Origin of the sequence: Dactylosporangium sp. CS-033363, from assembly GCF_050942475.1 — a bacterium.
GTDB lineage: Bacteria > Actinomycetota > Actinomycetes > Mycobacteriales > Micromonosporaceae > Dactylosporangium.
The window spans coordinates 8,660,001-8,716,214 of sequence record NZ_CP192032.1; the positions used below are offsets into that span (position 1 = coordinate 8,660,001).

51 protein-coding genes and 1 pseudogene (2 of these 52 running past the window's edge) are annotated in these 56,214 nt (G+C 72.2%); 17 read left to right on the plus strand and 35 right to left on the minus strand.

The genetic code is table 11. The annotated features are described in order from the left end of the window. The 3 genes from ACQPZ4_RS39840 to ACQPZ4_RS39850 all read left to right on the plus strand — a co-directional run. A protein-coding gene (locus tag ACQPZ4_RS39840) for an antibiotic biosynthesis monooxygenase family protein (RefSeq protein WP_433048113.1) crosses the window boundary here: on the plus strand, positions 1-121 show its 3' portion. Its footprint begins 188 nt before the window's first position; only the last 121 of its 309 coding nucleotides appear in the window; its start codon lies off the left edge, out of view; its stop codon occupies positions 119-121. A 2-nt stretch (positions 122-123) separates the two neighbouring features. Next, the gene (locus ACQPZ4_RS39845; protein ID WP_433048116.1) at positions 124-1,668 is read left to right on the plus strand and encodes a class I SAM-dependent methyltransferase; all 1,545 of its coding nucleotides are present in this window, start codon (positions 124-126) and stop codon (positions 1,666-1,668) included. 354 nt (positions 1,669-2,022) lie between these two features. Beyond that, positions 2,023-2,976, plus strand: coding sequence for an NADP-dependent oxidoreductase (locus ACQPZ4_RS39850; RefSeq protein WP_433048119.1), 954 nt, complete (start codon positions 2,023-2,025; stop codon positions 2,974-2,976). 700 nt (positions 2,977-3,676) lie between these two features. On the opposite strand, the gene ACQPZ4_RS39855 is transcribed toward ACQPZ4_RS39850, so the two are convergent. Then, a complete protein-coding gene (locus ACQPZ4_RS39855) occupies positions 3,677-4,465 on the minus strand; it encodes an SGNH/GDSL hydrolase family protein (RefSeq protein ID WP_433048121.1) in 789 nt (262 codons plus the stop codon). Then, positions 4,462-4,845, minus strand: a complete 384-nt coding sequence (locus ACQPZ4_RS39860; RefSeq protein WP_433048124.1) for a winged helix-turn-helix transcriptional regulator — start codon at positions 4,843-4,845, stop codon at positions 4,462-4,464. The genes ACQPZ4_RS39855 and ACQPZ4_RS39860 overlap by 4 nt, the downstream gene beginning before the upstream one ends. Positions 4,846-4,914: 69 nt before the next feature. Between ACQPZ4_RS39860 and ACQPZ4_RS39865 the strand changes: the two genes are divergently transcribed. Further along, positions 4,915-5,535 carry an NAD(P)-dependent oxidoreductase gene (locus tag ACQPZ4_RS39865; protein WP_433048127.1) on the plus strand — a complete coding sequence of 207 codons (621 nt, stop codon included), beginning with the start codon at positions 4,915-4,917 and terminating at the stop codon, positions 5,533-5,535. On the opposite strand, the gene ACQPZ4_RS39870 is transcribed toward ACQPZ4_RS39865, so the two are convergent. The 5 genes from ACQPZ4_RS39870 to ACQPZ4_RS39890 all read right to left on the minus strand — a co-directional run bounded on the left by ACQPZ4_RS39870 (position 5,532) and on the right by ACQPZ4_RS39890 (position 10,022). After that, positions 5,532-6,290 (minus strand): ABC transporter permease, encoded by a 759-nt coding sequence (locus tag ACQPZ4_RS39870; RefSeq protein ID WP_433048130.1) that lies wholly within the window; start codon positions 6,288-6,290, stop codon positions 5,532-5,534. The genes ACQPZ4_RS39865 and ACQPZ4_RS39870 overlap by 4 nt on opposite strands. Beyond that, positions 6,287-7,231: an ATP-binding cassette domain-containing protein gene (locus ACQPZ4_RS39875; RefSeq protein ID WP_433048133.1), complete on the minus strand. Its 945-nt coding sequence runs from the start codon at positions 7,229-7,231 to the stop codon at positions 6,287-6,289. The genes ACQPZ4_RS39870 and ACQPZ4_RS39875 overlap by 4 nt, the downstream gene beginning before the upstream one ends. 407 nt (positions 7,232-7,638) lie before the next feature. Continuing rightward, on the minus strand, positions 7,639-8,253 hold the full coding sequence (locus ACQPZ4_RS39880) for a PadR family transcriptional regulator (RefSeq protein ID WP_433048136.1): 615 nt from the start codon (positions 8,251-8,253) through the stop codon (positions 7,639-7,641). Positions 8,254-8,742: 489 nt separating this feature from the next. After that, positions 8,743-9,375, minus strand: a complete 633-nt coding sequence (locus ACQPZ4_RS39885) for a hypothetical protein (RefSeq protein ID WP_433048139.1) — start codon at positions 9,373-9,375, stop codon at positions 8,743-8,745. Between the two features lie 86 nt (positions 9,376-9,461). Beyond that, the gene (locus tag ACQPZ4_RS39890; RefSeq protein ID WP_433048142.1) at positions 9,462-10,022 is read right to left on the minus strand and encodes a hypothetical protein; all 561 of its coding nucleotides are present in this window, start codon (positions 10,020-10,022) and stop codon (positions 9,462-9,464) included. 505 nt (positions 10,023-10,527) lie between these two features. Here ACQPZ4_RS39890 and ACQPZ4_RS39895 point away from each other — a divergent pair. Next, positions 10,528-11,466: a hypothetical protein gene (locus ACQPZ4_RS39895; RefSeq protein ID WP_433048145.1), complete on the plus strand. Its 939-nt coding sequence runs from the start codon at positions 10,528-10,530 to the stop codon at positions 11,464-11,466. Between the two features lie 197 nt (positions 11,467-11,663). Here ACQPZ4_RS39895 and ACQPZ4_RS39900 read toward each other — a convergent pair whose 3' ends face one another. Continuing rightward, positions 11,664-12,521, minus strand: a complete 858-nt coding sequence (locus ACQPZ4_RS39900) for an RNA polymerase subunit sigma-70 (protein ID WP_433066846.1) — start codon at positions 12,519-12,521, stop codon at positions 11,664-11,666. 142 nt (positions 12,522-12,663) lie between these two features. Here ACQPZ4_RS39900 and ACQPZ4_RS39905 point away from each other — a divergent pair, with 142 nt between their 5' ends. Continuing rightward, positions 12,664-13,020, plus strand: a complete 357-nt coding sequence (locus tag ACQPZ4_RS39905) for a YciI family protein (protein WP_433048148.1) — start codon at positions 12,664-12,666, stop codon at positions 13,018-13,020. Between the two features lie 86 nt (positions 13,021-13,106). Continuing rightward, positions 13,107-14,927, plus strand: a complete 1,821-nt coding sequence (recQ, locus tag ACQPZ4_RS39910) for a DNA helicase RecQ (RefSeq protein WP_433048151.1) — start codon at positions 13,107-13,109, stop codon at positions 14,925-14,927. 203 nt (positions 14,928-15,130) lie between these two features. On the opposite strand, the gene asnB is transcribed toward recQ, so the two are convergent. Continuing rightward, the gene (gene asnB / locus ACQPZ4_RS39915; RefSeq protein WP_433048154.1) at positions 15,131-17,023 is read right to left on the minus strand and encodes an asparagine synthase (glutamine-hydrolyzing); all 1,893 of its coding nucleotides are present in this window, start codon (positions 17,021-17,023) and stop codon (positions 15,131-15,133) included. 124 nt (positions 17,024-17,147) lie between these two features. Here asnB and ACQPZ4_RS39920 point away from each other — a divergent pair, with 124 nt between their 5' ends. Beyond that, positions 17,148-19,205 carry a transglycosylase domain-containing protein gene (locus ACQPZ4_RS39920; RefSeq protein WP_433048157.1) on the plus strand — a complete coding sequence of 686 codons (2,058 nt, stop codon included), beginning with the start codon at positions 17,148-17,150 and terminating at the stop codon, positions 19,203-19,205. Positions 19,206-19,208: 3 nt separating this feature from the next. On the opposite strand, the gene ACQPZ4_RS39925 is transcribed toward ACQPZ4_RS39920, so the two are convergent. Then, positions 19,209-19,964, minus strand: a complete 756-nt coding sequence (locus ACQPZ4_RS39925; RefSeq protein ID WP_433048160.1) for a C39 family peptidase — start codon at positions 19,962-19,964, stop codon at positions 19,209-19,211. 218 nt (positions 19,965-20,182) lie between these two features. On the opposite strand from ACQPZ4_RS39925, the gene ACQPZ4_RS39930 reads away from it, so the two are divergent. The 3 genes from ACQPZ4_RS39930 to ACQPZ4_RS39940 are packed head-to-tail and all read left to right on the plus strand — an operon-like array spanning position 20,183 to position 22,673. Then, positions 20,183-21,007 carry a hypothetical protein gene (locus ACQPZ4_RS39930; protein ID WP_433048163.1) on the plus strand — a complete coding sequence of 275 codons (825 nt, stop codon included), beginning with the start codon at positions 20,183-20,185 and terminating at the stop codon, positions 21,005-21,007. A 60-nt stretch (positions 21,008-21,067) separates the two neighbouring features. Then, on the plus strand, positions 21,068-22,201 hold the full coding sequence (locus tag ACQPZ4_RS39935; protein ID WP_433048166.1) for an Ig-like domain-containing protein: 1,134 nt from the start codon (positions 21,068-21,070) through the stop codon (positions 22,199-22,201). Between the two features lie 10 nt (positions 22,202-22,211). After that, positions 22,212-22,673 (plus strand): cupin domain-containing protein, encoded by a 462-nt coding sequence (locus ACQPZ4_RS39940; RefSeq protein ID WP_433048169.1) that lies wholly within the window; start codon positions 22,212-22,214, stop codon positions 22,671-22,673. Positions 22,674-22,864: 191 nt separating this feature from the next. Here the strand turns inward: ACQPZ4_RS39940 and ACQPZ4_RS39945 are convergent. Together ACQPZ4_RS39945 and ACQPZ4_RS39950 are read right to left on the minus strand one after the other, a co-directional pair. Continuing rightward, positions 22,865-23,222, minus strand: a pseudogene (locus ACQPZ4_RS39945) (NF041680 family putative transposase); the annotation flags it as partial. Positions 23,223-23,610: 388 nt separating this feature from the next. Continuing rightward, on the minus strand, positions 23,611-23,970 hold the full coding sequence (locus tag ACQPZ4_RS39950; protein ID WP_433048172.1) for a VOC family protein: 360 nt from the start codon (positions 23,968-23,970) through the stop codon (positions 23,611-23,613). 233 nt (positions 23,971-24,203) lie between these two features. On the opposite strand from ACQPZ4_RS39950, the gene ACQPZ4_RS39955 reads away from it, so the two are divergent. Then, complete coding sequence (locus ACQPZ4_RS39955; protein ID WP_433048175.1) at positions 24,204-24,767, plus strand: hypothetical protein; 564 nt, start codon at positions 24,204-24,206, stop codon at positions 24,765-24,767. Between the two features lie 32 nt (positions 24,768-24,799). Here the strand turns inward: ACQPZ4_RS39955 and ACQPZ4_RS39960 are convergent, their stop codons facing one another. Genes ACQPZ4_RS39960 through ACQPZ4_RS39990 form a run of 7 tightly spaced genes read right to left on the minus strand, consistent with a single transcriptional unit; the run spans position 24,800 to position 33,480 of the window. Further along, positions 24,800-25,387, minus strand: coding sequence for a DNA-3-methyladenine glycosylase (locus tag ACQPZ4_RS39960; RefSeq protein ID WP_433048178.1), 588 nt, complete (start codon positions 25,385-25,387; stop codon positions 24,800-24,802). Further along, on the minus strand, positions 25,384-26,040 hold the full coding sequence (locus ACQPZ4_RS39965; protein ID WP_433048181.1) for a TetR/AcrR family transcriptional regulator: 657 nt from the start codon (positions 26,038-26,040) through the stop codon (positions 25,384-25,386). Before ACQPZ4_RS39965 ends, ACQPZ4_RS39960 begins: the two co-directional genes overlap by 4 nt. A 7-nt stretch (positions 26,041-26,047) precedes the next feature. Next, complete coding sequence (locus ACQPZ4_RS39970) at positions 26,048-27,556, minus strand: MFS transporter (RefSeq protein WP_433048184.1); 1,509 nt, start codon at positions 27,554-27,556, stop codon at positions 26,048-26,050. Between the two features lie 50 nt (positions 27,557-27,606). Continuing rightward, complete coding sequence (gene menC / locus ACQPZ4_RS39975; RefSeq protein WP_433048186.1) at positions 27,607-28,728, minus strand: o-succinylbenzoate synthase; 1,122 nt, start codon at positions 28,726-28,728, stop codon at positions 27,607-27,609. Continuing rightward, the gene (locus ACQPZ4_RS39980; RefSeq protein WP_433048189.1) at positions 28,725-29,549 is read right to left on the minus strand and encodes a GNAT family N-acetyltransferase; all 825 of its coding nucleotides are present in this window, start codon (positions 29,547-29,549) and stop codon (positions 28,725-28,727) included. Before ACQPZ4_RS39980 ends, menC begins: the two co-directional genes overlap by 4 nt. Continuing rightward, complete coding sequence (locus ACQPZ4_RS39985; protein ID WP_433048192.1) at positions 29,546-30,676, minus strand: M20 family metallopeptidase; 1,131 nt, start codon at positions 30,674-30,676, stop codon at positions 29,546-29,548. Before ACQPZ4_RS39985 ends, ACQPZ4_RS39980 begins: the two co-directional genes overlap by 4 nt. Continuing rightward, positions 30,673-33,480, minus strand: a complete 2,808-nt coding sequence (locus tag ACQPZ4_RS39990; protein ID WP_433048195.1) for a BTAD domain-containing putative transcriptional regulator — start codon at positions 33,478-33,480, stop codon at positions 30,673-30,675. The genes ACQPZ4_RS39985 and ACQPZ4_RS39990 overlap by 4 nt, the downstream gene beginning before the upstream one ends. Positions 33,481-33,530: 50 nt before the next feature. On the opposite strand from ACQPZ4_RS39990, the gene ACQPZ4_RS39995 reads away from it, so the two are divergent. Further along, positions 33,531-33,899, plus strand: a complete 369-nt coding sequence (locus tag ACQPZ4_RS39995) for a PH domain-containing protein (protein ID WP_433048198.1) — start codon at positions 33,531-33,533, stop codon at positions 33,897-33,899. Positions 33,900-33,921: 22 nt separating this feature from the next. Beyond that, positions 33,922-34,101: a DUF4236 domain-containing protein gene (locus ACQPZ4_RS40000; protein ID WP_433048201.1), complete on the plus strand. Its 180-nt coding sequence runs from the start codon at positions 33,922-33,924 to the stop codon at positions 34,099-34,101. A 46-nt stretch (positions 34,102-34,147) separates the two neighbouring features. On the opposite strand, the gene ACQPZ4_RS40005 is transcribed toward ACQPZ4_RS40000, so the two are convergent. Next, a complete protein-coding gene (locus tag ACQPZ4_RS40005) occupies positions 34,148-34,591 on the minus strand; it encodes a hypothetical protein (protein WP_433048204.1) in 444 nt (147 codons plus the stop codon). Between the two features lie 86 nt (positions 34,592-34,677). On the opposite strand from ACQPZ4_RS40005, the gene ACQPZ4_RS40010 reads away from it, so the two are divergent. From ACQPZ4_RS40010 to ACQPZ4_RS40020, 3 genes are read left to right on the plus strand one after another with little or no spacing between them, the layout of a single operon-like run. Next, positions 34,678-35,046: a GntR family transcriptional regulator gene (locus ACQPZ4_RS40010; protein ID WP_433048207.1), complete on the plus strand. Its 369-nt coding sequence runs from the start codon at positions 34,678-34,680 to the stop codon at positions 35,044-35,046. Next, a complete protein-coding gene (locus ACQPZ4_RS40015) occupies positions 35,043-35,930 on the plus strand; it encodes an ABC transporter ATP-binding protein (RefSeq protein WP_433048210.1) in 888 nt (295 codons plus the stop codon). The genes ACQPZ4_RS40010 and ACQPZ4_RS40015 overlap by 4 nt, the downstream gene beginning before the upstream one ends. Further along, positions 35,927-36,625: a hypothetical protein gene (locus ACQPZ4_RS40020; protein WP_433048213.1), complete on the plus strand. Its 699-nt coding sequence runs from the start codon at positions 35,927-35,929 to the stop codon at positions 36,623-36,625. Before ACQPZ4_RS40015 ends, ACQPZ4_RS40020 begins: the two co-directional genes overlap by 4 nt. Before the next feature lie 387 nt (positions 36,626-37,012). On the opposite strand, the gene ACQPZ4_RS40025 is transcribed toward ACQPZ4_RS40020, so the two are convergent. From ACQPZ4_RS40025 to pheT, 15 genes are all read right to left on the minus strand, one after another. Then, on the minus strand, positions 37,013-37,918 hold the full coding sequence (locus ACQPZ4_RS40025) for an NADP-dependent oxidoreductase (RefSeq protein ID WP_433048216.1): 906 nt from the start codon (positions 37,916-37,918) through the stop codon (positions 37,013-37,015). Positions 37,919-37,959: 41 nt separating this feature from the next. Next, positions 37,960-39,390 carry an argininosuccinate lyase gene (argH, locus tag ACQPZ4_RS40030; protein WP_433048219.1) on the minus strand — a complete coding sequence of 477 codons (1,431 nt, stop codon included), beginning with the start codon at positions 39,388-39,390 and terminating at the stop codon, positions 37,960-37,962. A 27-nt stretch (positions 39,391-39,417) separates the two neighbouring features. Next, complete coding sequence (gene argR / locus ACQPZ4_RS40035) at positions 39,418-39,903, minus strand: arginine repressor (protein WP_433048222.1); 486 nt, start codon at positions 39,901-39,903, stop codon at positions 39,418-39,420. Positions 39,904-39,913: 10 nt separating this feature from the next. Further along, the gene (argF, locus tag ACQPZ4_RS40040; RefSeq protein ID WP_433048225.1) at positions 39,914-40,834 is read right to left on the minus strand and encodes an ornithine carbamoyltransferase; all 921 of its coding nucleotides are present in this window, start codon (positions 40,832-40,834) and stop codon (positions 39,914-39,916) included. After that, positions 40,831-42,006, minus strand: a complete 1,176-nt coding sequence (locus tag ACQPZ4_RS40045) for an acetylornithine transaminase (protein WP_433048228.1) — start codon at positions 42,004-42,006, stop codon at positions 40,831-40,833. Before ACQPZ4_RS40045 ends, argF begins: the two co-directional genes overlap by 4 nt. After that, positions 42,003-42,899 carry an acetylglutamate kinase gene (argB, locus tag ACQPZ4_RS40050; protein ID WP_433048231.1) on the minus strand — a complete coding sequence of 299 codons (897 nt, stop codon included), beginning with the start codon at positions 42,897-42,899 and terminating at the stop codon, positions 42,003-42,005. Before argB ends, ACQPZ4_RS40045 begins: the two co-directional genes overlap by 4 nt. Next, positions 42,896-44,071 carry a bifunctional glutamate N-acetyltransferase/amino-acid acetyltransferase ArgJ gene (gene argJ, locus ACQPZ4_RS40055; protein ID WP_433048234.1) on the minus strand — a complete coding sequence of 392 codons (1,176 nt, stop codon included), beginning with the start codon at positions 44,069-44,071 and terminating at the stop codon, positions 42,896-42,898. The genes argB and argJ overlap by 4 nt, the downstream gene beginning before the upstream one ends. Next, on the minus strand, positions 44,068-45,072 hold the full coding sequence (argC, locus tag ACQPZ4_RS40060; protein ID WP_433048237.1) for an N-acetyl-gamma-glutamyl-phosphate reductase: 1,005 nt from the start codon (positions 45,070-45,072) through the stop codon (positions 44,068-44,070). Before argC ends, argJ begins: the two co-directional genes overlap by 4 nt. Positions 45,073-45,118: 46 nt before the next feature. Beyond that, complete coding sequence (locus ACQPZ4_RS40065) at positions 45,119-46,522, minus strand: hydrolase (RefSeq protein ID WP_433048240.1); 1,404 nt, start codon at positions 46,520-46,522, stop codon at positions 45,119-45,121. A 39-nt stretch (positions 46,523-46,561) separates the two neighbouring features. Further along, entirely contained in the window at positions 46,562-49,279 is a 2,718-nt protein-coding gene (locus ACQPZ4_RS40070) for an AAA family ATPase (RefSeq protein WP_433048243.1), read from the minus strand. A gap of 86 nt (positions 49,280-49,365) precedes the next feature. Then, positions 49,366-50,562 (minus strand): hypothetical protein, encoded by a 1,197-nt coding sequence (locus tag ACQPZ4_RS40075; RefSeq protein WP_433048246.1) that lies wholly within the window; start codon positions 50,560-50,562, stop codon positions 49,366-49,368. Positions 50,563-50,759: 197 nt separating this feature from the next. Next, the gene (locus tag ACQPZ4_RS40080; RefSeq protein ID WP_433048249.1) at positions 50,760-51,785 is read right to left on the minus strand and encodes an NAD-dependent epimerase/dehydratase family protein; all 1,026 of its coding nucleotides are present in this window, start codon (positions 51,783-51,785) and stop codon (positions 50,760-50,762) included. 11 nt (positions 51,786-51,796) lie between these two features. Next, positions 51,797-52,645 (minus strand): glycosyltransferase family 2 protein, encoded by an 849-nt coding sequence (locus ACQPZ4_RS40085; protein WP_433048252.1) that lies wholly within the window; start codon positions 52,643-52,645, stop codon positions 51,797-51,799. Continuing rightward, positions 52,642-53,886, minus strand: coding sequence for a nucleotide sugar dehydrogenase (locus ACQPZ4_RS40090; RefSeq protein ID WP_433048255.1), 1,245 nt, complete (start codon positions 53,884-53,886; stop codon positions 52,642-52,644). Before ACQPZ4_RS40090 ends, ACQPZ4_RS40085 begins: the two co-directional genes overlap by 4 nt. Before the next feature lie 183 nt (positions 53,887-54,069). Then, positions 54,070-56,214 carry the 3' portion of a phenylalanine--tRNA ligase subunit beta gene (pheT, locus tag ACQPZ4_RS40095; protein WP_433048258.1) on the minus strand. 330 nt of this gene lie beyond the right edge of the window, so 2,145 of the gene's 2,475 nt are visible here — the last part of the coding sequence; the start codon falls outside the window, past its right edge — the gene reads right to left on this strand; its stop codon occupies positions 54,070-54,072.

Sequence of the window (56,214 nt, forward strand, 5' to 3'; positions counted from 1 at the left end):
CCAGGCCTGGTCCAACGGCCCCGCGCGGGAGGCCCACGCCGGCGAGCGCTCCCGCCCGGTCGCCACCGGCGCCAGCCTGCTCGAGTTCGAGGTCGTCCAGCACGCGGACCCACGGGGCTGACCATGGCGCGCTTCGTCCTCTTCCCCGGCCGCCACCACCTGCTGACCCGTTTCCAAGCGGTCTATCTGCGCGGTTTGGTGAACAACGAAGAACGCCTTTCTGGTACTGCCAGTGCTCCCACGATCATCTGGGCCGTCACGAGCGCCAATCACCAGAACACCAAGCGCAATCCCGTACCGTACGACCGTCGCGAGGCGGCCATCGAGCGCTTCAGCGCCCAGGAGGACCTCCGCTCCCTGGTCGTGCCGGTCTTCGACACCGCGCACACCGACCGCTTCGCCGAGGTGACCCTCAAGAGCGTCGAGTCCGTCCTCGGCCACCATCTCACCCCCGCGGACACCGTGGTCGCCTGCTCCACCCCGGACGTCGCCGCCCTGTATTCGGCCCTCGGCTTCGCCATCGCCCCCGTCGAGGCGGACACGGATGTGGTCCCGGCGAGCGAGGCCCCCGAGCGCCCGTGGGACGTGCTGCTGCGACTGGCCGGCGGCGACCCAACATGGCGGGAGCTGGCGCATCCGGCGACGCTGGACGTGTACGGCCGCTATCGCCTCGACGAGCAGGTCACCCTCGTGGTCAACGACCCGGTGGTCGGCGAGGAGGGCGGCCTGACCACGACCCGCGACTACCGCACCTACGCGGAGGCCTTCGAGGCGAGCGCCGAGCGCAAGTGGGACCTCGTCAAGCGCCACATCCGCCCAGGCCGCATCGTCGACGTCGGCTGCGGGGCGGGCGCCGTGCTGGCCCTGGCCGACCGCGAGCCGTCCCTGCGCGAGAGCGACCTGATCGGCGTCGAGGTCGCCCGCCACCTCTACGAGGAGTGCGTGCACCGCAAGGCGCAGGGCTGGTTCACCAACCCCAACGTGTACTTCTACTGCCGCAACGTCCTCGGCGGCGCCGTCTTCCCGCCCCGCTCGATCGACACCACGCTGACCTTCGCCCTGACCCACGAGATCTGGTCCTACGGCAACCGCATGGACTCCCTGCGCCCCTTCGCCCAGGCCATCTACGACCACACGGTCCCCGGCGGAGTCTGGATCAACTCGGACGTCTGCGGCCCCGACAACCGCGACCTGCGGGTACGGCTCTCCCTGCAGGGCTCCCCCGCCCCGCTCAAGTCCCTGGACGACCTCTCCCGCGACGAGATCGCCGCCCACGTCGAGTCCCTCTCCACGCGGGCCAGGCTCGACCGCTTCGCCGCCGACTTCCACTTCGACCTGCCGTTCAAGGCCCTCGACGACCCGTCCGACCCCGGCGCCGTCGAACTCGCCCTGAGCGACGCCATGGAGTTCCTGGCCCACAAGGACTACCCGGACAACTGGCTCTCCGAGTCCCACGAGCAGTTCTGCGGCCTCGAGTTCGCCGACTGGAAGGCCCTCCTGACCGACATCGGCTTCGAGGTCGACCCCGCCTCCCACGCCTGGCGCAACGACTGGATCGTCGACAACCGCATCCGCCCCTACGCCCAACTGTCCACACCGGACGGTCACCCGCTTGACTGGCCGGACACCCACGTCCTCCTGATCGCCCGCCGCCCGCTGAACACCTGACCCGCCTGCCCACGCGCCGAACCGCAGACCCGACGCCCGTCGCCCACCTGACCCGACACCCGAACCCGCCCGACCGTGCCCGTTCAACCGACCCGCGCACCGTGCCCACACCGCACCGCACCGCACCGCGCCACACCGCGCTCACACCACACCACACCGCACCGCACTGTGCCCGCCACACCGCGCTCACACCGCACCGCACCGCACCGCACAGCACTGCGCCCGCCACGCGGCGCTCACACCACACCGCGCCACGCCACACCGCGCCCTGCCACACCGCGCACACACGGCACCGCGCTCGCATCGCACCGCGCTTCCCGTGGACGCAGACCTCATACAGATCCGGAGCACATCGTGAAGGCGTTGCAGTATTCCGAGTACGGTCCGTCGAGCGTCCTCCACCTGGTCGAGCTGCCCGACCCGCAGCCGCCGGCCGGCCGGATCCGCGTCGCGGTGCGGGCGATCGGCGTCAACCCGTTCGACTGGAAGGTCCGCAGCGGCGCGTTCGGCGACACCACCCCGACCCGCCTGCCGCACGTGCCCCACTCGGACGTCGCCGGCGTGGTCGACGCCATCGGCGAGGGCGTCGAGGGCGTCCAGCTCGGCGACGAGGTCTTCGGCACCGCCGCCGGCGGAGGCGCCGCCGAGCACGCGATCCTGCGCGAGTGGGCCCAGAAGCCGCCCGGCATGACCTTCGCCGAGGCGGCGGGCCTCCCCAACGTCGTCGAAACCGCCGGCCGCGCCCTCGACCTGCTCGGCATCAGCAAGCTCCAGCCCACCGCCCACACCACCGAGGGCGACCCGTCGGCCCAGCGCGGCCCCACCCTCGTCATCAACGGCGCCTCGGGCGGCGTAGGCATCGCCGCGGTCCAGCTGGCCATCGCCCGCGGCGCCACGGTCATCGGCACCGCGAGCGAGCGCAACCACGAGTTCCTGACCAAGCTCGGCGCAACGCCCGTCACGTACGGTCCAGGCCTCGCCGACCGCATCCGCACCCTGGCCCCCGCCGGCGTAGACCGCGCCCTGGACACCGCCGGCCGCGGCGCGGTGGCCGAACTGGTGACCCTGACCCCCACCCCGGCCGACGTGGTGAGCATCGCCGACTTCGACGCCGCCAAGCACGGCGCCCGAGTCACCGACGGCTCCGAGGGCCGCGCCTACCAGACCCTCCAGGAGGCCGCCGCCCTCTACACCGAGGGCCGCTTCACCATGCCCGTCGAACGCACCTACCCCCTGTCCGAAGCCGCCGCCGCCCACGACCTGAGCGAATCCGGCCACGTACGCGGAAAAATCGTCCTCACCCTCTAACCCGCCCCGCCCCGCCGCGCCCCTCGCCCCACCCACGCCAAACCGCCCGCTGCATCAAGCACCGCCGGCCACACGCAAGAGGCCGGGAGCCACGGTTCAGCGCACACGCCAGCCACACGCACGCCCGCCACGCACACGCATCACGCACCGCCGGCCACACGCAGGAGCCTGCGAGTCACGGTTCCGCCCGCAGCCGCACGCGCGACGCAGGTACACACGCCGCACGCACCCACGCACGCCAACCGCAGGCACGCATCACGCACGCCAGCCGCACGCAGCGAGCTGGAGTCACGCTTCCAGGCGGACCGGGGTCGGGTGGCGCACACACGCCATCCGCGCGCGCCGGCCGCACATGTCACGCATCTCGCACCGCCGGCGACACGCAGGAGGCTGCGAGTCACGGTTCCAGCACGCACGCATCACGTACCGCCGACCACACGCGAGAGGCTGGGAGTCACGCTTCCAGCCGCAGCCGCACGCAGGCACACAGGCACGCACGACGCAGGCACGCACACACGGGATGCCGCACGCACGGAGCACGCCAACCGCACGCACCCACCACGCACGCCAGCCGCACGCAGCGAGCTGGAGTCACGCTTCCAGGCGGACCGGGGTCGGGTGACGCACACACGCCATCCGCGCGCGCCAGGCACACGCGTCACGAATTACGCGTCGTTGGCAGCACGCGGGAGGCTGGGAGTTACGGCTCCAGGTGGACCGGGGTGGGGGTGGCGCGCTTGCAGGAGCGGTTGTCGCCCGAGCTTCGGCCGAGGATGTGGCGGCCCGCCCACGGGAGCATGTGATGGCGGAGCCAGGACAGTTCGGCGGTGACGGACTGGTGGCGGGGGCGGCGTACCGGTGGGGGCAGCGCGGCGTTCCAGGAGTTGTCGAAGCCGGGGAGGCCCAGCGCGTACGCGAGGGCGTGGGCGATGCGTTCGTGGCCTGCGCTGTTGGCGTGCAGGCGGTCGTCGCTCCACAGGCGCGGGTCGGACGCGACCGGGTAGGCGCCCAGGTCCAGCAGGATGGCGCCGCTGTCCGCCGTCACCTTGCGGATGGCGTCGTTCAGGGCCAGGACCCGGCCGCGCAACGGCTTGGCCAGGGGCATGACCGGGGCCGGGTCGGGGAGGGTGAAGGTCAGGACCGTCGTGCCGGTGGCGACCAAAGCCTGCTGCATGTCCCGGATGTCCGCGGCCACCTTGGTGACGTCGAAGGAGCCGCGCAGGATGTCGTTCATCCCGGCGACGACCGTGGCCAGGTCGGGCTCCAGGGCGAGGGCCGGCTCCAGCTGTTCGGCGCGAATGCGGGCGGTGGTGCGGCCGCGGATGGCGAGGTTGGCGTACTCCAGGGGAGCCGTCGATTGCTGGTGGCGGGCCACGTGTTCGGCGAAGCGGTCGGCCCAGCCGCGGTACCCGCCGTTGCCGTCCGGGTCGTCCATGCCCTCCGTGGTGCTGTCGCCGATGGCCACGTAGCGGCGGTAGGTGCGGGTCACGACGCGCGCTCCGCCGAGGCCGTGTACGCCGCGCGCGCTGATTCGAGAGAGCTCAGGTGCTGCTCGGCCCAGACCCGGCAGGCGTCCATCGCGGGGAACAATGTGCGGCCCAGCTCCGTGATCGCGTACTCCACGCGGGGCGGGAGCTCGTCGTAGGCGGTACGAGTGAGCATGCCGTCGCGTTCCAGGGCGCGCAGGGTCTCGGTGAGGACCTTGGCCGAGACGCGGCCGAGGGGGACGCGCAGTTCCGTGAAGCGGCGGGGGTGGCCGTCGCGAAGGCACGTGAGGACCATGCCGGCCCACTTGTCGCCGATCTGGAACGGCGTCACTGAGGACGGGCAGGCCGGGTCGAACAGGTCCGGCGGCAGCGGTGCGCGCATCCGGCCACGGTAACCCGCGCCGCGGTTACGTTGCAGTTACCGGCGTCTCCCGTTCTACCGTCCCGGATTATGACCAGACTGGTGGTTTTCGGAGCGGGCGGACGCGCCGGGCGGGCGATCGTCAGCGAGGCGAGACGGCGCACCGCCCACAGCAGCAACGGTGGCGGTCGCGGCGGCGATGGGATGACGGTCACCCCGGTGGTGCGGGAGCCGGCCAAGTACGCGGACCTCGACGGCGCCGTCCGGGGCGACGCCACCGACGCGGATTCCGTGGCCGCAGTGGCGGCGGGGCATGACGTGGCGATCGTCGCGGTGTACAGCGCCGAACTCGACCCCGCCGCGTACGCCGCGGCGACCGAGCAGCTGCTCGCCGGGCTCGAGCGGGCGGCCGTCAAGAAGGTGCTCATCGTCGGGCTCGCGACCACGTTCGGGGCGGTGGATTCGCTGCCGGCCGAGTGGCGGCCGTTCGCCCAGGCCAGGGCCGACGAGCTGGCGGTGTTGCGGGACTACGCGGGGGCCGTCGACTGGGTGGTGTTCACGCCGCCGATGGAGTTGGTGGAGGGGGACAGCATGCAGTACACGATGAAGGAACTCGGGGGAAGGCTGACCTATGCGGCGCTGGCGGCGGCGCTGCTCGACGAGGTCGAAGCAGGCCGCCACCATCGTCGGCAGGTGGGGGTCTCCGGCTAGACGGACTTCTGGTAGGCCTTGAAGGTCCTGGTGGACAGCCACACCAGCAGGACCGCCAGGGCCAGGAGCGCGCCGCCGTAGGTGCCGGTGCGGGGCCAGTCGATGTCGCCGGCGAGCGCGGTGCGGCAGGCCTCCAGGGCCCAGTTCACCGGGTTGCCGTGGGCGATGCGACGGATCCACGGCGGCATGAGGGACGGGGCCATGAACGAGGACGACAGGAAGGTGAGCGGCAGCAGGAGCAGGGTGTTCAGGCCGATGATGGTCTCGCGCTGGCGGACCAGCATGCCGGCGATGTTCGACAGGGCGCTGAACACCACGCCGAGCAGGCCGGCCGCCACGACCAGGAACAGCACGCCGGTGAGGGGGTAGCCGGCGCCGGCGAGCAGGCCCAGCAGCACGATGATGACCGCCTGGATCGTCACGCTCAGGGTCTGTTCGACGACGACCGCCTCGAGGATGGCGCCGCGGCGGGCCGGGGTGGTGAGGAAGCGGTTCATGGTGCCGCGGTCGATCTCCTCCAGCACGCCCATGCCGGACCACATGCTGGACGAGACGGCGGTCATCACGACGATGCCCGGCACGAGGTACTCCACGTAGCTCCCGCCCCCGAACCCCGGCAGGTCCACGATCCGGCGGAACAGGTTGCCGAACAGAAACAGCCAGATCGCCGGCTGGATGAGCGTGATGAGCAGGAACGCCGGCTGCTGGACGAACACTTTCAGGCGCCGGCCCGTCAGGTACGCGAGGCTGCTCACGCGGCCACCTCCAGGCGGCGGCCGGCGTGCTTGAGGTACACGTCGTCGAGGCTCGGGCGGGCCACGGTGACGGTCGCGACCCCGATGCCGTGCGCGTCCAGGGCGGCGAGCGCACCGGGGACCGCGGCCGCGCCGTCGTCGGCCCGGGCCGAGAGCCGCCGGCCGTCGAGGGTCACCTCGCGCAGGGCCGGCAGCCCGGCGAGCGCGCTGCGGGCCGGTGGGCCGTCCGGAGGATCCAGGACTTCAATGTGTACCGCATCCCCGCGCAACTCCCCCTTCAGCCGATCCGGCGTCCCCTCGGCCACGACCCGTCCCCCGTCGACGATGACGAGACGGTCGGCGAGGCGGTCGGCCTCGTCCAGGTAGTGCGTGGTGAGCAGGATCGCCATCCCGGTGAGCCGCTTGATCTCGCTCCACAGCGCGGCGCGCCCCTCGGGGTCGAGGCCGGTCGTCGGCTCGTCCAGGAACAGCACCTCCGGCCGGTGGACCAGCCCCAGCGCGACGTCGAGGCGCCGCTGCATGCCGCCGGACCAGTGCCGGGTCGGCCGGTTCGCGGCCTCGGCCAGGTCGAACCGCTCCAGCAGCTCGTCGACCCGGCGGCGCAGGTCCCGGCCGCGCAGCCCGAACAGGTGGCCCTGCAGGGTGAGGTTGTCGCGGCCGGTGGCGGCCGGGTCGAGGCCGGAGCGCTGGGCGACGACACCGATCGCGGCGCGTACGCCGCGCGGGTCCCGCCCCACGTCCCGCCCCAGCACCTCGGCGTGCCCGGAGTCGGCACGGGCGAGCGTGGTGAGAATCTTGACGGTGGTGGACTTGCCGGCGCCGTTGGGGCCGAGCAGGCCGACGATCTCGCCCGGCTCGACGTCGAGCGAGAGGCGGTCGAGGGCGCGCACGCCCTTGGGGTAGGTCTTGACGAGGTCCCTTGCCAGGACGGCAGCGGGCATGACGGTCTCCCGTTCGGTCGGACCGACGCCACGGGAGTCGACTATCCTGGCGGTTGCAGACACCAAAGCCGGATTCGTTCCCGCGAAATCGGTTGAGGTCGTTTCCCGGGTCGTGGTGTTCCCGCACCGCGACCCGGTTTTTACTTGTACTCCCGGCGCTCCCGCGCCAGGCGTTCGTGTTCCGCGCGCCGGCGTTCGTTCCGGGTGTCGCGCGGGGTCTTGCTCCTGGCGTTCCGCGCCAGGCGTTCGTGTTCCGCGCGCCGGGCGTTGGTTCCGGCGCCGCGCGCGAGGCGTTGCTCCTGGCGTTCCCGCGCCAGGCGTTCGTGGGCCGCCCGGCGCGGTTCCCGCCGGGCGTTCGTGTTCCGCGCCGCGCGCCGGGCGTTGGTTCCGGCGCCGCGGGCGGGGTGTTACTCCTGGCGTTCCCGCGCCAGTTGTTCGTGGGCCGCGCGCCAGAAGTCGGAGCCGGAGAGGGTGCCCGCCTCGATCTCGGCGACGAGGCCCCGCACCCAGTCGGCCTCCGCGCGCAGCAGGGCCAGCCCGAACTCGGCCTCGATGGTGAAGATGCGCGGCACCACCCCGTCGGCGGCCCGCAGCGACGCCTCCTCCGCGGCCACCTGGTGCGCGAGGATCTCGGCCCGCTTGCGCAGCAGGTAGGCGGCCTCGTCCGGCGGCAGTACGCCGAGCACGGACAGGGCCGCCCGCAGCTTCGGGTACTCCCGTTCCGGCGCCCCCACCAGCTCGCGCATCCAGTCGACGCACTCGTCGCGGCCGGCGTCGGTGATCGAGTACACGGTGCGCTCGGGGCGCCGGCCCTCCCGCGTCGTGCGCTCCGCCTCGATGAAGCCGTGCTTCTCGAGGTTGCCGACCACGGTGTAGAGCGAGCCCCACTGGATTTTGAAGTCCTGCTCCTTGCCGCGCCCGCGCATCTCCGCCGCGATCTCGTACGGGTGCATCGGCCGCTGGTACAACGTCGCCAGCACATGCAGGGCGAGCAGGTTGCCGACCTTGCGCCGCCTGGCCATCGCACCCCCCGGACGTGTTCGCACACGGATACTCGTGGACGAGTATAGGCACATACTCGCCGACGAGTAAACGGCTCCGAATATTCCGCCGCGAGGTACCAACGCCGCCCAGAACACGACGGCGCGCACAACGAACGGCGCGCGCAGAAGGGCGGCGCCGCCCGCAGGACACGGCACCGCCACGACGGCACGACGGCACGACGGCACGACGAACCGTGCGCGCAGGAAACGGCGCTGCCCAGAAACACGACGGCGCTACAAGGAACGGAACGGAGCGGCGGACAAGGCCGCGCCGCCCCCAGGACGCGGCGACGCCACAACGAACCATGTGCGCACAGGAAGCGGCGCCGCGCAGAAACACGACGGCGCGCGCAGAAGGCGGCGCCGCCCGCGGGACGCCACGACGCCACGACGAACCGTGCGCACAGGAAGCGGCGCCGCCCCGAAGGGCGACGCCGCCGCAAACGAATGTCGGACGTTCCGCAAGGGCTAAGCGGGTTCGGGCTCCGTGAAGTGCTGGGAAGCGGCGAACGCCTGGAACTGCTCGGCCACAGCGCCGAGGTCCTCCTGCTCCGACGACGAACCGTCCGTGGAGGAGACGTGCCACCGCCGCTGGGTCGGGACGAAGGCGACCTTGATCGAGGCCCCGTCCTCCCGCCACAGCTCGGCCGTGGTGTTGTCCTCGTCGAGCCGCCCGATGAAGTCACGGATGTCGTCCCCGGTCGGGTGGTGCGCGAGCGAGCCGTCCTCGGTCGTCATCCGGGCCACCGGCACCCGCAGCAGCCGCCGTGGCTGCCACAGGGCCGCCGGCTGATGGCGACCCGGCCGCTGGAAGCACAGCAGCTCGCAGTCGTCGGCCAGCTTGTGGATGAAGTGCAGGGTCTCCCTCGGCGCGTCCCGCTGCAGGGTCAGCAGCACGTGCGTGCCGGACCCGATGACCGGTTCCGCCCACAGCGCCGGATCGACGCCCGCCCGCACCTCGCGGTCGAAGCGCTCCACGCCGGGATCGACGATCGCCCATTCCGCGTCGCCCCGACGCAACGCCTCGTACCGGTCGACACCCTGGTCAACCGTGATCGGCCGGGCCTCGTACCAGACACCAACCTCGATCAACTCCGCCATGGAAGACCAACCTACGGAACCGGCAGAAACCGGCGCAACTCAGCCACGCAGGGTGCCGTATCCATCACCCATTCATCGTTCTACCCTCAGTGATCGGCACTCTGCGCTATGTGGCGCTCGGTCACCGCCTCGACCAGGCCACCGGCGGCGTGCGTGGTGATGATCAAGGGGCCGCCCGTATCGCCTGGTAGATCGAGGATGACGGCCGTCAGCGGGAGCACCGCGACCCTCCCGTGGGCGGTCAGCCGACCGGCCGGCTCGGCCCGCGCGCCGGCGATGTCGGACCACAGGACCGTCACGGACGGGTGACGCCGGGCCAGCAGGAGCCGCGGACGCAGGGTGAGTCCATCGTCGCTCAACGCGACCATGACGTGGATGCCGCCGCCGAAAAGGAGGGCGAGCCCGGGACCCAGCTCCCAGATGAGGGCCGCCCGATCGAGGGGTACGCGCCCGAGCCAGTGCTGCGCGCCGGCCGCATGCAGGGCGCGCTGACGCCGCCGCGCCCACCACTGGACCAGCAGGACCGGCCCGATCGCGCTCGCGGCCAGCCCGGCGAACCCCAGGGCGGCCGGCCAGCGCCCGAGCAGCGGCAGCCCGACCGGCACCGCGGCGGCGAGCACCAGCCACCAGCCGCGCCCCCGCACCATCCCAACCCTACGCGGATCCGCACACTCCGACTAAACGCGCAAAATGCGCATACGGCCATCGCGGGCAATCCAGCGGGCACTCCCCCGACCGCGATGCACGATCGCCCACCTGAGCGGGCATGATGGCCCAATGCCCCACGCGCGCCCACCCCGGCCGCAGCCGCAGCCGCAAACGGCCACGTCCGCGGAAAAGCCCCCGCAAGCGGCCAGGCCCGCGGAAAAGCCGCAAGCGGCCACGTCCGCGGAAAAGCCGCAAGCGGCCACGTCCGCGGAAAAGCCGCAAGCGGCGAGGTCCGCGGAAAAGCCGCAAGCGGCGAGGTCCGCGGAAAAGCCGCAAGCGGCGAGGTCCGCGGAAAAGCCGCAAGCGGCGAGGTCCGCGGAAAAGCCGCAAGCGGCGAGGTCCGCGGAAAAGCCGCGAACGGCCAGGCCCGCGAAAAAGCCGCCGCAAACGGCCAGGTCCGCCAGGAAGCCGCTGCCCCGAGCGGCCGCCGCGAGGAAAATCCTCGTGGCCGCGGTTGCCGCCGTGTTCCTGCTCGCCGGTTGCGGCGACAAGGAGCCGCCCGCCTCCTCCGCGCCGCTGTTCGCGTCGGCGTCGGCGGCCGCGCCCTCGTCGGCCGCCGCCCCGCCACCGTCGAGCGCACCGGCACCGACGAGCGCCGCCCCGGTGGCGATCCCGGCCGGGGTGACCGCGGGCATCGTGATCTACGACCGGCAGACCAAGTCCTACGTCCTGCAGCAGAAGGGCGCCTGGCGGTTCCGCTCCGCGTCGCTGGTCAAGCTGCTCATCGCGCTGGACTACTTCTGGAACAAAGGCCCCTCCTATTCGGTACCGCCCGCAGACCAGCCCAACCTGCAGGTCATGCTCCGCAGCAGCGACGACGCCGCCGCCACCGGCCTGTGGAAGGCCAACGGCCAGCGGGACATCGTCACCCGCATGGTGCAGCGCCTCGGCCTGCAGGACACCGCCCCGCCGCCGGTCAGCCAGCCCGGCTACTGGGGCTACACCGCGGTGAGCGCCGCCGACCTGGTGCGCGTCTACCAGTACATCCTGGACAAGGCGCCGGCCCCGGTCCGTACGTTCATCATGGGCAACCTGCACCAGACCACCAAGTGCGGCACCGACCACTACGACCAGTCGTTCGGCATCCCGAGCGTCTTCAAGGCCCCGCGCGCCGCGAAACAGGGCTGGTCAGGCTTCGGCGACGACCCGGCCACCCCGTGCGTCGCCAACGCCGCCTACTCGCTCGAAAACGCCGCACTTGCTCCAAACAACCCGGACATGATGGGCGAGGTCCTGCACACCACGGGCACCGTGGGCGAGAACGATCGGTACATTGTGGCCGTGCTGTCCGTACACCCGGATGGTTCGCAGTTCTCGAAGGCCGCCGCCAACCTCACGAAGATCGTGAAGGCGCTGCCGCTGCCCGCGTCACTCAAGCTCTAACGGCACGCGTCAGGCCGAACCACGCGAAGAGCGTCACGCGAGCTCAAGCGGCGGACGGAGCGGCGCGACGACCGTCACGCAAGCTCCAGCGGCGAACGGAGCGGCACGACGAGCGTCACGCAAGCTCCAGCGGCGAACGGAGCGGCACGACGAGCGTCACGCAAGCTCCAGCGGCGAACGGAGCGGCACGACGAGCGTCACGCAAGCTCCAGCGACAGGCCGAACTGCGGGAAGAGCCCGGCGCCGAAGGTGGTGAACTCGGCGACCCGGCCGTCCACCACCTGGATGACGTCCAGCTTGAACGCCTTGAACGCGGTGTCGCCCGGCGCGCGCAGGTAGCTCGCCGCCGCCGGGAGCCGGTTGGCGCTCGTCGGCAGCAGCCGCCACTCGCCGGTGGCGGCCAGGTCGAACGCGCGGTCCAGGAGCGGCAGGAACTCGGCGAGGCCGCGGTACTCGGCGGTCAGCGGCGGCATGGTGACCCGCACGTCCTCGCGCAGCAGGGCGACGGTCGCGGCCACGTCGGCCCGGTCGTGCGCGGCGATGAGGCGGTCGAGCAGGGCCCGCTCCTCGCCGGTCGGGACGGCGGGCATCGCGTCGCGCTCGGGGGCCGACTTCAGCGTCGCGCGGGCGCGCTGCAGGGCGCTGTTGGCCGCCGGTACCGTCAACTCGAGCGCCTCGGCCGTCTCCGCCGCCGACCACTCCAGCACGTCGCGCAGCAGCAGCACCGCGCGCTGGCGGGCCGGCAGCATCTGGATCGCGGTCAGGTAGGCCAGCTCGATCGTCTCGCGGGCCACCACGACGGCGTCCGGTTGCTCGTCGGGCGGGGCGATCTCGTCCAGCAGGCGGTCGGGGTACGGCTGCAGCCACAACACCTCGGCCCCGGCCGACGGCGGGCGGCGGTTGCGCTGCCGCACCGCGTCCAGACAGGCATTTGTGGCGATCTTGTACAGCCAGGCGCGCGCATTCGTGCCCGCCTCGAACCCGTCGCGGTGCTTCCACGCGCGCAGGAACGTCTCCTGGACCGCGTCGTCGGCGTCGGTGAAGGAGGCGAGCATCCGGTAGCAGTGCACGTGCAACTCCCGGCGGTGCCGCTCGAACAGCTCCTGGAAGTCCACGCCGCCAACCTACCGGGTCGTGTAGAGATGGGCCGGACGGCTCCGACCACCGGGTGACTCCGATCGAAAGGACAGTTCCGCGATGAAGTACCTGTTGCTGATCCACATGAACCCCGACGTGTGGTCGACGCTGACCCAGGCCGACATCGACGAGGTGATGGCCGGGCACGACACGTTCATCAAGACCATCACCGAGTCCGGCGAGTTGATCCGCACCGACGCGCTCGGCCAGCCCGCGGAGAGCGCCGTGGTGCGCGTGCGGGGCGGCGCGCCGACGGTGACCGACGGGCCGTACGTCGAGGCCAAGGAGTTCCTGGCCGGCTTCTACTTCGTGGAGTGCGCGACCCGCGACCGCGCGCTGGAGCTGGCGGCGATGATCCCGGACGCCAAGTGGAACGCGATCGAGGTTCGCCCGATCGTGCACACCCAGGAGAAGTAACCGAGCGTGCCGGGAGACAGGCCGATCCGTCACCGGGCGGATCGGCCGACCCGTTTTTGTCAGAGGTGGCTCGTAGAATCGCCGCCATGGAGAACGCACTCGATGTTCTACGCAGGGTGTTCGGCTACGACGAGTTCCGGGGCAGCCAGCAGGAGATCATCGAGCACGTGATCGGCGGCGGCGACGCGCTGGTGCTGATGCCGACCGGCGGCGGCAAGTCGCTGTGCTACCAGATCCCCGCGATCGTCCGGCCCGGCACCGCGGTGGTCATCTCGCCGCTGATCGCCCTCATGCAGAACCAGGTCGACGCGCTGCGCGAGCTCGGCGTGTCGGCCGGGTTCATCAACTCCACGCTCGACTTCGACCTGCGGCGCACCGTCGAGGCCCAGTTCGCCGGGGGCGAGCTCGACCTGCTGTACCTGGCGCCCGAGGCGCTCGCTTCGCAGTCCACCATGCGGCTGCTGGAGCGCGGCAGGATCGGGCTGTTCGCGATCGACGAGGCGCACTGCGTCTCGCAGTGGGGGCACGACTTCCGGCCCGACTACCTCAACCTGTCGATGCTGCACGAGCGCTGGCCCGACGTGCCGCGCATCGCGCTCACCGCGACGGCGACCAGCGCCACCCACAAGGAGATCGCGACCCGGCTCGGGCTGGACGGGGCCCGGCACTTCGTGTCGAGCTTCGACCGGCCGAACATCCAGTACCGGATCGTGCCGAAGCAGGAGCCGCGCCGCCAGCTGCTGGACTTCCTGCGCACCGAGCACCGCGGCGAGGCCGGGATCGTCTACTGCCTGTCCCGCAACTCGGTGGAGAAGATCGCCGAGTTCCTGAAGGACAACGGCATCCCGGCGCTGCCCTACCACGCGGGGCTCGACGCCGGCACCCGCGCCCGCAACCAGGACCGGTTCCTCAAGGAGGACGGCCTGGTCATGGTCGCGACGATCGCGTTCGGGATGGGCATCGACAAGCCCGACGTCCGCTTCGTGGCCCACCTCGACCTGCCCAAGTCCATCGAGGGGTACTACCAGGAGACCGGCCGGGCCGGCCGGGACGGCGAGCCGTCGGTGGCCTGGCTGGCCTACGGGCTGCAGGACGTCGTGCAGCAGCGCAAGATGATCGACACCTCCGAGGGCGACCTCGCCCACCGGCGCAACCTCGGCCAGCACCTCGACGCGATGCTCGCCCTGTGCGAGACGGTCGAGTGCCGGCGGGTGCAGCTGCTGGCGTACTTCGGGCAGGAACTCGGCAAGCCGTGCGACAACTGCGACACGTGCGTCGCCCCGCCGGAGTCCTGGGACGGCACGATCGCCGCCCAGAAGCTGCTCTCGACCGTCTACCGGCTGGAGCGCGAGCGCAACCAGAAGTTCGGCGCGGGCCAGTGCATCGACATCCTGATGGGCAAGAAGACCGACAAGGTCGTCCAGTGGCACCACGACGAGCTCAGCGTCTTCGGCGTCGGCGCCGACCTGCGCGACACCGAGTGGCGGGCGGTCATCCGCCAGCTGCTGGCCCAGCGGCTGCTCTCGGTCGAGGGTGACTACGGCACGCTGGTGCTGACCGAGAGCAGCGCCGAGGTGCTGGGCCGCAAGCGCACGGTCATGCTGCGCCGCGAACCCGAGCGGGTGATCTCCGCATCGAAGGCGGCCAAGACCGCGCGCCAGGACGCCGCGGCCGTGCTGCCCAAGGAGGCGGCGCCGGTCTTCGAGCACCTGCGGGCCTGGCGGGCGGCGACGGCGAAGGAGCAGGGCGTCCCCGCGTACGTGATCTTCCACGACGCCACCCTGCGCCAGATCGCCACCGAACGCCCGCAGTCCCTGGCCGCGCTGTCGGCGATCAGCGGCGTCGGCGAGAACAAACTGGCCAAGTTCGGCCAACCGATCCTGGACGCGCTGGCCGAACTGGACTGACCGACGCCTCGCCGACGGCGCCGAGGCACAGGCACCGCGGCGCCGTCGGGGAGATGCCACGGCCAAGCGCCGCCGTGGCACGGCCAAGCACGGCCAAGCGCCGCCGTGGCACAGACAGCGCCGCGCCGCCTGGGCGGTGCCACAGACAGCGCGGCGCCGTCGGCGCAAAGGCGGCACGGCGCCGCCGGCGAAGGACGGGCCGGCTACGTCCGGGCCACCGATCCCGGGCGCACGGGCCGAGACGGCGTGACCGTGCCCTCGACGAAGATGCCGTGCCACAGGCAGAACGAGAGCACGATCCAGATCTTCCGGGCGTGGTCCGCCTTGCCCTGCTCGTGCTCCTTCAGCAGGTCGTGGGCGTAGTCCAGGTCCAGCAGGGTCTTCGCGCCCGACGTCGACAGCACGTGGTGGGCCCACTCGTTGAGGTCGGTCTTGAGCCACGCCTTGGCCGGCGTCGGGAAGCCGAGCTTCGGCCGGTCCCGCACGAACGAGGGGACGATCCCGTCCACGGCCTGGCGCAGCGCGTACTTCGTCGTGCGCCCGCGCCGCGGCACCTTGAGCCGCTCGGGCAGGCGCGACAGCACCTCGAAGACCCGCCGGTCGAGGTACGGCACGCGCAGCTCGAGCGAGTGCGCCATCGACATGCGGTCGGCCTTGGTGAGGATGTCTCCGGTGAGCCAGGTGTTCAGGTCGATGTGCTGCATCGTGGTGACCGGGTCGAGATCAGCGACCTCGGCGTAGAGCGGCGCCGTGATGTGCGCGTGCCCGACCGTGGGAGACCCGCGCAGGAGCCGGGCCCGGTCGGACTCGGAGAGGATGCGGGCGTTGCCGAAGTACCGTTGCCGCATCGGTGTTGTGGCCCGCTCCAAATAGCTCTTGCCGCGCATCCCCTCCGGCATCGCCCGGGCCACGCGGCGCAGGGCGCGCTGGATCGATGGGCCGCGATCGGACACCGCGGCCAGCGAGCGCGGCTCGCGGTAGATCGTGTAGCCGCCGGCCAGCTCGTCCGCGCCCTCGCCGGACAGCACGACGGTGACGTGCTCGGCGGCCGTGCGGCAGAGGAAGTACAGCGGCACGATCGACGGGTCCGCGACCGGGTCGCCGAGGTGCCAGATGATCCGCGGCAGGGCCTCCATCACCTGCGCCGGGCGCACCACCGACGGCGTCAGCGTGACCCCGAGCTCCTGGGCCGAGCGCTCGGCGATCTCCAGCTCGTCGTGGCCGGACTCGAACGCGGCGGTGAAGGCGTGCAGGTTCGGGTGGTGCTCGGCGGCCAGGGCCACGATCGCGGTCGAGTCGACGCCGCTGGACAGGAACGCGCCCACCGGGACGTCGGCGCGCATGTGGGCCTTGACGCTGTCGCGCAGGGCCGCGCGCAGGTCCGCGACGACCGCGGCCTCCTCGGCGGCCGGGTCGGGGCGGAACGCGGGGCGGGCGAAGCGGCGGATCATCGGCGCCCGGCCGAGCTCCTTGACCAGCATCGCGCCGGCGGGCAGGCGGGCGATGTCGCGGTGCAGCGTGTACGGCTCGGGGACGTACTGCATCGTGAGGTACAGCGACATCGCCGTCGGATCGAGCTCGTCCGACGCGCAGTCCAGCAGCGGCGCCTTCTCGCTGGAGAGCCAGACGCCGTCGCGGGTCACCAGGTAGTACAGCGGCTTGATCCCGAACGGGTCGCGCGCCGCGTAGAGCGTGTCGGTCACCTCGTCCCACAGCGCGAAGGCGAACATGCCGCGCAGCCGCTCCAGCGCGCCCTCGCCCCAGTGGTGGAACGCCGCCGCGACCACCTCGGAGTCGCCGTCGGTCGCGAAGGTGGCGCCGTGCTCGCGGATCAGCTCCGCCCGCAGCGCCTCGTAGTTGTAGATCTCGCCGTTGAAGACGAGCGTCCAGCGGTCGGCGTAGCGCAGCGGCTGGCGGCTGCCCTGCCGGTCGATGACGGCCAGGCGGCGGAAGCCGGCGGCGGTGCCGGGGCCGATCCGGGCCAGCGCCATGTCGTCGGGGCCACGGTGCTCGATCAGGCCGAGCCGGCGCTCCATCGCGCCGAGGGTCTCCGCGGTGATGATGTCGTTGGTGGTGTACATCAGGAAGCCGCACATGCCATTCAGCCGACCACCGGCGGGGCACCTGTCGTCCCGGATGCGCGCCCGCCCATCCTCTTCTTGCTCCCGGGGGTGAAGTGTGATCGCTCGGAGGGCCGGGTAGCCGCCCGCCGTGCGCCGAATGATCACGATGCTCCGGATGCTGTTGTGCGGGATGCTGGGCGGCCTGGTGATCGCCGCCGCCGCCCTCCCGATCGCGCTCGTCGGCGGCGGCGCCGCGCGGGCCGGCGGCGACACGTGGGAGTCCCTCCCCACCGACCTGGCCACCCCGCCGGTCGCGCAGACGTCCTACGTGTACGCCAACGACGGCAAGACCCTGATCACCGCCTTCTACGACGAGAACCGGCGCGACATCCCGTTCGACCAGGTGGCCCCGGTGCTCGGCCAGGCCGTCGTGGCGGCCGAGGACACCCGCTTCTACCAGCATCACGGGGTCGACATCCGCGGCGTCGCCCGCGCGTTCGTCTCCAACAGCCGCGGCGGGGCCCAGCAGGGCGCGTCGACGCTGACGATGCAGTACGTGCGCAATGTCCTCAAGAACGACGCGAGCCTCACCCCCGAGCAGCACCTGCAGGCCCTCGCCGACTCCCCGACGCGCAAGCTGCGGGAGATGCGCTACGCCCAGGCGATCGAGAAGAAGCTTTCCAAGCAAGAGATCCTGCAGCGGTACCTGAACATCGCCTACTTCGGCGCGGGCGCGTACGGCATCGCGTCGGCGGCCCAGACGTACTTCGGCAAGGACGCGGCCAAGCTGACGCTGCCCGAGGCGGCGCTGCTGGCCGGCCTGCTGCAGTCCCCGGACGCGGACAACCCGATCAGCGGGGACCGCAAGGCGGCGCTGGAGCGGCGCGCGTACACCCTCGACGCGATGGCCAAGATGCACGTCATCACCCCGGAGGAGGCGACCGCGGCCACGGCGAGCGAGCTCAAGCTGTCCGTGACGCGGCCACCGAACGACTGCGCGTCGGTCGCGGACGAGCACAACGACTGGGGCTTCTTCTGCGACTACTTCCGCCAGTGGTGGAACAGCCGCGCCGAGTTCGGCACCACGCCGACCGAGCGCGACGAGCGGCTCCGCACCGGCGGGTACAAGATCGTGACGTCGCTCGATCCGGCGGTACAGTCGGCGGCAATGAGCCAGTCGCTCGGCGTCTATGGCTATGGCAGCGCCCGCTCCATGCCGCTGGCCGTGGTCACGCCGGGGACCGGGCGGGTGCTCGCGATGGCCGTGAACCGGCACTACAGCCTGGCGCCGGGCCGGTCCAACACCGTCAACCAGCTCGTGGCGGGGGGTGCGGGCGTTTCGGGGTACCAGGCCGGCTCGACCTTCAAGATGTTCACCATGCTCGCCGCGCTGGACGCCGGCATGTCGCTCAACACGCACTTCAAGGCGCCGAGCCGGATCGCGAGCATCTGGCCCGGCAGCGGACCGGGCAGCTGCGGCGGGCGGTGGTGCCCCGGCAACGACAGCCCGTCGTGGATGGACGGCGACCGCACGATGTGGAACGCGTTCGGGCGGTCGGTGAACACGTACTTCGTCTGGCTCGAGCAGACCGTCGGCGCCCGCAAGGTGGTGGAGATGGCGCAGCGGCTCGGCATCACGTTCCGCAGCCCCGAGGACGCGACGATGGCCGGCAAGGCCGACCAGTGGGGCTCGTTCACCCTCGGCGTCGCCTCGACCACCCCGCTGGACCTGGCCAACGCCTACGCCTCGGTGGCCGCGGGCGGGGTCTACTGCAGCCCGCTGCCGGTCGTGTCGATCACCGACCCGGACGGGCGCGCCCTGGACGCCGGCTCGCCCGAGTGCCGCCAGGTCGTCGACCCGGACGTGGCCGCGGCGGCCGCGGACGCCGCGCGGTGCCCGGTCGGCAAGGGCGGCTCGGCCTACGGCAAGTGCGACGGCGGCACGGCCGAGGCGGTCTCCGGCATCCTCGGCGGCCGGGCGGTGGGCGGCAAGACGGGCAGCTCGGAGAACAACGCGACGGAGACGTTCGCCGGCTTCACCCCGCAGGTCGCGGCGGCCGGGATCGCGGTCAACGCCGACAACCCGAACGACTGGGTGGGCTCGGGCGTGTCGAGCGCGGTCAACTCGGCGGTGGCCCAGACCATGGCGGCGGCCCTGCGCGGTCAGCCGTCGCTGGGCTTTCCCGCACCGTCGCGCGCGAAGGCCCTCGGGTGAGGACTACGCGGCATAGCCCCGAAGGGCGATCCAGTTCGCCATGCTTTGAACGCTGAGATGGTACGACCCGACGCCCGTCGCATCCGCCGGATCAGCGATCTTCACGGTGGCGCCGTTGTTGTAGTACCCGACGATGGTCAGGTAGTGCCCGCCCGGGTACGCGTGCGCGTGCCCGCCGTCGTCCACTGTGGACCCGGCGATGTTGGCCACCACCGCGTAGCCCTGCGAGACGGCCTTCACGACCGACTGCCGCAGCTGCTCGACGTCGTCGGCGGTGGCGGACTGGCCGCGGATGAAGTGGGCGGTGTAGAAGCCGCTGCCGGTGAGGGCGTTGAGGGTACGGGTGGTGTCGTCGGACGAGTTGGTGCCGCTCTCGGTCGTGCCGAGGTTCTGCGCGACCTGGTCCTGGGACGGGAACAGCCCACGGGCGGTGAGGGCGATCCGCGTGGCCGCCGGGCCGCAGTAGTAGTAGTTCTCCTGCCAGGCGAACTGGTACTGGAGCTCCTTGTCGGCCGGGGCCTGCGACGGCGTGGCGCTCGGTTCGGGTCGCTTGGCCCGGCTCGCCGCGGCCTGGGTCTCGCGCGGGGCGGGCGATTCGGCGGCGACGGGCGGGCTCGGGGCCGGCTCGGCGGCGTTTCCCATGTGCGCGGCGCCGAGACCGGCCGTGACGGTCAGGACGGCCGCGGTCGCCACGATCGGTAACCGCCGCCGGCGTGGGGTGCGTTGCTTCGCGTGGCGGGAGCGGTAGAGGTACGACACGAAATCGCACGCTAATAGCGCAGGTCAGAGGCCATTTCACCCCCGGGTGATTCGGCTACCGGGCGTGTCGCCACGGGGCGTTTTGAGAATGACACGCCCGATTTGTCCCAGCCACCGGGCGTGTCGCTCCGGGGTCACCCGCCGTGACGCAACCAGCACGGGCGCCGTTTTTCATGCCCGGAATCACCCCCTGGTGAGGCCGGTCCTAGTCTCGCCGGATGTTCGCCGGTGACGACGAAAACCAGCAGCTCACGAGCGGTCCCCGCCATCTGCGCGGGCGCCGTTTCGCCCATGCCGCACCGTTCAGCGCGTCCGCGCTGAAGGCGCTCACCGAGCGCCCCACCCCGGCCCGGAACTTCCTGCTCCCCGCCGTGCCGCCCCTGCCGCAACGCACCCTGCGGGGCGCGGCGGCGCTCGCCCTCGCGGTCCTGGCCCTGACCGCGACGCTCACCGCACACCCCGCGGACCCCTCGACGAAGGGTGACGTCGTCGCGGTCGCTCCCACCCCCGAGCGTTCCGCCCCCCAGGTGGCCTCCCGGGGAGAACAGCGCACCGCTCCGCCGTCGGAAGCACCGAAGCCGACCCAGACCCTCCCGACCGTCGCCGACCCGGTCGGCGGGCTGAGCCGGGCCGAGATGGACAACGCGATCGCCATCGTGGACGTGGCCAAGCGCGAGCGGCTGCCCAAGCGCGCGGTCATCGTGGCGCTCGCGACCGCGCTGCAGGAGAGCCACCTGCGCAACCTGGCCAACGGGAACCTGCCGGCCTCGCTGGACCACCCCAACCAGGGCGTCGGCTACGACTACGACTCGGTCGGGCTGTTCCAGCAGCGGCCCAACTGGGGCTCGATCGACCAGCTCATGGACCCGCACGAGTCGGCGCGGCGGTTCTACGCGGCGCTCACCCGGATTCCCGGCTGGGGCGACTACGCGGTGACCGTGGCGGCCCAGAAGGTCCAGGGCTCGGCCTTCCCGGACGCCTACGCGAAGTGGGAGGGTCTCGCCACCCAGATCGCCGACGTGACCATGCCCGGGGAGGTGTAGACCCGCTTTCTCATTCCCGATGCGCAGCGGGCTCGCCCAGCATTTTTGCAGGATGCCCGCATGCGCAAAGGAACCATCGTCGCGGCACTCGTCCTGGCGTCCGTGAGCCTGACCGCGTGCCACGACTCGGAGCAGAACGCGAAAGCGCCGCCGACACCCAAGCCGACGGCCCCGCCGACAACCCTGAGCGTGACGCCGGCGGCCAACGAGACGGTGCCGATCAGCACGGAGATCGGCACCAGCGTCACCAACGGCAAGATCACCACGGTGGCGCTCACGGACGGGGCGGGGCAGCCGATCCCCGGCGCGCCCCGGGCCGACGGTTCCTCGTGGATCCCGGCGGCGGCGCTGAAGTACGACACCGCCTACACCGCGAAGGTCACCGCCCTCGGCACCGACAACAAGGCGGTCACCCGCGAGACGACGTTCCGCACCGTCGCGAAGTCCCCGGGCGGCACCATCTCCTCGGACCTGCTGCTCCAGAACGGCGGCACCTACGGCGTCGGCATGCCGATCGTGGTCGAGTTCGGCTCGGACGTCCCCGAGGCCTCCCGCGCGGCCGTCGAGCACCGCCTGTTCGTCACCAGCGACCCGCCGCAGCCCGGCGCGTGGCACTGGTTCGGCGGCCGGCAGGTCATGTACCGCCCCGAGAACTACTGGCAGCCCGGCACGAAGATCACCGCCCGCAAGGCCCTCAACGGCGTCGCCATCGGCAACGGCCACGCCGACGACGACTTCGCCGCGAGCATCACGATCGGCCGCAAGCTCACGATCGACATCGACAACGGCACGAAGACCATGCAGGTGTACCAGAACGACGCCGTCATCCGCTCCATGCCCGTGAGCCTGGGCAAGGCCTCGACCCCGACGTCCAGCGGCACCACGGTCATCATGTCCCGCGAACCGTCGGCGGTCTTCCGCACGCCGGAGTACACCACCACGGTGCAGTACGCCATGCGCCTCACCTGGGGCGGCCAGTACATCCACGCGGCCCCGTGGTCGGTGGGCGACCAGGGCCGGCGCAACGTCTCGCACGGCTGCACCAACGTGTCGACCGACAACGCCAGGTGGCTCTACGAGTCGGTCCTGGTCGGCGACCCGGTCGTCACCCGCGGCACCGGCGTGGCCCTGGACCCCGGCGACGGCTGGACGGCCTGGGACCTGCCCTGGTCCGAATACACCAAGACGTCCTAGGAGCAGACAGATGGAAGTCATCCGAGCACCCAGCACCAGCCGCCCGGCGCCCCAGCAGCGCTACTCGGGCATCGCGTGGATCGGCCGCGACGTGACCGCGTTGGAGCCGTCCCGCCTGGCCACGTCCCACGCCCAGTTCAACCCGGGCGCGCGCACGGCTTGGCACCGCTGCCCGTACGGCCAGGTCCTCCACGTCCTTTCCGGAATCGGCCGAGTCCAGCGCCGCGGCGGCCCGGTCCACGAGGTCCGCCCGGGCGACACCATCGTGGTGGCCGCCGGCGAATGGCACTGGCACGGCGCCGGCCCGTCGACGTTCGCCGCCATGGTCTCCACGTACGAGTCCGACCCGGACGGGCCCGGCACCGAGTGGGGCGACCAGGTCACGCAGGCGGAGTACGAGCGACCGCCGCAGGCCACCGCCATCCGCCTGCCCGACGAGGACCGCGTCGCCACTCGCGAGGCCTGCTGGTGATCACGAAATGTCGGGCCTCGTTCCTCGGCCCGACATTTCGGATTTATACCCTGACGGGCGGCAAGCGCAGCCCCGTCGACCGTCGCACCGGTACATCGTGATAAATGCGGAAAAGTCTGGATTCGGCCACGAATCCGGACTTTTCCGCATTTGCTGAAGCCCTGCAAACCGAGATCTCTTGAGCTTGATCTTCAACCTGTGCGCCGGGGTCGAGGATCGGTGGATCGCCGCTTTGTGGGTTTCGGTTTTCGGGGCTCGTTGCCGGTGGCGGTCTGGACGTCGTGGCGGTGGGTGGGGCGGCGGTCCGGTTGGCCTGGCGGCCGTCCGGGGTCCTGCCCGGGTGGGTTTCGGTGCCCGGGCGGGGCAGGTGCTTGTCGCGCGGAGGTGCCGAAAGTCACGTCGGACGCGGGCTGGGGTGAGTCGTTCCTGCGGCGCTGGTCGTTCCCATGGGCGGCGCAGGTCCGCCGCGATCGGGCAGGCCAGGCGTAGCTGGGTGTGCGCGGCGATCAGCAGCCAGGTCCACCGGTCCGCCGCATGCGGGTCGCGGAGATCGACCGTCGCGGCGTCCGGGGTTGCTGCCGGGCCGGGGCCGATGCTGGTGGAGCATCACAGCCAGACCGGTTTCGCGGTGGCACCGGACGGTAGCCGGGTCACGTCAAGGCGGATGAGGGTGCCTTCCACGATGGGCAGGTCCGGGCAGTCGGCCCAGGCGGCGCGGCGGGTCAGCCGCGGGTGCAGCCGGTGCCAGGCCCAGGCCCTTGCCGTGCCGTGTTGCCGAGGTGACGGGGCTGGTGGCGGTGTCCCGCAACGGCCCGGACCACCGAACCGTGACCAGAGTCGAACCCGGACCACGCCAACCCTGTCGGGTCGCCGCAGGCGGCCCGGAACCATCGGACGAGGGCACGTATGTGGTTGCCCATCGGTCCGGCCGATGCTTCTAAGCCTCAGCCTCGTAAGCGTGCAGCCCGATCAGCACCCCAGCCGGATCCGTGATGTAGCACCCGCTCCCCACCCCAGGCAGCGTGAACGGCGAAACGACAACCGCCCCGCCATGGGCGAGCACCAGCACCGTCGCGGCCTCCAAGTTGGGCACGCGGATCACCGGAACGACGTGCGGCTGGCCGCTGCGCGAAGGCAGCAGCCCCGCGTCCACCCCAGGCGCGTCGCCATGCGGGGCGACCAGGTAGTCCGGGGCAGAGAACGGCGCCAGTTCCCACCCGAAGACCTCGGACACGAACGTCCGCGTCGCCTCCAGGTCCGGGCTGTTGATCTCGACGTAGCTCACCGGCTGGGTCATGCCTCACTCCTTCGGCAATCGGGGAACATGCCCCCGATACTCGCTCACCGTCGGGTCCCCCGTCAGCCGGAAACGCCACGGAATGTCGCTCGTCGCGATGGATGATCGGTTGTACCGTTCCGCATTCCTCGATGGTCTTATAGGACACGTCAGCAGAGGAGGACAAGCGGCCGGTCGATCCTGCTGGAAGCGGTCCTGCGACATCCCGGCGGCTTGCCCCTCGAAGGGGATGCATGGACTCCATGGTGCTGAATCTGCTCGCCTTGGCCATGTCGATGCTCGCACTGGGCGTGTCCGGCGTCCTGGCGCGCCGGCAGATCACGATGATGCGGCACGGAAACGAGGTGCCGGTCTTGATCGACCTGTTGCAGGAGCTACGATCCCCGGAATTTCAGAAGGCGGAGGAGTACGTCCTCCTCCGCCTTTCGAGCGACAACGATCTGTCGCACGGTTTCTTCGGACTGTCCGGACCAGCCCGGGCCGCGGTGGGGTGCATCGTGTCGTACTACTCGGCGCTTGGCGCGCTGGTGTATTACCGGATGGTCGACGAGGCCATCATCGTGGGCCAGGTGGGATTTCGTGCGAATCGGGCATGGCAATGCCTGGCCGTGTATGTCGACTATGAGCGAGCGGCTCGCGGTGACCCCTTCTTCGCCAAGCCATACGAACATCTGGTGTCCCTCGTGCAACGAGGCTGGCCGCCCGACGATCGGTACAGGCTCAAACTCGGAACGGTTCCCCGAATTCCGTTTCAGATGACCCCTCGGGTCGACGCCGGGGAATCCACCGGGTCGTGAACGGTGCAACAACCACCTTCCCGCCGCGGGCCTCACTCCTTCGGCAATCGGGGGACATGCCGCCGATACTCGCTCACCGTCGGGTCCCCCGTCAGCCAGAACCGCCACGGAATGTCGTGCGCGCCAGTCACCCCCACCCGCGGCCCCGCCGAGATTCCCCCCACCGGGCCAACGGGCGGCTCCAGCAAACCGTCCAGCAAAAACGTCCCGTAGAACTCGCGGCCGATGTCCAGGGCCGAGCACAACCGCGCCGGGCCGCGGGCCAGGTCGAAATCGCGGCGGGCCGTCGCGCGGCGTTCACGGGCGACGGGCAACCCGTCGACCACCTCGCCGGCGCGCAGCAGCACGGCCGAAGCGGTGCCCTCAGTACCGGTGACGATGTTGACGCAGTAGTGCATGCCGTACGTGAAGTAGACGTAGGCGTACCCCGCCGGCCCGAACATGATGGCGTTGCGCGGTGTGCGGCCGCGGTGGGCGTGGGAGGCGGGGTCCTCGCCGGTGCCGGAGTACGCCTCGACCTCGGTCAGCCGGACCGTCACCCCGCCCGCGGTCAGACGGCAGCCCAGCAGCGCGCGGGCCGCGGCATCCACCGGGCCCGTCAGCACCGACGCGAGGGTCACGGCTTGATCTGCGCGAGGCGATGGACCAGGACCTCCACCGTACGGTCCAGAGGTGGCATCGGGAAGCCCGGCACGAACTGGCGCATGGCGACCGCGCCGTGCAGCGACGTCCACAGGGTCACCGCGTCGGTGAAGGGGTCGGTGCTGGCCGAGCGGCCCGCCGCCGCGCACTCGCGCAGGGAGTTGACCAGGACCTGGAAGCCCTCCAGGTTGCGCTGCCACACCTCGGGGAGGTCGGAGATGTCGTTCGCCGGCTCCGGCTGGGGGCGGGCGTCGCGGCGGCGGCCGAACAGGACGCGGTACCGGGCGGGGTCGTTCATGCCGAAGGCCACGTACGCGCGGCAGCCCGCCAGCAGCCGCTCGACCGGGTCCGGCACGCCCTCGGCCGCGTCCAGCAGCAGCGTGCGCAGGCGGGCGAAGGCGTTGCCGAGGACCTCCTCCAGGATCGCCTCGCGGTCGGCGAAGTGGGAGTAGATCGACGGGGCCGCGATGCCGGCCTCGCGGGCGACCGAGCGCAGGGTGAGCGCGTCCTCGTCGCCCTCGCGCTCCAGGACGCGCTCGGCCGCGGCCACGATTTCGGCGCGCAGCAGGGCGCCCTCACCACGCCGGTTGCGGGTCCGGCCGCCGGCCGGACCCGCGTTGTCCGCCTTCATGACCTCATCATGCCGTCTGGAGTTCCAGCGCAGGCGCAGGGGCTTCCGCCACCGTGCGCTTCGGGCGGACCACCAGGACCGCGATCGCCATCAGCAGGGCGATCCCGGCCGCGATCAGCGAGCCGCGGGACATCGCGTCGGTGAAGGCCTGGTCGGCCACGGCGACGACGTGCTGGGCCTGCGCGGCCGGGAGGGTGGCGGCGAAGCCGTGGGCGGTGGGCAGGTCGGTGCCGGCCGGACCCAGGTCGCTGCCGACGGACGCGCGGTAGGCCGAGGACACCACGGTGCCGAGGACCGCGATGCCGAGCACGCCGCCGAGCTCCCGGATGACGCTGTTCAGCGCGCTCGCCATCGAGGCGAACTGGGGCGGGACGGAGCCGCTGATCTGCAGGCTCGCCGGGGCCATCATCATGCCCATGCCGAGGCCGATGACCGCGGTACCGACGGCGACCTTCCAGAAGTCGGTGTGCACGCCCGTCGTGGCCAGGTCCAGCAGGCCGGCGGTGGCCAGGAACAGCCCGAGCGCGAGGGTGCGCCGGGTGCCGAGCCGGCCCGAGATGAGCGCCGAGGTGGCCGAGGTGGCGGCCATCGCCACGGCGAAGGGCATGGCGCCGAGGCCGGCCACGAGCGGGCTGTAGCCGTGCACCAGCTGCAGGTACTGCGAAAGCTCGAACAACGTCCCGAAGAGCACGAAGAACACCACGGCGAGGGACAGCGCCGCCACCGCGAAGGTGCGGTTGGTGAACAGGTCGAGCCGGACCAGCGGCGCGGACGTGCGGCGCTGCCAGAGCACGAAGGCGAGCACCAGCACGGCCGCCGCGCCGAACTCGGCGAGCGTCACGGCGTCGGACCAGCCCCGCGCAGGTGCCTGGATGACCGCGTCGACCAGAGCGGCGACGGCCGCGGTGGACAGCAGCGCGCCGAGCACGTCCAGGCGGCCGCCGCGCACCGCGGGGATGGCCGGGACGACCGCGAACACGGCGGCGACGGCGAAGGCGACCAGCGGTACGTTGATCCAGAAGGCGCTGCTCCAGGAGAAGTGCTCGAGCAGGGCGCCGCCGGTGACCGGGCCGACGAGCACGCCGATGCCGGCCGCGGCGGACCAGGCGCCGAACGCCTTCGGGCGCTCGTGGGCCGGGAAGATCCGGGTGATGATCGCCAGGGTGGCCGGCATGACGAACGCGGCGCCCAGGCCCATCACGGCCCGCCAGGCGATGAGCTGGCCGGGCGAGTCGGACAGGGCCGCGATCGCCGAGCCGCCGCCGAAGACGACCAGGCCGCCCAGCAGCGCGTTGCGCGAGCCGATCCGGGCCCCCAGGCTGCCCGCCAGGATCAGGGCGGAGGCGAAGACCAGCGTGTACGCGTCGGTGATCCACTGCAGGTCCGCCGTCCCGGCCTTCAGGGCGTGGGCCAGGGACGGCAGCGCGGTGTTGAGCACGGAGTTGTCGAGGGTGACGGCGACGAGCGTCAGGCTGAGCACCGCGAGAGCGGCCCAGCGACGCGGGTATTCAGGCATGACGGGACTCCCCTTACGGACGTTTGCTAACGCCCGTAAGGTTAGACCCGTCAGCTAACAGCTGTAAAGTTAATCCACTCCGTGGCGGTCGTCACAGCGTCCAGGACGTCCCGGACCGGCTCCACGCCGATGCCGGGACCGGTCGGCACGTCCACGTGGCCGTCCTTGAGCACGAACGGCGCGGTGATGTCCTGCGCGTAGTACCGGTCCGAGGCCGACGTGTCGCCCGGCAGCGTGAAACCGGGCAGCGCCGCCAGCGCCACGTTCGCCGCCCGCCCGAGCCCGGTCTCGAGCATCCCGCCGGCCCACACCGCCACGCCGTTGGCCGCGCACACGTCGTGGATGCGGCGCGCCTCCAGGTAGCCGCCGACCCGGCCGGGCTTGATGTTGACGATCCGGCAGGCGCCCAGCGCGATCGCGTCGGCCGCCGCCCGCGCGTTGACGATCGACTCGTCCAGGCAGATCGGGGTGCGGATCAGCTCGGCCAGCCGGGCGTGCCCGCGGATGTCGTCCTCCGGCAACGGCTGCTCGATCAGCAGCAGCCCGAACGGGTCGAGCCGGGCCAGCCGGTCCGCGTCGGTGAGCGTGTACGCGGTGTTGGCGTCGACCTGCAGCAGCACCTCGTCGCCGAAGCGCTCGCGGACCGCGCGGACCGGCTCGACGTCCCAGCCCGGCTCGATCTTGAGCTTGATCCGCAGGTAGCCCGCCTCCAGGTAGCCGGCGACGGCGTCGAGCAGCTCCGGGATGGAGTTCATGATCCCGACCGACACGCCGGCCGGGACGCGGTCCTTCACCGCGCCCAGGAACGCCCCCAGCGGCAGGCCCGCCGCCCGCAGGTGCGCGTCGAGCACGGCCGTCTGCACCGCCGCCTTGGCCATCGGATGGCCCTTGAGCGGTTCGAAGAGCGGTTCCAGCTGGTACGCGTGGCCCTCGAAGCCGCGCAGCAGCGGCACGAGGTACCGCTTGATGAACGCCTCCGCCCCGTCGACGTACTCCGGCGAGTAGAGCGGCCCGGACAGCGCGACGCACTCGCCCCAGCCCTCGGCGTCGGCGGTGACCGCCCGCACGAGCAGCACGTCGCGCTCGTGCTCGGTCCCGAACGAGGTGCGGAACGGCGACACCAGCGGCATCGCGATCCGCCTGAGCTCGATGCCCTGCAACTTCCTGCTCACTGCGCGCGCTCCAGAAGGTAGTGCCCGTCACGGGTCATGCCGGTGATGCGGTATCCGGCCGAGATGCGGCCCATCAGCGCGTCGCGTACCGCGACCCGCCAGGCCAGCGCCGCGTCCCTGTCCCCGGCGCGGAGGCGCTCCGCGTCCTCGGGAACGGCCACAGCCAGTACACCCGCGGCATCGGGAACCTCGTGGACCTTCGGGCGGCCGTCGGGTCCGCGGGAGACCAGCGGCACCGCCTCCGGCCCGTCCGCCGCGGCGGGATGCGGGCGGTCGAGGTGCCAGACGACGAGGATCCGGTCGGTGAGGTCGCCGCTGTTGATGCCGTCGGTCATCGGCCCGTAGAACTCGGGCAGGTATTCCACCGCCTCCGCACCCAGCTTCTGCAGGTTGAAGTAGGCGTTGCGCAGGATCAGCGGGTCGTAGGTCCAGTGCACCTCGGTGATCCCGCGGTCCAGGGTCCAGGCCCGCTGGTGCAGCTTGAGCGCGTGGCCGACGCCCTTGCCGTGCCCGTCGCGCTCGACCCCGGCCAGGTGCGAGTGCAGGTGCCAGCGCTCGCCGTGCCGGCCGAAGAACCCGACGGACGCACCGACCAGCGCGGCACCCCGGTACGCCCCGGCCACGTAGTTGCCCGAGTGCACGTAGGTGCGCAGCATCGACGACGAGGCGATCTCGGCCGGGTGCCCGGCCCGCCAGACCCGCTGCAGCAGCGCCGAGCACTCGGCCAGCTCGTCGGCGGTGGTCAGCTCGACGACCTTGGCCCCGATGCGGTCGGCGGCGGCCCCGGCCTCGATCCAGGCATTGGTCCCGGCGTCGGTCACTCGGCCCGCCCGATGGTGGCCGCGAGCGTGCTGACCAGCGCGGCCCGGTCCGGCAGGCTGGACAGCGCGATCCACTCCCCCTCGGCGTGGGCGTTGCCGCCGATCGCGCCGAGCCCGTCGAGGGTCCGCACGCCGATGCCGGCCGTGAGGTTGCCGTCGGAGCCGCCGCCGACCGCCTCGCCGATCGCGGACTGCCCGGTCAGGCTCGCCGTGAGCCGCTGGGCCAGCGCGAACAGCTCACTGGCGGCGGTCTCGGGCATCGCCGGGCGGGCCGGGCCGCGCTCGATGTCGAGCTGCGCGCCGGGCAGCACCGGCTCCAGCCCGCGCAGGGCGGCGTCGACCCGGACCAGCTCGTCGGGGTCGAAGGAGCGCACGTCGACGCTGACCCGGGCGGCGGCGGGGACGGTGTTGCTGGTGGTGCCGGCGACGGCGTCGGTCGGGGTGACGGTGGTGCCGCGCTCGGGGTCGTTGAGCGCCACGATGCGCAGGATCTGGTGCGACAGCTCCACGCCCGCGTTGATGCCCAGGTGCGGGGCGTTGCCGGCGTGGGCGGCGCGGCCGGTGACCCGTACCGAATAATGCGCGATGCCCTTGCGCGCCACCTTCAGCCGCCCCTGCGAGCTGCCCTCCAGCACCAGCGCGCCCGCCGCGCCGCGGGCCGTGTCCTGGATCAGCTCGGTCGACGTCGGCGAGCCGATCTCCTCGTCCGCGTTGACCAGCACGGCCACGCCGTCGAGGTCCTGGCAGGCGGCGAGGGCGTGGAACAGGATGACCAGGCCGCCCTTCATGTCGACCACGCCGGGGCCGGTCGCCCGGTCGCCGTCGACGCTGAACGGCCAGCGGGCCAGGGTGCCGCGCGGCCAGACGGTGTCGTGGTGGCCGATGAGCACGACCCGGGTCGGCCCGCCCCCGAAGCGCCAGCGCAGGTGCGGCCGGTCGGCGACCACGACCCGCTCCGGCTTGGCGCCCAGCAGCCGGGCACCGAGGGCGGACACCACGTCGGCCGAGCGGGCCAGGGCCTCCGGGTCCGACGACGGGGACTCGACTTCGATGAGTTCGGCCAGATCGTCTCGCATCCGCGGGGCGGTGGCCGACAGTTCCGCCCGTAAGGTGTCCAGCGCCGTCATCCCCTCACGTTAGCGGGTGTCCCCTCCGGGAGTTTGGCGCGCACCGTGGCCGCCTGGGCCGGATCGAGCTCGTCGAGGATGGCCAGGCTGTGCCGCCAGGCGTCGGCCGCCGCGGCCGGGTCGCCGAGGTCGGCGTGGGCGTCGCCGAGGTGACTGAGCACGCACGCCTGCCCGGAGCGGTCGCCGAGCTCCCGATAGGCCCGCAGCGCATGGCCGTAGCACGCGACGGCCTGCCGCGGGTCGCCGAGCCGGTGATGGGCATAGCCGACGGCGTCCCACGTGCCGGCCTCGCCGTGCCGGTCGCCGACCTCCCGGTTCTCCACAAGAGCATCACGACAAAGACCCAAGGCTCGCTCGTACTGCCCGAGCTGACCCAGAATCCAGCCGTTCGCGTTCAGCGCGCGGGCCCGCCACAGCTTGTCGCCGAGGCGCTCGAACAGTTCGAGGGCCTGCTCGCTGTGCCGCAGCGCGTCGCGGTACTCCCGTTGCGCGTGTTGCAGCCAGCCCAGGTGGTAGTGCGCGCGGGCCAGCCCCGGGGCGTCGTCGAGCTGCTCGAACAGGCACAGGGCGGTCCAGAGGTACTGGTGGGCCTCGTCGAACCGGCCGATGCGGGCGTAGACCTGGCCCAGCTCGCACGAGGCGGCGCCCTGGCCGGGCCGGTCGCCGAGCCGGCGCAGGGCCTCCAGCGCCGCCTCCTGGGTGGCGATCAGCTCCTGCCACTGCCCGTGCCAGTCCAGGTACGTCGCCATCGCCGCCGCCAGCCGCCACGTGTGCTCGTCCAGCCCGAGCTCGGCGGCGAGGCGGACCGCGGCCAGCAGCGCGCGGTGCTCGTCGGCGAACCACGCCTGGGCCTGCTCCCGCGGCGGGGCCGGCACCGCGATCGCCGGGTGCCGGGCGGCCCGCGGCGCCGGGTCCCGGGCCGGGTCGAGCCGCTGGGCCGCGGCCTGCGCGGCGGCCAGGTAGTGCTCCAGGAGGCGGTGCACGGCGGCGGCCCGCTCCGCGTCGGGGTCGGCGGTCTCGGCGAGCTCCCGGGCGTACGCGCGCAGCAGGTCGTGGAAGGTGTACCGGCCGGGCCGCTGCTCCACCACGAGCCCCGCCCGGTCCAGCTCGGCCAGGGCGGTCCGCGCGGCCGCGAGGGGCACCCCGGCCAGGCTCGCCACCGCGTCGATGCCCAGGTCCGGTCCGGGGCCGAGGCTCATCCGGCGCAGCACCGCGGCCGCGGCCGGGCTCAGCGCGCGGTACGACCAGGAGAACACCGCCCGCACGTCCGAGGCCGGGTCGGCGCCGGCGATCGCGTCGAGGGCCGAGCGGCGCGCGCCCAGCTCGTCGGCGAGCGCGGACAGCGGCAGCTCCGGACGAGTCGCGGCGCGGCCGGCCACGACCGCGAGGGCGAGCGGCAGCCGGGCGCAGCGCTCGACGATCCGCTCCACCGCCGCCGGCTCGGCCGCCACCCGCCGCGCCCCCAGCCGGCTCTCCAGAAGGTCCCGCGCCTCGCCGTCGGTGAGCAGATCCACCGGTACCGGCACCGCCCCCTCGATCGCCACCAGCGACGTGAGCGGGTCGCGGCTGGTGACCACGACCAGGCACCCGGGCGCGGCCGGCAGCAGCGGCCGGACCTGCTCGGCGTCGCGCGCGTTGTCGAGCAGGATCAGCACCCGCCGGCCGGCGAGCTGGCTGCGCAGCAGGGCGGAGAGCCCGGCGAGGTCGGCCGGGACGCGCTCGGCCGGCACGCCCAGCGCGTCGAGGAAGCCGCGCACCGCGTCGGCGGGCGGCATCGGGGTGGCGGCCGGGTCGAAGCCGCGCAGGTTCACGTAGAGCTGGCCGTCCGGGAAGCGGCCGGCGACGCGATGGGCCCAGTGCACGGCGAGCGCGGATTTGCCGACGCCGGCGGTACCGGACACGACGGCCACGAACACCGCCGCCCCCGGCGGGGCCCACCCGGCCGGCAGCAGCGCGTCGAGCCGGGCCAGCTGCCCGTCCCGCCCCGCGAACGTGCGCACGGCGAGCGGGATCTGGGCGGGCCGGGTCGGCGACGCCTCGGCGACCGTCACCGGGGCCGGGGCGGGCGGCGGGTCGAGCGCCTCGTCCTGGCGCAGCATGGCCGACTCCAGCTCGCGCAGGGCCGGGCCCGGTTCGATGCCGAGATCGTCGCGCAGGGTGCGGCGCAGGCGCTGGAAGGCGCTGAGCGCGTCGGCCTGGCGGCCCATGCGGTACAGCGCGAGCATCAACTGCCCGTGCAACTGCTCGTCGAACGGGTGCTCGCGGGTCAGCTGCTCCAGTTCGGGCAGCAGCTGCGCGTGCTGGCCGAGGCCGAGCCGGGCCGCCAGCAGCGCCCGCTTGCCCTGCAGCCACAGCTGCCCGAGCCGCTCGGCCTGCTCCTCCAGCCAGGTCACGCCGGTCGCGTCGGCCATCGGCTGGCCGCGCCACAGGTCCAGGGCGCGCTGCAGCTCGCGGGCCCGGCCGGCGGCGTCGCCGTCGCGCAGCCCGGCGCTGATGAGCCGCTCGGCGACGGCCACGTCGGTGCCGTCGGGGCCCACGTCGAGCAGGTACCCGGGCGGGCGCGAGCGCACCGCCGCCTTGTCCGACAGCGTGCGCCGCAGGTACGAGAGGTGACTCTGCAGGGCGTTGACGGCGTTCGGCGGGGCGGCGCCGTCCCAGACGAGCTCGACCAGGCGCCCGGTGCTGACCACGTCGCCGGCGTGCAGGCCGAGGATCGCGAGCACCGCCTTGCGGCGCAGGCCCATGACCGGCCGGGGTTCGCCGCCGACCAGTACGTCGATCGGTCCGAGTAGCCGAACCCGCACGCCGAAACTGTACACCGGGCAAGGTTGTGGCCGGCGTCTATCTTGAAGGCATGGCGCAGCAGGCGAAATACGACCGGCGGGAGCAGTACGAGCAGATCTCCTCGGGGCTGCTGCCGGGCGAGACCATCATCGCCGTCTATGACGCGGTGGGGGTCGGCACCGGCTTCATCGGCCTCACCGACAAGCGGGTGATCATGCAGGACCGCTCGTTCGTCGGCAAGCGGGTGGCGATCACGTCGATCCCGTACGGGAAGGTGACCGCGGTCTCCGTCGTGAGCAACAAGTCATGGGCGGGCAGCTTCTTCAGCAGCGGTACCATCGCCGTGCACGTCGGCACGCACACGTACGAAGTGGACGTTCGCGGCGTCGAGAAGACCCAGCACATCCACAACGTGATCCTGCATTACGCCGCCCGATAGCCTTCTCCCTTCGGAGGTTTCGTTGCCGATCCTGTTTCGCAAGGCCATGCGCATCGGCCCGCTGGTGCTGAACTTCACGCCCAAGGGCTTCTCGTCGTGGAGCATCAAGATCGGGAAGTGGTCGTGGAACTCGCGCACCCGCGCGCACCGCTACGACCTGCCGGGTCCGTTCTCCTGGCGCAGCAAGGGCAAGCGCTCGTAGTTCTCTTGCGAGAGGCGGCCGTTCCCGTTGGGGGCGGCCGCTTTTTTTACGGCTGAGCCGGTACCGCCGCGATGTGCACCGACACGACGGGCAGCGCGCGCGGGTCGACGCTCCACTCGGCCGCGGTGCGGAACACGTCCTGCTCGTCGATGAGCGCGTCCTCGTCGGACATGCTGACGTCCGCGCCGTAGGCCCGCGCCCAGCGGTGCATCACGAGACTGCGATCGGTCGCGAAGTACTGCACCTCGGCCCCGAGCCGCATCGACAGCGCCGCGATGCCGTTCCAGCGGAACAGCCACTTCCCCGCGACGAGACACCACTTGTCCACGACCGCGACCACCACCCGGTCGTCCGTGAAGTGCGCCAGATCCAGCCCGGTGCGCGGCTCCACCACGCCCAGATCGCGCAGCCCGAGGGCCTCCATCACCAGCTCGGGCTCGGCCGCCACGGCCAGCCACGCCATCTTCGGCCCGAAGCCCGTCGTCGCCACGCTCACAACATAGCGCTTGACACCTGGCTTCGTCGGTTGCATGGTTAGTTACATGACTAACGAACCAACGAACCAAGGCGTCTGACGTGGACGAGGGTCGGCCGATCTTTCTCCAGATCGCGGAGCAGATCGAGAACTCGGTCATCGACGGCAGCCTGGCCGAGGAGGCCCAGGTGCCCTCGACGAACGAGCTGGCCGCCTTCCACCGGATCAACCCGGCCACCGCCGCCAAGGGCGTCAACCAGCTCGTCGACGACGGAATCCTCTACAAGAAGCGAGGCATCGGCATGTTCGTCTCCCCCGGCGCACAGGCCAAGCTCCGGCAGCGCCGGCGCGACCAGTTCGCCGAGCAGTACCTGCGGCCGCTGCTCGCCGAGGCGGCCAAGCTCGGCATCGACGGCACCGAGCTCACGACGATGATCGAGCAGCACCTGGTGAAGGAGCGGCAGCGATGACCAGCACGATCGTGCGCGCCGAGGGACTGACCAAGCGCTACCGCGGCGGCGTCACGGCCCTGGACGGGGTCGGCTTCGAGCTGCGGCGGGGCGGCATCTACGGCCTCCTGGGCCGCAACGGCGCCGGCAAGACCACCCTCATGCAGGTCATGACCGGCCAGCAGCTCGCCACGTCGGGCACGGTCGAGGTCTTCGGCGCCAACCCCTTCGAAAACGCCAAGGTCATGCGCGAGATCGCGTTCGTCAAGGAGAGCCAGCGGTACCCCGACAACTTCCGCGTCCGCGACGCCCTCCACGCCGGCCGCCTGCTGTTCCCGTACTGGGACGAGGCCTTCGCCCGCTCGCTGGTCCACGACTTCGCCCTGCCGGAGCGCCGCACCGTCAAGAAGCTGTCCCGGGGCCAGCTCTCGGCCCTCGGCGTCACCCTGGGCCTGGCCTCCCGCGCGCCCCTCACCTTCTTCGACGAGCCCTACCTGGGCCTGGACGCGGTGGCCCGGCAGCTCTTCTACGACCGCCTGCTGGCCGACTACGCCGAGTTCCCCCGCACGGTCGTGCTGTCGACGCACCTCATCGACGAGGTGAGCGATTTGATCGAACACGTCCTGCTCATCGAGCGCGGCCGCCTGGTCCTCGACGAGAGCGCCGACTCCCTGCGCGGCCAGGTCCTCACGCTCACCGGCCCGGCAACGGCGGTGGACGCCCTGACGGCCAACGCGGACGAACTCCACCGCGAGCGCCTGGGCCCCCTGACCCGAGCCACGATCCGCGGCACGGTAACCCCCGGCGACGCCCGCGCCGCCGGCGTCGACCTCCAGCCGGTCTCCCTGCAGCAGCTGGTCGTCCGCATCACCTCGGACATCACCTCGAAGGAGCCCGTGTCGTGAACCGCATCGCCTCGATCGCGCGCCTGCAGCTGATGGGCCGCATGGACGCCCTGCTGTGGCCGGTCGCCGTCCTCGGCATCGCCTTCGCGGTCAACGTCCTGGTCTTCGCCAACCTCCCGCACGACGCCCTGGAGACCGACCCGATCAGCGGCGCCCTCTCCAGCATCTACATCACGTCCCTGGCCTTCGGCGCCGTCGCCGTGAACCAGCACTTCCCCTTCGCCCTGGGCCTGAGCGTCACCCGCCGCGAGTTCACCCTGGGCCTGGCGCTGTTCGGCCTCGTCCAGGTCGTCGCCTACGCGTTGCTCCTGGTGATCCTCCAGAACATCGAGGACGCCACGAACGGCTGGGGCCTGCGCCTGCGCTTCTTCGGCCTGGGCTTCATCGACGACCAGCCGCTGCCCGCCCAGTTCGCCATCTACGCCGTCCCGATGCTGACGATGACCCTGCTCGGCACCACGGCGGGCGCGCTGTACATGCGCTGGCGAGCCACCGGCCTGCTGACCGCCCTCACCGTCCTGCTGCTCCTCCTGGGCGGCGCCGCGGCCCTGATCGGCCGCCTGGACGCCTGGGGCTCGGTGATTCGGGTGCTGCAGTACCCGAGCCTGCTCTCCTGGACGGCGGTCTGGCCGCTGGCCCTGATCGCCATCCTGGGCACCAGCTCCTGGCTGTCCCTGCGCCGCGCCACCCCCTGACAGCGCTCCCGAAGCTGCGTCGCCATCGCGAAGGCGGCGCAGCTTTTCGGCATGCCGCTGAGCAAGCCCCCAGTCGCGATGCCTTTTGTGCTCCCGCCGGAATTCCTCCGTGCTGGCGCAGTAATTCCGACGTCTCGTGGTGTCTCGCACAGCGGTCAATTCCCGGCAGCCCCCAACGGTCTGGACCACCTCCCCGCAAGCAGCGTCGGGCGGGTCCACTTAACCCCTGTGGGCCGCCGACAGGCGGGCCGAACCATCGGCCGAGTGCACTGCTGCGGTGCCCATCGGTCCGGCGCGGGGTTTTCCACCCGCCCGATGGTCACTCCCGGAGACGACTTTGGTCACCGTTCGGTGGTCCAGGAGAAAATTTCCAACAAAAAGAGAAGCTCACGGCACCAGAATGAGTTTTCCGGTTGTGTGTCCGGCCTCGCCGAGCTCATGAGCGGCCGACGCCTCGGCCAATGGAAAAACGCGATCCACCAGCACTCGTAATTCGCCTTCCAGGGCGTGCGCCGACAGCACGTCGAGCCCCGCGCGGTCGGGCTCCACCATCATCAGGACGCCCTCCACGTCGGTTACCGCCTGGAGGTCCTCGAGGTTCAGGGCCACGATCAGGCCCTCCGGTCGCAGGCACGCGGCCAGCTCCGGAATCTGGCCCGCGACCGTGGCGATGGCCACGTCGATGTCCTTGAGCGCCGAATAGTTCTCGGTGTGATGGTCCAGCACCTCGTCCGCGCCCAGGGAGCGGACCAGGTCGTGCTTGGCAGCGGACGCCGTACCGATGACGTGAGCCCCTCGAAGTTTCGCCAGTTGCACCGCGAGATGGCCCACCCCGCCCGCCGCCGCCGGGATCAGCACCCGATGGCCCGGCAGCACCGCCGCCGTTTCCACCAGGGCCTGCAGCGCCGTGAGGCCGGCCAGGGAGAGGCCCGCCGCCTCCTCGAAGGACAGGGTCGGCGGCTTGCTCGTGAAGTGGCGGGCCGGGCCGGTCACGTACTCCGCATACGCCGCACCCTCGCGCGGGAACCAAGGGATGCCGAGCACCTCGTCGCCCACGGCGAACCTGGTCACGCCCAGGCCCGTTGCGGCCACCACGCCCGACAGTTCCCAGCCGACCGTGAACGGCGGCGCGCCCAGGAAGCCGCCCGTCGCACGCGTCTTCCAGTCGGCCGGGTTCACGCCGATCGCGCGGGTCTCGACCAGGATCTCGGTCGGGCCGGGGACAGGCGCGTCCGACGAAACCAGCCGCAGCGCCTCAGGGCCGCCCAGAAACTCCTGCGTGATCTTCCGCATGCCCGAATTGTCCCAAAAGCAACGCGGGCATGCGGAAGGAATCAGTCGCGCGGGATGACCTGCTCGCCGGACCAGTCGCGCCAGCGGTCCAGCTTGTCGGCGGCCACCGCCAGCTGGTCGGCGACCGGGCCGGGGCCCGTCGAGCCCGGTGTGATGCGGGCGGCCAGGGCGCCGTGGACGGAGAAGACCTCGCGTACCGCGGGGGTCAGGTGCTCGCTCACCGCGGCCAGATCCGCATCCGACACCTCGTCGAGGCCGATGTCGCGGGCCGCGCAGATGACGACCAGCTTGCCGGTGATCTCGTGGGCGTCGCGGAAGGCCACGCCCTGGCGGACCAGCCACTCCGCGACCTCGGTGGCCAGGGTGTAGCCGACCGGGGCCTGCTCGGCCAGGCGGTCCACGCGGACCGTCATCGTGGAGATCATGCCGGCCAGGGCGGGCAGGACCAGTTCCAGCGTGTCGACCGCGTCGAAGACGGGCTCCTTGTCCTCCTGCAGGTCCCGGTCGTACGCGAGGGCCAGGCCCTTCAGCATGGTCAGCACGCCCGTCAGGTGGCCGACCAGGCGGCCGGACTTGCCTCGGGCCAGCTCGGCGATGTCCGGGTTCTTCTTCTGCGGCATGATCGACGAGCCGGTGGCGAAGGCGTCGTCGAGCTGGACCCAGCCGAAGTTGGGGGTCGTCCAGAGGACCACCTCCTCGCCGAGGCGGGAGAGGTGCACGCCGGTCAGGGCCGCGACGAAGAGGAACTCCGCCACGAAGTCGCGGTCGGCCACGGCGTCGATGGAGTTCGGGGCGGCGTGGTCGAAGCCGAGTTCCTTGGCCACCTGGGCCGGGTCCAGCGGCAGGGACGAGCCGGCCAGGGCGCCGGCGCCGAGGGGGCTGACCGAGGCGCGGCGGTCCCAGTCGCGCAGCCGGTCGAGGTCGCGCAGGAGGGCCTGGACGTGGGCCAGCAGCTGGTGGCCGAACGAGATCGGCTGGGCCGGCTGCAGGTGGGTGAAGCCGGGGGCGGGCGTGTCGACGTGCCGGCCGGCCTGTTCCATGAGGGCGTCGGCGAGCTCGACGATCCGGGCGGCCACGCCGCGCGCGTGGTCGCGCAGGTACAGCCGCAGGTCCGTCGCCACCTGGTCGTTGCGCGAGCGGCCGGCGCGCAGCTTGCCGCCGAGGGCGCCGAGGCGCTCCAGCAGGCCGCGCTCCAGGGCGGTGTGCACGTCCTCGTCGTCGACCGTCGGGCGGAAGTCGCCGGCGGCGCAGGCGGACTCCAGGTCGTCGAGGGCGGCGAGCATCCGGCCGAGCTCGTCGGCGTCCAGCAGCCCGGCGCGGGCCAGCACGCGGGCGTGGGCCCGGGAGCCGGCGAGGTCGTACGGGGCGAGGCGCCAGTCGAACTGCACGCTCACGGACAGGCGCGCCAGGGCCTCCGCGGGGCCACCGGCGAAGCGCCCGCCCCACAGGCGGGTAGGAGTTTCAGAAGACACGCGAACGATCCTTCCACAACAACAGAATCAGCCGAGCTGCGCCCATTCGCTGAGCTTGGCGGCGAGCACCTCGCCGGCGGCCGAGGGGTCCGGCGCCTGGCGGGCGACGACGAGGATGGTGTCGTCCCCGGCGATGGTGCCCACGATGTCGGGCAGGCCGGTGCGATCGATCGCGCTGGCCAGGAACTGCGCCGCCCCGGGCGGGGTGCGCAGGACCACGAGGTTGCCGGAGCAGTCGACCCCGGTGAGCAGCTCCCGCAGCAGCCGGATGAGCCGCGACGGCGCCTCCTCGGCCGGGCGCAGCGCGCGCTCGCCGTCCTCGGGGATGAGGTACGCGCCGCGCACCTTCACCGCCCGCAGCTCCTCCAGGTCCCGCGACAGCGTCGCCTGCGTCACCTGGAACCCGTCGGAGGCCAGCCGCTCGGCCAGCTCGGTCTGCGAGTGCACGGCCGAACCGCGGATGAGCGACGCGATCCGGTCGAGCCGGGCCGCCTTCGTGGTCGGGGCGCTCATCGTCGACCGCTCATCGTCGATCCAAGAGGAACGCCAGCAGCGCCTTCTGGGCGTGCAGGCGGTTCTCCGCCTCGTCCCAGATCGCCGACTGCGGTCCGTCCATGACCTCCGAGGTGATCTCGTCGCCGCGGTGGGCCGGCAGGCAGTGCAGCACGATGGCGCCCGGATTCGCGCTCTCGAGCAAAGTGCCGTTGATCTGGTACGGCCTGAAAGGCGTCAGTCGATCCAGCCCGTCGGTCTCCTGGCCCATCGACGTCCACGTGTCGGTCACGATCACGTCCGCGTCCTTGGCCGCCTCGGCCGGGCCGGTCCCCACGTCGACCACGCCCCGCGCGCGGGCATCGGCGATCACGGCCGGGTCGGGCTCGAAGCCGGCCGGCCCGCAGAGCCGCACCTGCATGCCGGCGAGGGTCCCCGCCAGCGCGTAGGAGTGCGCCATGTTGTTCGCGGTGTCCCCGAAGTACGAGAGGATCAGTCCCTCGGTCTTGCCGAACCGCTCGCGCACGGTCTGCAGGTCGGCCAGCAGCTGGCAGGGGTGGAACCCGTCGGTCAGCGCGTTGACGACGGGCACGGTGGCCCCGGCCGCGAGCTCGCCGAGCCGGGCGTCGGAGTCGGAGCGGATCACGATCGCGTCGACGTAGCGGGACAGCACGCGAGCCGCGTCGCCGATCGTCTCGCCGCGGCCGAAGTGGGTGGTGGTCGAGTCGATGATGAGCGGGGTGCCGCCGAGCTGGGCGATCCCGACCTCGAACGAGACCCGGGTGCGCAGCGACGGCTTCTCGAAGATGACCGCGACCGACCTGCCGGCCAGTGGCTTGAAGCCGGTGCGGTCGGCCTTCATCGCCGCCGCGAGCTCCAGCACCTCGGCCTGCTCGGCCGCGGACAGGTCGTCGTCACGGAGGAAGTGCCGGGGGAAATGCCGGACGCTCATGACGCCTGCACCGCGTCGAGCGCCGGGCCGAGGGCGGCCACGAACGCGTCGGCCTGCTCGTCGGTGAGGATCAGCGGCGGGGCGATGCGCAGCACGTCGGGCTGGGCCGCCTGGGCCAGGAAGCCGCTGTCGCGCAGCACGCCGGCGACCGCGCCGGCCGCCGGTCCGTTGAGCACGATGCCGAGCAGCAGGCCCGCGCCGCGCACGTGGTTGACGAGCGGGTGCCCGAGCGCCTCGACGCCGCGGCGGATCCGCTCGCCGAGCCGCTTGGTCGCGCCCAGCAGGTCCTCGGCCTCGATGGTGTCGAGCACGGCCAGGGCGGCCGCGCAGCAGACCGGGTTGCCGCCGAACGTGGAGGCGTGCTGGCCGGGGCCGAGCAGGGTGGCGGCGTCGTCGAAGGCCATCATGGCGCCGAGCGGCAGGCCGCCGCCGAGGCCCTTGGCGAGCGTGACGACGTCGGGGCGCACGCCCTCGGCCTGGTGGGCGAACCAGTACCCGGTGCGGCCGATGCCCGTCTGCACCTCGTCGAGGGCGAGCAGGGCGCCGTGCGCCGTGGTCAGTTCGCGGGCGGCGGTGAGGTAGCCGGCGGGCGGTACCACCACACCCGACTCGCCCTGGATCGGCTCCAGCAGCACCATGGCGGTCGCGTCGTCCACGGCGGCGGCGAGCGCGTCCACGTCGCCGTAGGGCACGTGCACGACCTCGCCGGGCAGCGGCAGGAACGGCTGCTGCTTGGCCGGCTGCCCGGTCAGCGCCAGGGCGCCCATGGTGCGGCCGTGGAAGCCGGCCTCGGCCGCGACGATCTTCGTGCGGCCGGTGCGCCGGGACAGCTTGAACGCGGCCTCGTTGGCCTCGGCGCCGGAGTTGCCGAAGAACACCGCGCCGGGGCGGCCGGCCAGGCCCAGCAGGCGCTCGGCCAGGGCGACCACCGGCGGGGACGCGTAGAGGTTGGAGACGTGGCCCAGGGTGGAGATCTGCCCGGTGACCGCGGCGACGACGGCCGGGTGGCCGTGGCCGAGCAGGTTCACCGCGATGCCGCCGAGGAAGTCCACATAGGAGCGTCCGGCCTCGTCCACCACGACCGCGCCCTTGCCGCTGACCAGACCCAGCGCCGGGGGGCCGTACGTGTTCATCACTGACGCCTCGTACCGCGAGGTCAACGACCCGGTCATTCCGCCACCACCATCGTCCCGAATCCCTCCGACGTGAACACTTCCAGCAGCAGCGAGTGCGGCACCCGCCCGTCGACGACGTGCGCGGCCGGCACCCCGCCCTTGACCGCCCGCAGGCAGGCCTCCATCTTCGGCACCATCCCCGATTCGAGGGTGGGCAGCAGCTCCGCGAGCTCGTCGGCGGTCAGCTGCGAGATGAGCGACGACGGGTCGGGGTAGTTGCGGTACAGGCCCTCGACATCGGTGAGGACCACGAGCTTGCGCGCCCGCAGCGCGACGGCGAGGGCGCCGGCCGCGGTGTCGGCGTTGAGGTTGTGCAGCACCCCGTCGGCGTCCGGGGCGACCGTGGACACGACCGGGATGCGCCCGGCCGCGATCAGGTCGGCCACCGCCGAGATGTCGACCTTCTCGACGTCGCCGACCTGGCCGATGTCGACCGGCGCGCCGTCGATGATGGCGGGCCGGCGCACGGCGGTGAACAGCCCGGCGTCCTCGCCCGACATGCCGACCGCGTGCGGGCCGTGCTCGTTGATGAGCCCGACGAGCTCCCGGCCGACCTGGCCGACGAGCACCATCCGCACCACGTCGGCGGTCTCCGCGGTGGTGACCCGCAGGCCGCCCTTGAACTCGCTGGCGATGCCGAGCCGGTTGAGCATGGCCGAGATCTGCGGGCCGCCGCCGTGCACCACGACCGGCTTGATGCCGACGTGGCGCAGGAACACCATGTCCGCCGCGAACGCGCGCTTGAGCTCGTTGTCGACCATCGCGTTGCCGCCGTACTTCACGACCACCGTCGAGCCGGAGAACCGCTCGAGCCAGGGCAGCGCCTCGATGAGGGTGTTCGCCTTGCCGAGGGCGATGCCGAGGTCGCGGCCGTTGATCCGGCCGTTCACGAGGAGTACGCCGAGTTCTCGTGGACGTACCCCATGGAGAGGTCGTTCGTCCAGATCGTCGCGGTCTCCTCGCCGGCGTGCAGGTTCACGGTGACGCTCACCGCGCGGGCGCTCAGGTCCACCTTGGACCGGTCCTCGCCGGCCGCGCCGCCCTTGCAGATCCACACGCCGTTGATGGCCACGTCGACCTCGTCGGGCTCGAAGGCCGCGGCGGTGGTGCCGATCGCGGCCAGGATGCGGCCCCAGTTGGGGTCGTTGCCGAAGAACGCGGTCTTCACCAGGTTGTTGCGGGCGATGGACCGGCCCACCTCGACCGCGTCGGCGGCGGAGGCGGCCCCGGTGACCGCGATCGCGATCTCCTTGGTGGCGCCCTCGGCGTCGGCGATCAGCTTGCGGGCCAGCTCGGCGCAGACCGCGGTGACCGCCTCGGCCAGCTCGTGCGGGGTCGGCTCGATCCCGGACGCGCCGCTGGCCATGAGCAGCACGGTGTCGTTGGTCGACATGCAGCCGTCCGAGTCGATCCGGTCGAAGGTGACCTCGGTGGCCAGCCGCAGCGCGGTGTCCAGGGCGGTCGCGTCGGCCACGGCGTCGGTGGTGAGCACCACGAGCATGGTGGCCAGGCCGGGCGCGAGCATGCCGGCCCCCTTGGCCATCCCGCCGACGGTGAAGCCCTGTCCACTGTGGACCGCGGTCTTGGCCACGGTGTCGGTGGTCATGATGGCCTGCGCCGCCTCCGGCCCGCCCTCGCGGGACAGCGCGCGGGCGGCCGCGTCCACGCCGGAGAGCAGCTTCGGCATGGGCAGGCGCTCGCCGATCAGGCCGGTGGAGCAGACCGCGACGTCGCCCGCGCCGACCGGGAAGCGGGAGGCCCGCCCGGACAGCACGGCGGCGGTGTGCTCGGCGGTGGCGTGGGTGTCCTGGAACCCCGCCGGGCCGGTGCAGGCGTTGGCCCCGCCGGAGTTGAGGATCACGGCCCGCACGATGCCGGCCTTGAGGACCTGCTGACTCCACAGTACCGGCGCGGCCTTGATCCGGTTGCCGGTGAACACGGCGGCGGCGGTGGTGTCGGGCCCGTCGTTGACGACCAGCGCCACGTCCAGCGCGCCCGCGGCGGCCTTGATGCCGGCCGCGACCCCGGACGCCCGGAACCCCTTCGGTGCGGTGACGCTCACGGCGCGATCCCGTCGACGGCAAGACCGGCGGTCTCGGGCAGGCCCAGCATGATGTTCGCGTTCTGCACGGCCTGACCGGCGGCGCCCTTCACCAGGTTGTCGCTGGCCGAGACGACCACGATCCGGCCGCTGTCGACGTCGACGGTGGCCTGCAGGTGCACCGAGTTGGAGCCGAACGTGGCCCCGGTCTGCGGCCACTGCCCCTCCGCCAGCACGTGCACGAACGGCTCGTCGGCGTACGCGGCGGCGAGCACCTCGCGCGGATCGGCCTGCCGCGCGAACCGCGCGGTGACGGTCGCGAGAATGCCCCGCGGCATCGGCGCCAGCAGCGGGGTCATCGACAGCGTGCGCGCCCCGCTCGCCTGCTTGATCTCGGCGACGTGCTGGTGGGCGCCGACCTTGTACGGCGTCATCGACCCCATCACCTCGGAGGCGAGCAGGTGCTGCTTGGCCGAGCGGCCCGCGCCGGAGGTGCCGGAGGCGGCGACCACCACGACGTCCTCCGGATCGGCGACCCCGGCCGCGATGAGCGGGGCCAGCGCCAGGATCGTGGTGACCGCGTAGCACCCGGTGTTGGCCACCCGCGCCGAGCCGGCGATCAGCTCGCGCTGACCCGGCAGCTCGGGCAGGCCGTAGGTCCAGGTGCCGGCGTGGCGGCCCGGGTAGTACTTCGCCCAGTCCGCCGCGTCCTCGAGCCGGAAGTCGGCGCCGAGGTCGACCACCTTGACCGCCTCGGGCAGCTGGGCGGCGACGGCGGCCGACTCGCCGTGCGGCAGGGCGAGGAAGACCAGGTCGGCGTCGGCGAGCGAGGCGGCCTCGGTCTTGGCGAGCACCACGTCGCGGAAGGATCGCACGTGCGGGTGAACGGCCCCGATGGTCGATCCGGCCTGCGCGAACCCGGTGGCGGCGGCGAGCTCCAGGTGCGGATGCCCGGCGATGAGCCGCAACAGCTCACCGCCGGCATACCCCGAGGCCCCCGCGACGGCGACACGTATTCCCATACGGTCGACTGTATCTCTATGCAGGCGCCTGTTTCAAGGTGGTTACTCAGGCGCCCTTGATGCTCAGGTCGTCGAGCACGAACGAGGTGGCCAGCTTGCTGCCCTCGACCCCGGTGAACGTGACCTTCACGGAGCCGGTGCCGCTCACGGTCAGCGACTTCTGCTGGTACCCGCCGGTGGCGTTCACATTCGAGTACGTGGCGAGGGTGGTCGACCCGGCCGTCACCGTGAGCTTGTCATACGCCGTGGTGCCGGTCTCGGCCGTGTCGATCAAGAGCCAGAAGCTCAACGTGGCCCGGGTGCAGCCGGACGGGATCGTCACGGTCTGCGACAGCGTGTCGGTGTGCGCCGAGCCATAGCCGTTCAGCCAGGCCTTCCACGACCCGGAGTGGGCCGGCTGCGACGTGTCGCTCGTCACCACGCCGGACGAAGCGGTCCAGGGGCTCGCGGAGCCGGTCTCGAAGCCGGGGTTGCCGAGCAGCTCGGAGGAGCTGCAAGTGCCACCGGGCGTGGTCGGCGGCGGGGTCGAGGAGCCGGACCCGGCCAGCCAGGCGGTGGCGTTCAAGGCGAGAGCGGCGTTGGTACCGGCAGTGTCGTTCCACCCGTCGTAGAGGGTGTTGCCGGACTGGCCGGTGCCGTCGTCGATCGGCGAGCTGTCGCCCCACACCGCGACCCGGCCCGCGCCGAACGTCGAGGTGGTGAAGAACGCGCCCGTCGTGCCGCCGGGGGTGAACCCGCTGCGGTAGACCAGGCCCTTCACCGCGGCGTTGTTCGCCGGGTGGAGCGTCTGCGTGCTGCCGTTGCGGATGATGCTGCCCCGCACCTTGCCGAACGGCCCGTTGATGACGGGGTCGGTGCTGCTGGACACGGCGACCGGGTTCTCGGTGCCGATGTTGTTGACGTCGATGCTGAAGCCGAACGGGTCGGTGTTGTCCACGCCGTTGTTGCTCAGCAGGTCGTTGGCGATGCGCACCGAGTCCCAGCCGTCGTTGTTGCGATCGCTGGCGGTGTGGTCGACGATCAGGAAGAACCCGCCGCCGGCCTGGATGAACCGCATGATCGCCGACTTCTCGGCCGCGCTGAGCGGCGAGTTGGGCTCCGGCATCACGAACTCGTCGAAGTTCTTCAGGTCGAGCGCGCCGGTCCCGCCGTAGGTGATGGTGTTCCCGGCGGGCAGCGTCTTGAGGCTGTACTGCCCGGTGCGCTGCAACGCCACGCCCCACGCCGACAGGGCGCCGGTCCAGGACGTCTCACTGGCCGGGTTGGCGTTCTGGGCCAGCGGGTCGGGCTGGGCGGTGCTGATGATCCAGTCCGCGTTCCCGGCGGTCTCGGCCTTGGTGTTGTCGAACAGGACACGGTGGACGGCGGCGGCCTGGGATGGGGCCGCGCCGGCCACGTAGGTGATGCCCGCCGTCAGCAGCGCGACGGCGAGCAGGGCTCGCTTGAGCACAACGACCTCCGATTGAAGGAATCGGAGTTAGTCTATGTACTACTCGGGGTCCAGGAACCGGGCGAGTTGTGAACGGTTGCGGACGTTCAGGCGGCGGTACAGCCGCGTCAGGTTCGCCTCGACCGCCTTGATGGACAGGAACAGCGCCCGCGCGATCTCGCGGTTCGTGGCGCCCGCCCGGACCAGTTCGACGATGCGCCGCTCGGTCTCCGACAGGCCCGCGCCGCGGCCGCCGTCGAGGCGGGCCAGGTCGGCCGCGGCCACCTCGCGCCACGGGTGGGCGTCGGCGGCGCCGTAGCGGCGGACGGCCTCGGACAGGGCGGCCCGCGCGGCGCCGCGGCGGTGGGCGCGGCGCTCCAGGCCGCCGAGCGTGTAGTACGCCCGGGCCATCTCCAGGGGGTACGGGTGGTCCGGCCACTCCTCGATCGCCCGGTGCAGGGCCTCGGCGCCCTCGCGGGCCTCGCCGGTCGCGGCGGTGAGCACCGCCCGGGCCCGGGCCAGGCCCAGGAACACGACCTGGCGGTCCAGGTGCCGGGCCCGCTGCTCGACCTCGTCCAGGACCTCGGCCGCCTCGGCGCGGGCCCCGGCGCCGACGAGCGCCTCGACGAAGTCCGCGTGCCAGGGCAGGACGCCGGGGTCGAGCCGGCCGAGGCGCTGGTCGAGCGCGTACGCCTCGCGCATCGCCTCCGCCGCCGCCACCGGGTCGCCGCGCAGCATGTGCACGAGGCCGCCGGTCGCATAGGCGAGCTTGATCCAGTCCTCGTCGCCGGCGGCGAGGCAGGCGGCCAGCCCGCGGTCGGCGTGGCTGGCGGCCGCGGTGGCCGTGCCGCCCGCGTACTCGACCAGGGCCGCCACCAGGTACCCCGGGCCGGGGGTGGTCTCGACGTCGACGTAGAGCCGCACGCAGTCCCGGCCGGCGGCGAGCGCGTCGGCGCAGCGGCCGGCCCGCCAGTAGATGCCGGCCACCGAGACGAGCACCGCCGCCAGGTCCCGGACGGTCCCCGCCCGCTCCACCGCGATCCGCAGCGCCTCGATGCGCCGGACCGCCTCCGCCGTCTCGCCCTTGAACAGGCGGCTCATCGCGGCCACCTGCCGGGCGGCGACCGTGGCCGGGGTGAGCGACAGGCCGCGGGCGAGCTTGCCGGCCCGCTCGAGGTACTCGTCCCCCTCCGTGCCCAGCAGGATGTTGCCCCGCCAGCTGAGCACCTCGACCAGGCGCTCCATGTCGCCGCAGAGCTCGGCGGCCTCCTCGGCCCGCTTGAGCTCGGCCAGCGCGGCCTCGCCGTCGCCGTCCCAGTACGCCTTGATCCCCTTGTACAGCCGCACGTGCGCGAGCAGGTCCGGAGTGTCGACCGCCTCCACGAACGCGGCGTCGAGCAGCGGGCCGGAGTTGGAGTGGTCCTCGCCGGACATCTCGACCAGCAGCAGCCGGGCGCCGACCCGGGTCCGGCGGTCGGCGGCGTCGCGCAGGGCGGCCGCGGCGTGCCGGCGGGCGTCGGTGGGCGAGCCGGCCGAGTACGCGTACTGCGCCGCGCTCAGCCGCCGCACCGCCCCCACGCCGGGCGTGTCCCGGGGGGTGCGGTCGGCCGCCAGCGCGGCGAGGTCGGCGGCCATCGCCGGGGCGCCGCGCAGCCGGGCCGCGGAGGCCGCGTCGGCGAGGCACTCGGCCAGGCCCTCGTCGGGCTCGGGGCGGGCGGCGGCCAGGTGCCGGGCCCGGTCGACCGGGTCGGTGACGGTGTCGGCGAGCCGCTCGTGGGTCTCCCGGCGGGCGGCGACCGTGGCGTCGGCGTAGACCATCTCGCGCAGCAGCGGGTGGGAGAAGCGGATGGCGCCGTCGGGCTCGACGTGCAGTACACCCGCGGCGATTCCGGCTTCGACGTGACCCTCACTGAGCCCGCAGGCTCCGAGCAGCGCCAGGCTGGGGCGCGCGGCGGAGGCGATGACCAGCAGGGCCGGCCAGTCGTCCGCGGGCAGCGTGGCCAGGCGGGCGGCGAGCAGCTCGCGGAGCCGGTCCGGCACGGGCAGCGGGTCGGTCACCGGGAAGGAGCTGCTGCCGATGGCCCGGCCCAGCTCGACGGCGTAGAGCGGGTTGCCCGCGCTCGCCTCGTAGATCCGCTGGACGTGCGCCCGGCCGGCCTCGGCGCCGAAGCGGGCGCGCAGCAGGTCGGCGACGTCGCTCTGGGGCAGCGGCGGCACGGGCAGCGTGGTGCTCGGCGGCGGGCACAGGTCGAGCCGGGTCGGGGCGCCGCCGTCGGGCACCCGCTCGGCCGCCAGGACCTTGACCGGGACCTCGCCGAGGCGGCGGGACACGAACCGGAGCACGCCGGCGCTGGGCTCGTCGATCCACTGCACGTCGTCGAGGATGAGCAGGATCGGCCGGTCGGTGGCCAGCGCGCGGAACAGCTCCAGCACGGCCAGGCGCACCGCGAGCTGGTCGTGCGGGGTGGCCGGCAGGGCGCTGCGCAGCAGGGCGCCGTCCAGGGCCGCGCGCAGGTGGGCCGGGAGCAGGTCGGAGGCGTCCGGGGCGCCGTCGAAGAGGTCGACCAGCGCGAGATACGGCAGGTCGGCCTCGGCCTCGGCGGCGGCCGCCCGCAGCACCAGGGCCTCGGTCTCGGCGCCGGCCAGCGCGTCGAGGATGGTGGACTTGCCGATGCCGGCGGGGCCGCAGAGCACGACGCTGCCCCCCGCCGCCAGCCGCTCCCGGGCATGGCTCAGGAGATCGGCCCGGCCGATGGGCGCCGACGAGGTGCTCACCACGACGCCGAGTCTCTAACGAACGACCGTTCGTCGCAACGGCCGGAGAACACGACGTCACGGTAAGATGACGGCCGATCGACTGTTGATCATCGCAGCCGGGAGCAGGGCAGCACCGCCTCCCAGCCCAGCACGGGCCACTGCGCGGTGTGCGCGGTGACCCGCGTCAAACCCGGCCGGACTAGGCATTCCGCCCGCGCCTGGGCCACCGTCGCCCCCCAGCGCGGACCGCCGTCCCGGGGGCTCGCCGGGCGCAGGTTGGCCGCGAGGACCACGGCCACAAGTGTCGTGAACACGACAAGACTTGTCCGGACAAGTGCGCAACCCGCGGCCCGCGGCGCGCGTTGGGCGCCGGCCGCCAGGCAGACCCCCGCGGCGAGGTTCGGCAGGCTGATGAGCACCAGATAGCGATCTTCCCCGAACCCGTGCGCGCTCAGCTGCACGGCCCCCGCGAGCGCGGCGAACCCGGCGAGGGCGGCCGCGACCCGGATCTCCGCCCAGGCCCGCGCCCAGACCGCGGCCGCGAGCAGGGCGAGCGGGATGAGCAGCCCGGCCGCGACGAGGGCCCGATGCCCCCAGGCGTCGCCGTAGGGCTCGGCCAGCCACGCGGGCCCGAGAAACGACCGCGGCACGCCCCACCGCAGATACATGGCCGCGACGGCGACCGGATCGTGCTCGGGCCGCTCCCCCAGCCCCCGCCGCGTGGCCCCGGTCGCCAGCGGCACGAGCTGCAGCAACGCCCCCGGCACCAGGCCGAGAAGCTTCAAGATCCAACCCCGGCTCTTGTACCGGATGAGCCCGACAATCGCCGCCGGCACCAGCAGCACGCCGAGCATGGAGTTGAGCACCGCGAGCGCCGGCAGCCCGACGGTCACCGGGTTCACCCGGCGCGACAGCAGCATCCACAGCCCCGCGTACACCAGCGGAAACTGCACCTGCGCGAGCGCGTTCGGCACAAACCCCATCGGCAGCGCCGCGACGACCCCGACCACGACGGCGGGAAAGCGCTCGAGGCGCTCCCGGGCCGCCCAGTACACGGCCAGCGCGAGCAGGCTCGTGATCCCCGCGTCGGCGACGGCGTTGAGCGCGGCCGCCCAGCCGACCGGGAACAGCGCGATGACGGCCCAGCAGACCCGGGCCACGACGTGGAAGTACCCGTTGAACGGCGTGAAGATCGCCTCGTACCAGGGCCGGTTCAGCGCGTCGGTCAGGAAGTTCTGCCCGTCCTCGGCCCAGATCGCGTCCAGCGCACCCGGATCCCGCGTCCGCGCGAGCCCGACCAGCATCCCGGCGATCGCGGCGAAAGCGGCGAATACCGCCTTGGGTCCACGACCCGCTTTATGCGGATAAGTCCGAAAAATCTGGCGCTCGCGCCGGATTTTTCGTTCAGCAGCGGGAGCGAGGGTAGGCGCGTCGAGCGTCGTCACGTAGGAGACAACGAAAAAGGCCCCGCCAAGCGGCGGAGCCCTCCTCGTGAACCTGCTTAGAGCCGGCCTTCCTTGACCGCCTCGGTCACCCACGGGATGACCTCGTCGAGCATCTCGTCCAGCGAGGTCGTCGCCTCGAAGCCGAGCACCTCGCGGGCCTTGGTGCAGTCCGGCACGCGCTTCTGCACGTCGTGCTCGTAGGGGTCGTCCGAGACGATCCGCAGCGGTACGTCCGGGCCCTTGATCTTGCGCCAGATCACCGCGGCCAGCTCGTTCACCGTGGTCGACTGGGCCGTCGAGACGTTGAAGTCCTCGTTGTGGGCCTTCTCGGACTCCATCGCGGCGATGATGCCCTTGGCCAGGTCGCCGCCGTAGGTGTAGTGGCGGACCTGGTCGCCGGTGCCCAGGATGTGCAGCGGGTCCTGGCCCTTGATGATCTTCTGCACCAGGTCGGGCACGACGTGCGACATCGCGAGCTTCACGTTGCCGGACAGCACCTCGACCTCGCCGAGCGCGCGGCCCTCGCCGACGCCGACGCAGTTGAACGGGCGCACGATCGTGTAGGGCAGCTTGTACTGGTCCCAGGCCGCCTTCGCGTAGTACTCGACGGCGAGCTTCTGGAAGCCGTAGGACGACAGCGGCGGCGGCACCTTGCGCTCGTCGCCCTCCTTGGACGGCCAGTGCGTGGTGGACTCGAACACCATCGACGACGACATGTACGTCAGCTTCTTCAGCGTCCCGCTCTGGTGCGCCTTGATCGCGGCGTCGCAGGACGAGGCCATGATCCGCTCGTTGCTCGCGAGCAGGTCGTAGGCGTACGCGTGGAAGTACGAAATGCCGCCGATGAGCGCCGCGCCCGCGATGAAGTGCTCGCAGCCGTCGAGCAGCTCGGTGACCAGGTCGACGTCGCGCGCGTCGCCCTCGACGAAGCGGTAGTCCGGGTGGGAGTCGTAGCTGCGGGTGACCGGACCGTACTTCGAGTAGTTGTCCAGGCCGACCACCTGGTAGCCGCGGGCGAGCAGCTCCTCGACGACATACCCACCGATGAAGCCGGCCGAGCCGGTGACCAGGACCTTTGCCACAAATACTCCTTCTAGCTCTGAGTTGTCGACGGTGCCGAGGTGCTTTCGCGGGCGGCCTGCGCGTCGTCGCGCGCCGCCTGTGCGTCGTCGCGGGCGGCCTGCGCGTCGTCCCGCGCGGCCGTGGACGCCGGGCGCTTGGCCAGCTTCTCCACGCTGATCCGGGGGCCGAAGGCGAACCAGTACCACTTGAGGTAGCTCGGCATGAACCGTCCCACGTCGAAGCGGGACTCGCCGAGCTGCCGGTCGAGCCAGATGGTCGGGATCTCGGCGACGGGCAGGCCGAGGCGGGTCGCCTTGGCGGTGAGCTCGATGCCGATCTCGAAGCCGGTCTTGGACTCGATGCCGACCTGGCGCACGAACTGGGTCGAGTACGCCTTGAAGCTGTTGGTGGCGTCCCGGGTGCCGACCCGCGCGAACCAGTGCAGGGTGCGCCCGGCGTTGCGGGACAGGAAGCGCTTGAAGCGCGGCCCGCCGACCTGCTGGCCGCCCGGCATGTAGCGCGACGCGGCGGCGACCACGACGCCGCGGTCGACCAGCCGCGCGAGGTCCTCGATCTGGCGCGGGTCGTCGGAGCCGTCGGCCATGGTGACCACGGCCACCGGTGCGCTGGCCACGTCGATGCCGAAGCGGATCGCGTTGGCGGGACCGCGGCCGTAGGTGTTGAGCACCGGCCGGACCCGCGGATCGCGCGCCCGGACCTCCTCCGCGAAGGGCACCGTGGTGTCCTCGGGCATGTCGTGCACCACGAGGATCTCCGCCGGCATCATCACCTCGCGAAGGATGCGGTCCAGACAGCGGACGATCGCCTCGCCCTCGTTGTAGACCGGGATGACCACAGAGATCTGTGGCGCCAGGCTCATATACGCACGCCCTTGTTCGTCACGCCCCACATGTCCGCAACCGGGATATCGGTCTCCAGGTCACGGTACTCCGGGTGAGGAGCGGCGATGATGAGCAGGTCCGCGCGGGTGAGCACCTCGTCCAGCGGGACGAACCGGTCGTCCTTGACGTAGGGATCGGTGCAGAGCGTCTCCTTGGCCCGCAGCATGACGACCTTGCGCAGCTTGTACGCGAGCGACTCGCGGATGTCGTCGCTGCCGCCCTTGAAGGCCATGCCCAGGATGCCGACCGTCATCTCGGACAGGTCGAAGCGCTCCTGGAGCTTCGACACGACGTACAGCGGCAGCCCCTCGTTGATGAGCATCGCGCTGTGGCCGAGGACGAAGTTGTTGTTGTTGAACGCCGCCAGCTGCATCGTGTCCTTGAGCAGGCACGGGCCGGCCGCGAAGCCGGCGCCGGGCATGTCGGCGGCGCGCGGGTACTGGAAGCGGATCGCGTGCCGGATGCGCTCGAAGTCCAGGCCGAAGTCGTTGGACATCATCCAGAACTGGTTGGCCGCGGCGAACTTGATGTAGCGCCAGGTGTTCGTGAAGAGCTTGGCGAGCTCCGCCTCTTCCGGCTCCAGCACCACGATCTGGCTCGCCAGGTTGCGGAACAGCTTCTCGGCCCGCTCGGTCGCCTCGGGCGTGCGCGCGGCGACGATCTGCGGCAGCTCGAACAGCTCCGTCATCGCCTTGCCCTCGGCGATGCGCTCGGGGCAGAACGCGACGTCGGCCTTCACCCCGAGCTTCTTGATCAGCTTCTCGGTGAGCGCGGTGACGCCGGGGTGGACCGTGCTGCGCAGGACGATGAGCTGGCCGTCGCGCAGGAAGTCCGCGCACCGCTCGATCGCCTTGGGTACGGCCGCGATGTTGGGGTTGAGGTGCTCGTCGACCGGCGTGCCCACGATCACGACCAGGTGCTCGGCCGTGGCCACGGTGCTCGGGTCGGTGCTCGCGGTGAGCCGGCCCTCGGCGACGGCGGTGGCCAGCGGCTCGGCCGCGCCCTCCTCGTCGAAGGGCAGCCGCCCGCCGTTGACCACGTCCACGGCGGCCTGGTTGATGTCGTACAGGGTCACCTGCAGGCCGCGGGAGGCGAGCGCGATGCCGAGCGGAAGCCCCACCCGGCCGCACCCGCCGATCACCACGACATCGGTGGTGAACCCCGCCGATGCACTTGCGTCTGACACGCGCTGCCCCTCCAGGAAGTCGTCGTCCGGCACGGAACGTATCAATGATGAGAACGCCGCTGGGTGCGGGCAAAGTTCGGCTCCGGCGCCGTGACGCTACCATCTTCGCCCGTCCGGGGCCGGATCGCGCAGGTCGCGGGGGTGAGGCTCCGGACGCGCGTGACGGCGGCCACAGCCCGGGCCGTGACCGCCGTCAACCTCACGTCGTGCGGATCGTCACGCTCCGCGCAGTACCGCCCCGAACCGCTCGGCGGCGACCGCGACGGCCGCGTCCCGGGCCGCGAGGGCCTCCTCGCCGGTGAGCGTGCGGTCCGGCGCGCGGAACGTCAGCTTGTAGGCCAGGGACTTGCGGCCCTCGCCCAGCTGGGCTCCGGCGTACACGTCGAACAACCGCACCGACTCCAGCAGCGACCCCGCGCCCTCGGTCAGGGCCGCCTCGACCTCACCCGCCGGGGTGGCCGCGTCGACCATGACCGCCACGTCGATCAGCGCGGCCGGGAAGCTCGACAGCCGCGGCGCGATCGACACGCCCGGAATGGGCAGCGCGTCGAGGTCGAGCTCCATGGCGACGGTCCGGCGCGGGAGATCCAGGTCCGCGCAGACCGCCGGGTGCAGCTCGCCCGCGTGCCCGACGACGGTGTCGCCGACGAGCAGCGCCGCGCAGCGCCCGGGGTGCCACGGCGCCTCGGCCGCGGTCCGCACGGTCAGCTCGACGCCGGCCGCCTCGGCCACGGCGCGGGCCGACTCGACCGCGTCGGCCCAGTCGGCCGGGCGGCCGCCGCCCCACCAGCCGGCCGGGTCGGCCTCGCCGGCGATGACGGTGGCCACGTGCCACGGCTGGTGCGGCAGCAGCGCCTCGACGGCCGCGAACTCGTCCGCGCTCGGCGGGCCGTCGACCCCGTGGGCCGGAGCGATCGCGAGCGGGCCGTCGGGCAGGAAGACCGGCCCGATCTCGAACAGCGCGACGTCGCGCAGGCCGCGCCCGAGGTTGCGGCGCAGCGCCGCGAGCAGCGGCGGCAGCAGCGTGGTGCGCAGCGCCGGCTCCTCGTCGGAGAGCGGGTTGCGCAGCTGCAGCGTCTCGCGGCGCGGGTCGCCGGCCGGGATGCGCAGCGCGTCGAGCGCCGCGTCGCCGACGAACGGCCAGCACAGCGACTCGACGTAGCCGGCGTCGGCCAGGGCCCGCCCGACCGTGCGCCGGCGCCGCTGGGTCGCGGTGAGCCCGCGCCCGGGCGGGGCGATCGGCAGGACGCTGGGGATGCGGTCGTACCCGTCGAGGCGCAGGACCTCCTCGGCGAGGTCGGCCGGGTCGTTGAGGTCGTGCCGCCAGCTCGGCGGGGTGACGGTGAGCGCGTCGCCGTCGGCGACCACCTGGGTGCCGATCTCCGCGAGGATCTCCAGCACCCGCTCCGGCGTGTAGTCGACCCCGGCCAGCTGCGACGGCCGCTGGACCGACATGGTGACCGGCGCCGGCGGGACGACCGCGTAGACGTCGGTGACGCCGGTGGAGACGGTGCCGCCGCCGTGCTCGGCCAGCAGCGCCGCCGCCCGCGCGCAGGCGGCCGCGGTGATCTGCGGGTCGACGCCGCGCTCGTACCGCTTGCCGGCCTCGCTGGGCAGCTTGTGCCGGCGGATGGTGCGGGCGACCGAGCGCGGGTCCCAGTGCGCGGCCTCGAACAGCACGTCGACCGTGGTCCTGGAGACCTCGGTGGTGGTGCCGCCCATGACGGCGGCGAGCGAGACCACGCCGGTGCCGTCGGCGATGACGATGTCCTCCGGGTCGAGCGCCCGGTTCACCCCGTCGAGCGTGGTGAGCTTCTCGCCCGCCGACGCGCGCCGCACCACCAGCGGGCCGGTGAGCTGGCCCAGGTCCCAGGCGTGCATGGGCTGGCCCATCTCGATCATCACGTAGTTGGTGATGTCGACCGGCAGCGAGATCGAGCGGATGCCGGCCGTGGCCAGCCGCGTCTTGATCCACTGCGGGGTGGCCGCGGCCGGGTCGACGCCGCGCACGGCGACGGCGGTGAACCGGTCGCAGGCGATGCTGTCGAGGACCTCGATCGGGTACGCCTCGGTGCCGTCCCCCTCCAGCGGGAGCACCGCCGCGACCGGGTCGCGGTAGGCGCCGCCGAGGGAGTGGGACAGCTCGCGGGCGATGCCGCGGACCGAGAAGCAGTAGCCCCGGTCCGGGGTGATGTTGATCTCGACCACGACGTCGTCCAGACCTACGATCGGCCGGGCCTCGTCGCCGGGCTTCGCCGAGTCGGGCGCCAGGACGATGATCCCGTCGTGGTCGTCGCTGACGCCCAGCTCCTGGCCCGAGCAGATCATGCCGTTGGAGACGTGGCCGTAGGTCTTGCGGGC

Excerpts from the sequence above, each read along its gene's own strand:
- ACQPZ4_RS39845 (WP_433048116.1), top strand. The coding sequence starts at position 124 with ATGGCGCGCTTCGTCCTCTTCCCCGGCCGCCACCACCTGCTGACCCGT.
- ACQPZ4_RS39860 (WP_433048124.1), bottom strand. The coding sequence starts at position 4,845 with ATGCGCGCACCGCTGCCGCCGGACCTGTTCGACCCGGCCTGCCCGTCC.
- ACQPZ4_RS39865 (WP_433048127.1), top strand. The coding sequence starts at position 4,915 with ATGACCAGACTGGTGGTTTTCGGAGCGGGCGGACGCGCCGGGCGGGCG.
- ACQPZ4_RS39875 (WP_433048133.1), bottom strand. The coding sequence starts at position 7,231 with ATGCCCGCTGCCGTCCTGGCAAGGGACCTCGTCAAGACCTACCCCAAG.
- ACQPZ4_RS39880 (WP_433048136.1), bottom strand. The coding sequence starts at position 8,253 with ATGGCCAGGCGGCGCAAGGTCGGCAACCTGCTCGCCCTGCATGTGCTG.
- ACQPZ4_RS39885 (WP_433048139.1), bottom strand. The coding sequence starts at position 9,375 with ATGGCGGAGTTGATCGAGGTTGGTGTCTGGTACGAGGCCCGGCCGATC.
- ACQPZ4_RS39890 (WP_433048142.1), bottom strand. The coding sequence starts at position 10,022 with ATGGTGCGGGGGCGCGGCTGGTGGCTGGTGCTCGCCGCCGCGGTGCCG.
- ACQPZ4_RS39900 (WP_433066846.1), bottom strand. The coding sequence starts at position 12,521 with ATGCTCGCCTCCTTCACCGACGCCGACGACGCGGTCCAGGAGACGTTC.
- ACQPZ4_RS39905 (WP_433048148.1), top strand. The coding sequence starts at position 12,664 with ATGAAGTACCTGTTGCTGATCCACATGAACCCCGACGTGTGGTCGACG.
- recQ (WP_433048151.1), top strand. The coding sequence starts at position 13,107 with ATGGAGAACGCACTCGATGTTCTACGCAGGGTGTTCGGCTACGACGAG.
- asnB (WP_433048154.1), bottom strand. The coding sequence starts at position 17,023 with ATGTGCGGCTTCCTGATGTACACCACCAACGACATCATCACCGCGGAG.
- ACQPZ4_RS39920 (WP_433048157.1), top strand. The coding sequence starts at position 17,148 with ATGATCACGATGCTCCGGATGCTGTTGTGCGGGATGCTGGGCGGCCTG.
- ACQPZ4_RS39930 (WP_433048163.1), top strand. The coding sequence starts at position 20,183 with ATGTTCGCCGGTGACGACGAAAACCAGCAGCTCACGAGCGGTCCCCGC.
- ACQPZ4_RS39935 (WP_433048166.1), top strand. The coding sequence starts at position 21,068 with ATGCGCAAAGGAACCATCGTCGCGGCACTCGTCCTGGCGTCCGTGAGC.
- ACQPZ4_RS39940 (WP_433048169.1), top strand. The coding sequence starts at position 22,212 with ATGGAAGTCATCCGAGCACCCAGCACCAGCCGCCCGGCGCCCCAGCAG.
- ACQPZ4_RS39950 (WP_433048172.1), bottom strand. The coding sequence starts at position 23,970 with ATGACCCAGCCGGTGAGCTACGTCGAGATCAACAGCCCGGACCTGGAG.
- ACQPZ4_RS39955 (WP_433048175.1), top strand. The coding sequence starts at position 24,204 with ATGGACTCCATGGTGCTGAATCTGCTCGCCTTGGCCATGTCGATGCTC.
- ACQPZ4_RS39965 (WP_433048181.1), bottom strand. The coding sequence starts at position 26,040 with ATGAAGGCGGACAACGCGGGTCCGGCCGGCGGCCGGACCCGCAACCGG.
- ACQPZ4_RS39970 (WP_433048184.1), bottom strand. The coding sequence starts at position 27,556 with ATGCCTGAATACCCGCGTCGCTGGGCCGCTCTCGCGGTGCTCAGCCTG.
- ACQPZ4_RS39985 (WP_433048192.1), bottom strand. The coding sequence starts at position 30,676 with ATGACGGCGCTGGACACCTTACGGGCGGAACTGTCGGCCACCGCCCCG.
- ACQPZ4_RS39995 (WP_433048198.1), top strand. The coding sequence starts at position 33,531 with ATGGCGCAGCAGGCGAAATACGACCGGCGGGAGCAGTACGAGCAGATC.
- ACQPZ4_RS40015 (WP_433048210.1), top strand. The coding sequence starts at position 35,043 with ATGACCAGCACGATCGTGCGCGCCGAGGGACTGACCAAGCGCTACCGC.
- ACQPZ4_RS40025 (WP_433048216.1), bottom strand. The coding sequence starts at position 37,918 with ATGCGGAAGATCACGCAGGAGTTTCTGGGCGGCCCTGAGGCGCTGCGG.
- argR (WP_433048222.1), bottom strand. The coding sequence starts at position 39,903 with ATGAGCGCCCCGACCACGAAGGCGGCCCGGCTCGACCGGATCGCGTCG.
- argF (WP_433048225.1), bottom strand. The coding sequence starts at position 40,834 with ATGAGCGTCCGGCATTTCCCCCGGCACTTCCTCCGTGACGACGACCTG.
- ACQPZ4_RS40045 (WP_433048228.1), bottom strand. The coding sequence starts at position 42,006 with ATGACCGGGTCGTTGACCTCGCGGTACGAGGCGTCAGTGATGAACACG.
- argC (WP_433048237.1), bottom strand. The coding sequence starts at position 45,072 with ATGGGAATACGTGTCGCCGTCGCGGGGGCCTCGGGGTATGCCGGCGGT.
- ACQPZ4_RS40075 (WP_433048246.1), bottom strand. The coding sequence starts at position 50,562 with ATGCTGGTCGGGCTCGCGCGGACGCGGGATCCGGGTGCGCTGGACGCG.
- ACQPZ4_RS40085 (WP_433048252.1), bottom strand. The coding sequence starts at position 52,645 with ATGAGCCTGGCGCCACAGATCTCTGTGGTCATCCCGGTCTACAACGAG.